The following is a 56,621-nucleotide window of genomic DNA, read 5'->3' as shown; positions in this document are numbered from 1 at the left end:
TCTTACATAGAACCGAAGGAGTTTCCTACACCTTTTGAAGGCATATGGTGGGCTCTTGTAACAATGTCTACAACCGGTTATGGCGATTTCGTTCCAAAAACTTTTTTGGGACGTACATTCGGAATGATACTAATTTTGACCGGAGTAGCATTTTTAACATCCTATTTTACGAATTTATCAGCTGCTGCTGTAAAAAGGCAAAATGCCTATATTGACGGGGAAATTCCTTTCAAAGGGAAAAACCATTTTTTATTAATTGGCTGGAATGAAAAAACAAAGGAGATTATTGAAACACTGCGTATTATAAAATTTTACTGCCCTATTGTTCTTATCGACCAAACATTATCTGAGGCACCTTATATTGATGAAAACATACACTTTATTAAAGGAAATCCTGCCGATGATCAAATTTTAAATAAAGCAAACATTAAAGAGGCAAAAGCTGTCTTCATAACAGCTGATCAACATAGAAACGAATTGGAAGCAGACATGCTCACGATTTTAGTATTAATTACGGTAAAAGCGTCAAATCCGTCCGTGTACACCATTTGCGAAATGATGACAAAAACACAAACATTGAATGCCAAACGGGCGGGAGCTGATGAGATTATTCAATCTTTCCAGGTGGTTGGTCAAGTCTTTTTAAACAGCTTCTTATTTCAGAATGGATTTTCGAATGTTATATTAGAGCTCGGGAAAGCATACGGCGCCCGCTTAACAATTGAATCTCCAACAGACCAGGACATCGGGAAAAATTTTCAGCAATTGCATAATGACCTGTTTTCCAATGGCATCATTCTTTTTGGCATCAAAAGAGGGGAAGAGATTTTTCTAAACCCTCCCCACAATTTTACAGTCGTTCAACACGATTGTTTAATAGCTTTAAAAAGCTAATTTAATCTTCTTTCAAGCTCTTGAATTAGTGTCTCTCCTAATTGAACATAAGGCTCTAAAACATCGGCATCTTTTTCCGCCGGTTCGGAAAACTGATTAAAGGAGGCTTGGAAGTTTCCAATTGCCGCATGATCGTCAAGTCCCTCTTTATATTTGTGGGTTAAAATAAAAGGCCGGCCGAGACTTACCGTTGCATTATGTGCATCCAATTGCCCGTCGACAGCACGAAACGGTATTCTTAAAAAGTGGTATCCGTCGTCATCATCCATCAGATAATCAAAATAACCGTGATCATAATCCCAATTCCCTCCAATTGTGTATCCTAACTGTTTTAATTCCAGTTCTAAATCGTATAAAGGATATTGTTTTCCTTCCAAAGATGAAGAAATTTCAATCATAACTTAAACACCTTCCTGCTCATTTTTTATTATGTTTACCCAATGGTGAAAAAGTAGTCATGAAAGATGCTCTTCAAGCTTTATGGAAAATGGCGATTTTTGCATTCGGCAAATATTCGAGCGAATTGTTCGTTTGATGGAAAGTCATTATTTTAAGTTAAAAAATTGGTTTTTTATTTCGAATTTTGCTCTAACTATGCGGATCCCTCTTCCCAATAATATTCTCCACGCTCTTACAGCGGACAGATAAAAGTTAAAGGGCTTCTGTTAATGGAAGGGATATAACGTGACAGTCAAAAATATTGCGATGAAGAGCAAATTGTGTATTTATTTTTCTAAATAAAGGCAGTAGCATTGCATTAAGTTAATTTTAATTTGTCAAGCCCAATTTTATGTTAAATTTCATCTTTTTGGATATAAAAAAACTCCTTATAATTAGGATTGGCAGTCCTATCCAAATCCTAAGAATAAGGAGAAACCATTATGGATAAGAATACCACAGAATCCACAATAAATGAACTATTTAAAGAGATCGATCCAATAACTTTTTCAAAACTAATTAATGTGATTGACGTTGACAAATACATTAAAAAATTAACGGTGTATAAGTTTTTACAACTTTGTATCATCGCTCAGATAAATGAATTGGAAAGCTTAACAAAATTGGCCAAACATTTGAAAGACAAGGAAGAGTTGCAGACATATCTGGAATTTGATGCAATTAGTACTTCGCAACTTTCTCGCAAATTAGGCCAATTATCCCCTCAACTGTTTGAAAAAGTATTTAAATATCTGGTCTTAAAGATCCAAGGGCAAATGAAAAATGCCCCGATCATCCGAAACATTGGTCGTCTTCTGGTCATTGATTCTACCACGATGAGCATGAGTTTGAGCCAATATCCATGGGCAACTTTTCGTAAGACAAAGGCTGGTGTTCGACTCCATTTAAAGGTTGTTGTAACGAAGGATATCACTGTTCCGGATCAAGGGATTATCTTACCCGCGAAACATGCCGATCGCACACAGATGGACGAACTCATTGAAATCGATCCAAATGCGATTTACTTGTTTGATCGAGGGTATGTCGATTACAAACAGTTCGACCGCTTATGCCGAGAAGGGGTGCGATTCATTACCCGGCTTAAAAAGAACGCAGAGATTGAAGTTTTATCGGAACGGATTCCCAATCCAGAACGTTTGATTTATAGGGATCAGATTGTCATTTTAGGAAATGACCGTAATCATACCAAAATGACTCATCCTCTCCGATTGATCGAAACGGTCGACAGCGAAGGGAATCCCGTGATCATCATAACCAATTGCTTTGATCTTTCTGCGGAAGAGATTGCAGATTTATACCGATATCGCTGGAAGATAGAGACCTTCTTTAAATGGATGAAACAGCACCTTAAGATAAAAAGATTTTATGGAAAAAGTCAAAATGCCGTTTACAATCAAATTTGGATCGCCCTAATCACCTATTGCTTACAGGCCATGCTCCAATTAAAAGTGAATCACGATGGTCCTTTATTAGAGATCAAGCGAACTTTACAGAATCTGCTTTTTAAAGGTTTTGACTGTTTTGTTCGCTCCCTTTTTAAAAAGCCAATTCGAACGTCCAACGGTCGGAAAAAATACGATTGGGAAAAAGATTTTGAAACCATCGTGTACCAATTTGAAGAAGGGGAGGTGGAACACCTAGACGATTTAGTTTATGATCCAATGTTCCTGTAATATATTACCAAATTGTGGAAATGGACTGCCGATTAAGACGTCATTGTCCTTTTAAGCTTGCTTAGAAAGATTGTATGTCTGAATATTCAGTTACATGAAATAACTGGAATTTTTATTGAGCTTGACAAACATTAAATTTTTTTATGCAACGCTACTGAAATAAAGGAATAAAAGAGCAACATTGCATTCCAATTGTCGGAAGCGGGCAGCAGATAGACAAAAATAAAACAGCTGTAGCTAGAAATAGCTACAGCTGCTGCTTAATCAAATTCTGTCTGCTTGGCAAAGGAAAATTCAGCAATTGCCGTTCTTTTTTACATGATTCCCTTTTATTTCAAGCGTTTTTCAAGCTCAGCTTTTTTCTCTTCAAAGCCCGGTTTGCCTAAAAGAGCGAACATGTTGATTTTGTATGCTTCTACGCCTGGCTGGTCAAACGGGTTAACGCCAAGTAAATAACCGCTCATTGCACAAGCTTTTTCAAAGAAATAAACGAGATATCCGAATGTATAAGCGTTTAATTCAGGAATGGAAACAATGAGGTTCGGTACGCCCCCGTCAGTATGAGCTAAGAGAGTCCCTTCAAATGCTTTTTTATTGACAAAATCAACAGATTTTCCGGCTAAATAATTTAATCCGTCTAGGTTGCTTTCATCTTCTTCAATCGTTATGTCATGCCGTACCTTCTCTACATGTAAGATCGTTTCAAATATGTCCCGGCGCCCTTCTTGCACATATTGTCCTAACGAATGCAGATCTGTCGAAAAGTTGGCTGAAGCAGGGAAAATACCTTTCAAATCTTTTCCTTCACTTTCCCCGAAAAGCTGCTTCCACCATTCCGCAAAATATTGAAGAGCCGGCTCATAATTGATGAGCATTTCAATTGTTTTCCCTTTATTATAAAGAATATTGCGCGCAACGGCATACTGGTAAGCTGGATTCTCCATTAGCTCGGAAGAAGAAAAATCTCTTCTTGCATCTTGAGCGCCCTTCATAATCTCTTCAATATCCACTCCGCTTACCGCAATCGGAAGAAGCCCGACAGCAGTTAGAACAGAATATCGGCCACCGACATCATCCGGAATAATAAATGATTCATATCCTTCTTCATTTGCGAGTGTTTTGAGGGCTCCGCGCGCTTTATCTGTCGTAGCATAAATACGTTTTTTCGCTTCTTCTCTTCCATATTTATCCTCTAATAATTTACGGAAAATTCGGAACGCTATCGCTGGTTCTGTCGTTGTTCCAGATTTAGAAATGACATTAATGGAAAAATCTTTTTCTTTTATAAAATCAATAACATCTTGGATATATGTAGAACTTATATTGTTTCCGACAAAAATAATTTGCGGCGCTTTTCTTTGGCTTTTTGAAAGAGCATTAAAAAATGAATGGTTCAACATTTCAATTGCAGCTCGAGCACCTAAATAAGAACCTCCGATTCCGATGACAAGCAATACATCAGAATCCGAACGGATTTTTTCGGCACATTGTTGAATCCGTGCAAATTCCTCCTTGTCATAATCTTGCGGCAAATCGATCCAGCCTAAAAAATCACTTCCTTGACCTGATTTTTCATGCAAGGAATGATGGGCAACCTTTACAAAATCTTGATAATATGTAAATTCTTGCTCACTAAAAAAAGATAAAGCTTTAGAGTAATCAAAACGTACATGTGCCATAAGCCAATTCCTCCATCTCTAAAAATTTATCTGCCATGTCTTCCACTTTATCGAAAATATTTGTCGAAATCAAGAAAACAATAAACAGAACAGGCTCATTATTCCTGCTATTAGATGTATAAATTTTTCATTTTGATACAAGTTAATAAGGAAAAATTCAACTTAAAGGAGGTAGCAACATGAGCACTTTACAGCGGATTGCACTGCTTTTTACAATAATCGGAGCCCTGAACTGGGGTCTTATCGGATTTTTTCAATTTGATCTTGTGGCAGCTATTTTTGGCGGCCAAAATGCTGCTTTATCTAGAATCATTTATGGTATAGTCGGTATTGCCGGTCTCATTAATCTTGCTCTCTTATTTAAACCTGATGCAGAATTTGCCCGTAATGAGCCTAAGACGGAAACAAGATAAAGACAACAAGCATTTCAATGAGATCAAAATTCGGAGCTTAAAAAATCGACATAATTTTCTGTAAAAAAATCTTCTATAATTTTTTTCTAAAATCGACAGAACCGAAAAGTAAGGTTCAAATAAACCGGCATAATTGCCGGTTTTTTTCATTAGCGCAGCTTGAAGGATTGCCGCTTTTCGAACTTCTATAACCGAAATGACATTCGATAAATCTTTAAAAGAATGTCCGGGCAAAGTTCGATAGCAGTCTTTGTAACACGAATAAGTATTAAAAAGCAAATTCGTGTTCTACAATAACGTTTCCGTAAAATTCCGCCATGACCATGATGCGTATGTCTTTATTTTTTTATAATATTTTCGTGTTTTGATTGTTCAATCCATTCCTGCAGCTTTTCGCGCAATGTGTTAAAGCCTCTTGACGCTTCGCTTTCTGTTTTTTGTTTAGCAATTGGTTTTGATTTTTCTTCCACTGCCTTAATGGATAAGCTGATCTTTCCCGATTCATGATCAACCGAAAGAATTTTTACATTTACTTCATCGCCGATCTTTAAGTAATCCCGGACATCTTTTACATATCCGTGGGCAATTTCCGAAATATGCACTAGACCTTGCGTTTCTTCATCCAATGCTACAAATGCACCGTACGGCTGGATTCCTGTCACTTTACCAACTAAAACAGCCCCAATAGGATATTGATTAGCCATTTAAACACTCCTAATTCATAATTTCTGCTTAAAACGAATATGCGGTGATCAATTATAACACAATGTACTCATTTGAGCAAAAATAAATAAAAAAACCTGGCCTCATATTAGGCCAGGCAATAAAAACATTATAAAGATTGTACAAATCGTTTGATCCTTTTCATCGCTTCTTGAAGCTGCTCCATAGATGATGCGTATGAACAACGAATATATCCTTCTCCGCTTTGGCCAAAAACATTGCCGGGGACTACTGCTACTTTTTCTTCTAAAAGCAATCTCTCCGCAAATTCCTCGGAAGACAATCCGGTGCTTTTAATGCTTGGAAAAGCATAAAAGGCACCGCCCGGCATATGACAAAATAAACCGGCTTCATTTAACGACTGAACAATGTAGTTTCTTCTTCTTTGATAGCTTTTCCGCATATATAAAACATCTTCATCATTTTCCAATGCTTCTAATGCAGCGTATTGGGCCATTGTCGGCGCGCACATGATCGAATATTGATGAACCTTCAACATTGCACGCGCAAAAACTCGGTCAGCAGCTATATACCCAAGCCGCCATCCTGTCATGGCAAAGCCTTTAGAAAAGCCGGAAATAAGAATTGTCCGTTCCTTCATACCTTCAATACTCGGCATGCTTACATATTCATCTTCATAACAGAGCTCAGCATAAATCTCATCAGCCACTACCAGCAAGTCATATCGCTTAGCAATTTGTGCAACTGCTTCCAGCTCTTTCTTCGATAAAACCGTTCCTGTCGGGTTGTTTGGCGTACAAATCATAATGGCTTTTGTCTTACTTGTAATATATTTTTCCAAAATTTCCGGATTGACTTTAAATTCTTCTTCTCCAAAGGTAGATACGCTGACAGGCTTCCCTCCCGCGAGAGTAACCAGAGGCGCATATGAAACAAAGCAAGGTTCTATTATTAATACTTCATCCCCGCTATTAATAATAGACCGGAAAGCTATATCGATCGCTTGACTCGCACCAACTGTTACAATAATTTCTTCAGCCGGATCGTACTGTAAATCAAAACGTTTGAACAAATACTCGCTGATTTTTTCGCGAAGCTCATACAATCCAGCGTTTGCTGTATAAGACGTAAATCCTTGTTCCAAGGAAAGAATGCAGGCTTCGCGTACATTCCATGGAGTGACAAAATCAGGCTCTCCTACACCAAGTGAAATAACGCCTTCCATATTGGCAGCTAGGTCAAAAAACTTGCGGATGCCTGATGGCTTCATATTTATGACAGTTTCTGACAAATATGAATGTAACGTCTTCATTTTCATGGTGACACCACGATTCTTTTATCTTTATCTTCGTGATCAAAAATGATTCCGTCATGTTTATATTTTTTCAAAATAAAATGTGTTGTTGTAGATAAAACGGATTCAAGCGTTGACAGCTTCTCCGATACAAAACGGGCTATATCATTCATTGTTTTTCCTTCAATCACGACAGAAAGATCATAAGCGCCTGACATTAAATAAACCGATTTAACCTCGTTAAATCGATAAATGCGTTCGGCAATTTCATCAAACCCTACGCCTCTTTTTGGAGCCACCTTTACATCGATCATGGCTGTTACGCCTTCATGTCCGTCTACCTTTTTCCAATCAATGGTTGTCGCATAATTCACGATGATTTTTTTCTCTTCTAAACCTGAAATCAATTTCTTTGTCTCTTCCTCAGAAAGTCCAATCATTTTCGCAATTGTTTCAGGTGTTAATCGGCTGTCTTCCTCCAAAATTTCTAAAATTTCTGTTTCCTTTTCAGTCAATTTCATTTTTGTAAATCCCCCTAAAATGGAATCTTCAGATAATTATATCACGTTCCAGAATTTTTACATCACTATGCCAGAAAATTTTTTAAATTGATGGATAAACTAACGGTACAAAATTACTGAAAGGAGAAATAAGCATTGCTAAAGGAAATCCATCACAAAATGAAAATATTAGGAACAAATATATATTACGAATATTATCATCATCCACAACAAACAGATACGATCGTGCTGATTCATGGATTTTTATCCTCCACCTTCAGCTACAGAAAATTAATCCCTTTATTAAAAAAGCACTTTTCCATTATAGCCATTGATCTTCCCCCATTTGGGAAATCCGAAAAAGCAACGAAGTTTTTCTATTCCTATCACAACATGGCAAAAGCGGTTATAGAGCTTTTAGAACGTTTGCAAATCAAACAGGCTGTAATTGTCGGCCATTCCATGGGCGGACAAATTTCTTTATATGCAGCTAAGCAAAAACCTGATTTGTTTAAAAAAATTGTGCTCATTTGCAGCTCTGGTTATATGCAAAAGATGCCTTCCTCTCTCATATTTTGTTCATATCTCCCGTATTTTTACCTTTACGTTAAAAGACAATTTATCAGGCAAGGCGTATGGAAAAGCTTATGCAGCGTCGTGCACGACCAATCGCTCATTAACGAAGACATGATATACGGATATAGCGAACCGTTTTATGACGATAAAATTTTCAGAGCATTGACCCGAATGATTCGTGAACGTGAAGGAGATCTTTCCTCACAAGACTTAAAAACGATTGAAATTCCATGCTTATTAGTATGGGGGGAAGAAGATAAAATCGTTCCAATCGAAGTCGGATACCAGCTTCAGAAAGATTTGCCCATCTCTCGTTTTGTCTCCTTCAAACAAACAGGCCATTTAGTGCCTGAAGAGCGGCCATATCATGTTAGTAATCACATTTTTGATTTTTGTTTCGGCTAAATAGGTAAGCGTTTTTACAATAATTGGCATGACACATTTTTTTAATCGCCAATAGTTTTTTGGCGATTTTTTCACATTCCTTTAAAGGTATAACCTCTTCAAAAGAGAATTCGTAAATTGACTGAATCTTCCTAGCCAACTGTAAAGGGTGATCAATTGTATGAACGGCTTGAATGCAATCAACTATTTCCAGTTCGTAAGCATCATTGCCCAGTTGGAGCGGATCCCATTCACTTAACAGTTCAATCATAAATAAATTTGCCTCTTTTTGTTCCATATCGCTTCCCCCAAATTGGTACAAAATGTTTGCAATTGTATTTTAGCACATATACATTGGTATTGAGGTGAGAAGATGAGTGATTTTGATCAAGTAATAAAAAGAAAAGGAACACAATCTTACAAATGGGATTTCACAAAAGAATTGTTCGGACATGAAGATGTTTTGCCAATGTGGGTAGCTGATATGGATTTCAAATCTCCAGATGCGGTCATAGCGGCTTTGAAAGAACGAGTCGAACACGGTGTGTACGGCTATACTGGCGTCGGCTCCAAAACAAAAAAATCGGTTCAAAATTGGCTAAAAACAAGACATGGATGGGAAATTTCAGCCGATTCACTTGATTTTTGTTCAGGCGTAGTGGAAGCAATGAGCATAGCCATCCAAGCATTAACGGAAGAGGGGGATCGGATTGTGATTCAGCCCCCGGTATACAAGCCTTTTTTTGACATGGTGAAGTATAATAAACGCATTGTTGTGGAGAATGAATTAGTTTTAAAAGACGGGCGTTATTCTATCGATTTTGAAGATTTGGCGGAAAAGCTGGCAGATCCATCCGTCAAAATGCTGATTCTTTGCAACCCGCAAAACCCGAGCGGAAGAGTATGGACAAAAGAGGAGCTTGCAAAAATCGGCGAATTGTGCTTAGAAAACGGCGTGTTTGTTTTTTCAGATGAAATTCATTCAGATATTTTGCTGTTCGGCAATAAGCACACTCCTTTTGCTTCCATCAGTGAATCATTTGCTCAAAATTCCATTACAGCTATTGCCCCAAGCAAAACATTTAATCTTGCCGGCCTTCAAGCTTCAGCAGTGATCATTCCTGATAGGAAAATATTAGGTAAATTTAAACAAGTGAAAAGAAACCAGGGGCATTTTTCTTTAAATATTTTTGGCATTACGGCAATGGAAGCAGCCTACAATAACGGACATGAATGGCTGGATTCACTTCTCCTTTACCTTGAAGAAAACGTAAAACTTGTCGAACAATATATTGGGGAGCATTTAAAAAGTATAAACGTAATCCATCCTGATTCTACGTATTTAATTTGGCTTGATTGCCGTTCATTAAATATGACTGAACAACAATTAAAAAAACAGCTGCTTGAAAAAGGAAAATTAGCATTGGAACTGGGCAGTAAATACGGCAAGGCTGGAGAAGGTTTTGTGCGGATGAATATCGGCTGTCCGCGGCAGATGGTCCTAGATGGATTAAAGAGACTAAAAACGGCTCTTTCTTAACATTCGTTGGGAGGCATCGCCTCCCGGTTTCAGCTTCTTTTTTTCTCATTTTCTGAAAGCTTTTTCAGCAGCTCATTCGCTTTTTCTTCTTCCTTGCGGGATATTTTTTTAAAAAAAATGATCGCAACTACAGCTAAAATGATAAACGGAACCATTTGCAAAAAACCATATAAATATTCAATTTTATTTTCCGGAAAATATAGAATAAAATTTAGAAGCCATTCCATGATCATCACGACCTTTCAAATCCATTCTATCTTTTACTATAGCAAAATTTTGCTTTATCATGCCATCTGCTCTGAAAATAAAAGTGTACAATAGGTGAAAACATTACAATTGCTGGAGGGGAAAACTTTGGACATAAAAGTCGGGGATATCGTTACAGGCATTTATAAAACCGGTAAATATATCGGGGAAGTTACCGAAATTCGGGAGAATCATTATTTAGTAAGAGTAAAAGCGGTTTTAAAACATCCGATGCAAGGGGATTTGCACCAGCCGAAACAAGCAGATGTTCCGTTCTTTCATGAACGCAAAGCACTTTCCTTCAATGAACAAGCAAATATTCCAAAAAAAATGGTTCACCATTATAACGGGGAAATTCCTGATTACGAAACTTCTCTGAAAGAAGCTTCCGCTGCTTTAAAGAAGGAGCTTGAGGAAGATGCAAGCGATTGGGCATTGCGTTCTCTTGAAAACTTGAATCGATTAGAGAGAGAATATTTTAAAGCATTATGAAAAGGCCACTACAAATTGCAGCTGGCCTTTTCATGTCGCTTGCTTTTGCCATAATTTTGTTAAATCTATTCGTTCACCAATTGTCAGCGGCTTTGGTTTCAAAAGATATTGCTTATCTTTTTCAATCAGCTTAAAAATATTAAAAGTTGTTAACGCATCGTCAAGTGCACGATGATGCTTGCCGATTCCTTTTTTGCCGTATTCCTCCACAGCTTTCCACAATCCTGTTTGATTGCGGTCGCCAAAAAATTTTTTATATTCCATTGATAAATCGATCTCCGTACCTGCTATTGGAAATGGCAGTCCATGCTCTTTGCAATTATGGCGAAGAACTTTCATGTCCATGTTGCCCCATGTCACGATCATTGTTTCTTCCCCAAAAGAAAGCTTGCGAAGAAGATGAACCAATTCGGAAAACGATAGACCGTTATCAACTTGTTCTTGGGTAATTTCCAAAAAACGCTTACATCGTTCTGTTAATTTTGGAAAAAATCTAGGTTTTACAAATGTGGAAAACGTCTCTTTAATTTTTCCCCTTTCTACCTTTACGACACCCGCTTCGATAATTTCCGGAAAAAAGCCTTCCGGATTCATTTTGTTCTCAGCCATTGTAAATTCAAAATCAATAAATAACTGCTTCTTGGCCTCCACGTTCATCCTCCCTCCTTATGCAATCACTGCTCCTAAAACACCGTTACTTCATTATATCATTTAACAAGAATAAATATCTTCCATTTCGGAAAATAAAAAATTTTTTATGAATTTTTTATTATAAAATAGAAGAAAGGAGTGAATATCGATGAAGCCAAAAAAAATCATTCTTTTCGACGGCATGTGCAATTTTTGCGATTCGACCGTAAATTTCATCATTTCGCACGATCCAGATGAAATTTTTATATTCGCACCGCTGCAATCAAGCAAGGGAAAGGAATTATTACAGCAATTCGGCCTTTCGACTGAATCTTTTGATTCGCTCGTATTATCGGATGGGAATCACTGTTATACAAAATCCACTGCTGCTTTACATATCGCCAAACACTTAAGCGGTTTTTTGAAAATATTTTACGGATTCATCATCATCCCGAAACCAATTCGCGATTTTTTTTATCAGATCATTGCTAAAAACCGATATAAATGGTTCGGTCAAAAAAACAAATGCAGTCTTCCTAGTGAAAACATAAAAAAACGTTTTTTACAATAATCCGAGGAAATTTTAAAACTTCCTGTTCATCTCATAAATTTTTCTTTCTGTAAAGAAAGAAAGAAACTGGACAATCGCCAATTTCTTTTAAAAAACTCGATTTTACTTGTATTTGCTTAAATATTTTTGCATTTCATTCTTAGTAATTGATAACACGAATGTATTCTCTTGGTGCAAATTTTTCTTCCTTCATATTTTTGGAAAAAGTATTGATTGGCGTCCACTCATATGATGGATGTACATACGTCTGTTTCGTTTGTTCATGCAAATACCATGAAATGCTGAATAATAAGATAAAAATTAAAACGGCTGTCATTACCTTTTTTGTCATCATATCACCTCATTTTCAAGGTGGGAAATTTCACAAAAAAATATACATTTTATGATTTTTTTGATACGATATTTGTGGTCATATGAACTTGAAATTTAAAAAGCTATATATGCAAAAAATATTGAGAACAATAAAATACAGCTAGTCCAAAACATTCGGTGAGGAGGGTTTACATGACATTTCTGCATTGGGCTATATTATTTCCATTTCTATTTGCTTTCATGGTACCATTCCTATATAAGACATTTCGGAAAATACATACTGGATGGTTTGTGCTTCCCCTTCCTATATGTTTATTCATATTTTTTCTTCAATTTTTGCCGGAAGTTAAGTATAAAGAAGGTATCGTACAAACTGTTAAATGGATTCCATCATTAGGAATTGATTTTGCTGTTTATGTGGACGGACTCAGCCTTCTGTTTGCTTTGCTCATTACCGGTATCGGCTCTCTCGTTGTTCTTTATTCGATCTACTATTTGTCGAAGGAAAAAGAACAGCTGAATGCGTTTTACGTTTATTTGTTGATGTTTATGGGGTCAATGCTTGGAGTAGTCTTAACTGATAATACTATTGTTTTATATACTTTTTGGGAAATTACCAGCTTTTCTTCTTTTCTATTAATTGGCTATTGGCATTATCGGGAAAGATCACGTTACGGGGCGCTAAAATCGATGCTTATTACTGTTTTCGGCGGGCTTTCCATGCTTGGCGGATTTATCTTGCTCTACATCATGACTGGAACATTCAGCATTCGTGAAACAATTGCCCAAAGCAACAGTATCGCCGACAATGGATTATTTATCCCAGCCCTTATTCTGCTCTTATTGGGAGCATTTACTAAATCTGCCCAATTTCCTTTTTACATTTGGCTGCCTGATGCGATGGAAGCGCCAACGCCAGTCAGTGCGTATCTCCACTCAGCAACGATGGTGAAAGCAGGCATTTATTTAGTTGCTCGATTCACACCTGTATTTGCAGGAAGTGCCGAATGGTTTTGGATCGTTTCACTTTTCGGAATTTTCACCTTATTCTGGGGATCCTTCCATGCGGTGAAACAAACAGATTTAAAAGCGATGTTAGCCTTTTCAACTGTCAGCCAGCTCGGCATGATTATGTCCCTTTTAGGTGTCGGCTCCGCCGCCCTCTTGTTTGATCATTTTGAATTTTATTCAGTTGCGATTTTAGCAGCGATTTTCCATTTGATTAACCATGCGACATTTAAAGGCAGCCTATTTATGGTTGCAGGCATTGTTGATCATGAGACAGGCACTCGAGATATTAGAAAGCTTGGCGGACTCATGTCCCTTATGCCCATTACCTTTACGATCGGTTTAATCGGCGCGTTTTCTATGGCAGGTCTTCCACCATTTAATGGATTTTTAAGCAAGGAAATGTTTTTTACCGGTATGATTCGAGTATTGAACATGGATGTATTTCAAACAGAAACATGGGGGTTTTTACTTCCAGTGCTCGCATGGATCGGCAGTGTTTTTACATTTATTTACAGCATGATGTTTGTTTTTAAAACATTTGCTGGAAAATTACAGCTGGAAAATCTGCCTAAAAAACCCCACGAGGCGCCGATCGGAATGCTGATTCCGCCTATTGTGCTGGCATCCCTTGTTGTTATTTTTGGATTTTTTCCAAACTTGCTTGCTTACAGCTTAATCGAACCGGCAATGAAATCTGTCATGCCTAGCGTGTTGAAGGATGGGGAACATTTTAACATCCATATTTCACATTGGCACGGCTTTACTGCAGAATTTTGGATGACAGTTGGCGTAGTGATACTTGGAATATTCCTATACTTGACAGCGTCAAAATGGAAAAGAGTTTACGATCTGCAGCCGAAATGGATGACGCTCAATCAATTATATGATCATTCTTTAAAAACGGCAGGCAAAACTTCCAACCGGCTGACAAGCTTTTATATGACTGGATTTATTCGCGACTATCTCATCTATATTTTTGCATTTATGATCATGGCAGTTGGAGCGACAATGATCATCAAGCAATCGATCTCTTTTGCTGCGGATGATGCTGCACCTGTCGGAATTTATGAATTGATCCTGTCGATTGTTATGATCGCCGGTTCTATCACAGCTGTTTTGGCAAGATCCAGATTGACAGCCATTATTGCGCTTAGCTCCGTCGGGTATTCACTCGCACTGTTTTTCGTTCTATTTAGAGCGCCGGATTTAGCTTTAACGCAGCTAGTTATTGAAACGGTATCAACAGCCTTGTTTTTGCTTGCTTTTTATTTCTTACCTGAGCTGCAGAAAAAAAATAAAACTCGAAGATTCCGCCTGGTGAATTTTATAATTTCAGCAGGCGTCGGGGGGATTGTAACGCTGCTGGCCATTTCCGCAAGCAGCGAACGCACTGGAAAAACGATCGCGGAATACTTTCTGGAAACGAGCTATAGCTTGGGCGGCGGATACAATGTCGTCAACGTTATACTAGTCGATTTCCGCGGCTTTGACACGCTGTTTGAAATAACTGTTTTGGCAATCGCAGCGCTTGCTGTCTACAGTATGATTCGCCTTCGCACAGGAGGGAAAGACGTTGAAGAAAACGGGTTTAAAAACGAATGATCTTATTTTGCAAACAATTACAAAAATCGTACTTTTTATCGTGATCATTTTTTCGTTCCATTTATTTTTCGCTGGCCATAATGCCCCTGGAGGCGGGTTTATCGGCGGGCTCATCACATCAGGAGCAATCGTTTTATTATTGATCGCTTTTGATATCAAAACCGTGAAAGCGATTTTGCCCATTAATTATGTTAAAGTGGCGGCGTTCGGATTATTGATTGCGATTTTATCGGGGATCGGCTCCTTTCTTTTCGGAGTTCCGTTCCTTTCCCATACACATGGCTACGTTCACATACCGGTTTTAGGCGATACACATCTTGCGACTGCTGTCATTTTTGATCTCGGTGTATATTTTGTTGTTGTTGGTGTGACAATGACGATTATTCAAACGATTGGAGAGACGGAATAATGGAGATCGTAACTTCCATTGTTGCAGGAATTTTGTTTATGACAGCTACATATTTAATGCTTTCAAAAAGTTTATTGCGGATCATTATTGGAACAGGTCTATTGAGTCACGGAGCTCATCTCCTCATTTTAACGATGGGGGGACTGAAAAAAGGAACTGTTCCGCTGTTAGATGAACACGCAGCTTCTTATGTAGACCCTTTGCCGCAAGCACTTATATTAACTGCAATTGTCATTAGCTTTGGAGTAACAGCCTTCTTTTTAGTGTTAGCCTACAGATCTTATCAAGAACTTGGAACAGACGATATGGATCAAATGAGGGGAAATGATCAGAAATGAATAACAATATCATAATTTTACCGATTATTATTCCTATGATAACTGCAGTATTGCTTATTTTTTTCAATAAACAAGAAAAAGTGCAAAAATATTTAAGCGCTGTTTCTTCCGTTATAAATATCGGCATTTCCGTTTTCCTTGTTCACTATGTTCATACAAACGGAATCATTTCCCTTGAAGTCGGGGATTGGAAAGCGCCGTTTGGGATTGTTCTTGTAGCCGATATGTACGCGATTCTGCTTGTTTTAACGGCAAACATTATTGTTTTTGCCTGTTTGCTATTTTCCTACAAAATAGTAGATTATAATCGAAGCAAATTTTTCTACTATTCCGGCGTCATGTTTTTATTGACCGGAGTGTCCGGTGCTTTTCTGACAGGAGATCTTTTCAATCTGTTTGTGTTTTATGAAGTTATGCTCATGTCTTCTTATTTTTTAATTGTTCACGGAAATTCAAAGCCGCAATTAAGAGAAACTATTAAATACATTTTAGTAAATGTTATTTCATCCGCTTTATTTGTCATATCCGTTGCATTTCTATATGCTGTAACAGGTACATTAAACATGGCTGACTTGAGCCTGCGAGTCGCAGAATTAGGCTCATCCGGCATCATCGCGGCCATCTCCATCATGTATTTAATTGTATTCGGATTGAAAGGAGCCATTTTCCCGCTTTTTTTCTGGATGCCCGGCTCCTATCAGGCTCCGCCAGCAGCTGTTACGGCCCTGTTTGGTGCTCTTTTGACAAAAGTTGGAGTCTATTCGATCACAAGAGTGTTTACGCTTATATTTTTGCAGGACATTGCATTTACTCATACGTTTATCGCATGGCTGGCGGTGCTTACGATCATATTTGGCGTTATTGGCGCCATTAGCTTCTCGGATATTAAACAGATCGTGATATACAACATTTTGACAGGCGTTGGTGTCATTTTATTTGGAGTGTCCACAATGACCAAATCAGGTTTAGAAGGATCTGTTTATTACATGATCCATGATATGATTATTAAAGGGTTGCTGTTCCTTTTGGTCGGAATCGTCTTTTCGATCACTGGAACAACAAACCTTGAAAAATTCAGTGGACTAATAAAAAAATACCCAACACTTGGGTGGATGTTTTTTATCGCCGCATTAGCTTTAGCTGGCATTCCACCATTAAGCGGTTTTATCGGGAAACTAAAAATAGTCCAAGGGGGATTTGAGCAAGGTGAATTTGTATTAGCTTTCGTAGTCTTGCTTTCAAGCCTTTTAGTCCTATATTCTGTGATGAAAATATTTATTAACGGTTTTTGGGGAGAGGAAAAAATTCCGCAAGTTCGGGAAACCAGTCAAGTAAAAAGTCTTTACGTTCCAGCTGCTTTCTTACTTGCTCTCTCATTATTTTACGGGCTTGGCACAGAATTTATCTCTTCATACATCAAACAGGCGGAACAGGTTCTTCTTTCTCCTGATCTTTATATTGAAGCCGTATTAAAGGAGTAGATCACATGGCCTTTCAAATACTGTTAAATTTTATGATTGCCATTACATGGATGCTTTTGCAGGATGACTACTCATTCATCACATTTTTTATCGGATATCTTTTAGGTATTATCATTCTTTTCGCGCTACGCCGTTTTTTTCCAAGACGATTTTATCTGTACAATATTGCCGCCGTCATAAAGCTCATGTTCATCTTTTTGAAGGAGCTTGTCCTTGCAAATATTGCTGTTTTAAAAATCGTTTTGTCGCCAAAATTGAAAATGGAGCCTGGAATTTTTGCCTTTGAAACAGAATTGGAAAAAGATTGGGAAATTACGATTCTATCCAATCTCATTACTTTAACACCAGGAACATTTGTTATTGATATTTCCGATGATAATAAAACGCTTTATATCCATTCTGTGGATATAGCGAATGTCGAACAAGCAAGAAAAGATATAAAAAGCAGTTTTGAGAAAGCTATTAAGGAGGTGAGCCGTTAATGTTTGAATTTATTATTTGGATTTCTTTGGCTCTTATCGCTGCTTCCTCTCTCTTATTGATGATTCGGCTCATCAAAGGCCCATCCGTTCCAGACCGCGCCATATCATTAGATGCGATCGGCATCAACTTAGTCGGGATCACAGCGATCATGTCGATTGTTTTAGATACAAGCGCTTTTTTGGACATTATTTTATTAATTGGAATTTTAGCTTTTATCGGCACGGTATCGATTGCTAAATTCTTGGAGAAAGGAGAAATTATCGAAAATGATCGAAACAATCAGTAAGTTTGTGATCGGATATCTCATTCTCCAAGGAGCCTTTTTCAGCCTAATTTCCGCCATTGGTGTGTTGAGGCTACCAGATGTATATACGAGAAACCATGCGGCTTCCAAAAGCGCGACATTAGGTGTGCTCTCTATTTTACTAGGGGTGTTCTTATATTTTTGGGTGCTTGAAGACCATATGAATGGAAGAGTTTTGCTGGGAATCCTGTTTATATTTTTAACATCGCCTGTAGCAGGACATTTAATCAGCCGCGCAGCTTACCATACAAAAGTGAAACTATGGGAAAACAGCAAAATTGATGAGTTAAAAGAAAAAAAGAAAGCAAAGGATAAGGTTCATTCATGAGCCTTATCTTTTATAGCAATCAAATTGGACGGGACTTCTTAATTTAAAGAATGCCTTCTGACTTCGCAATTAATACGGCTTCTGTCCGAGAGCTGACGTGCAGCTTATTAAAAATGGAAGTGAGACTATATTCAATCGATCTTTTGCTTAAATGCAGCTTATCTGCTATTTCTTGATTTGTTAACCCTCTTTCGACTTCCATTAAAATCATTTTTTCCCGATCCGTTAAAGGCTCATTTGCTTCTTTCATAGATGGCGACTTGAATGTCTGTCGTTCAATCAATTTTTTTACGTAATCAAATGATAGAATAATCTCACCAAGCAACGCATGGCGAATGTGAGATAATATTTTCTCTTTTGACTCCGTCTTGCTGATCACTCCATGAATGCCTAAGGAAATCGCTTCTTCCATATAATCATTGACATCATATCCAGTATAAAGAAGGACTTTGCATTGGTGTTCTTGGGATGTTATTTGCTTTGCCAGTTCAATCCCGTTGACGTCACCTAAATTCATATCCATAAGAACTGCATCATATTGCAAAAAATCGATTTTCTCCATAAGTTCAGCCGTATAAGGAGGCTCCAGACAATCCACTTCAACTTCAGAATCCGTTTCCAATATCGCTTTTGTCCCTTCTCTCACAGCAGGATGATCGTCAATCACTAAAATACGAATCATGCTTTCCACCTCTTTAGACAAAATCTACAGTAAAATGACTTGGCAAAAGCCAAGTCAAGAATGTGATTAAATTTCAATTAAGACCCGAAATCCATTTCCCGGAGAAGTCTCAATCTTCATTTCACCATCCAAAGCTTTTACCCTCTCTCTAATTCCGGACAATCCCATGCTTTCTGTTTTCGCATACAACAGTTCTTCATCGATGCCTACGCCATCATCTTCATAGTGCAATACAATTTTTTCTCTTATATTGACGAGCATAATTAATATTTGCTTCGCATTCGAATGCTTGCGCGCATTTGATAAAAGCTCCTGAATGATCCGATACAAATTAAGCTGCATGTTTATATCAAGCTGCTTGTTAAAATTCCCCGTATTAAAGCGGATTTGAAAATTACACTGTTCTTCGTATTGCGCTACTAGCTTTGATACCGCCTTGACGAGTCCCAAGTCATATAAAATTTGCGGACGCAGCTCTTGACACGTTTCCCTCGTCATATGAATGATATCAAGAATGTTTTGATTCATGCTCTGAATTTTTTCGATCGTAGCAGCAGGATATTGTCCAGATTCCTCCAGAACCAATTCGCATTGCCTTTTTAACGAAATCAAATCTTGCAGCACAGAATCATGCAAATCTTTCGCCAAATTGGAGCGCTGCTTCTCTTCAATTGCAAACAGCAGTTTTTTGAGCCATGCAGGATTGCTGTTTCCCTCTTCCACTTTTTCAAGTCTTTCCATCAATTCTTCTATTTTCAAAAAGTTTTCTACAGTTACATTCGTATAAAAAGCAAGGGAATTCAGCCAAGAAATTTCATCACGGGTCAGTTTAGGCGTTTTAATGACAGAAAGGCAAATAATAACATATTTCCGTCTATTCGTTTCACCGACAGTTAACACAAACCCTTTATCAAATTCTACAATTTTCCCTATTTCTGTTACAGCATTTAAAATATCTTTTTCGTATGGGGCAATTTCTAAAAGACCGCCGTCCCCATCATCATCAACCATTTCGATCCGTCCACTCTCATGAACAACAAGGCAGTATGCACGGCTGACCTTCAAAACCTCTAAAATGGTCGATTTTAACTCAGCCATCATCTGTTTTAAACTGCCTGCTTTCCGGATCCTTAACGTATACTTCAAAATGCTGTCCTGATAATTATATTTTTCCGAAAACCGCTTAAACCGGAAGCGGAAGTCAATTATTTCTTTAAAATAAAAAACAAATATCAATAATATATATATAATAATTGAAAGTTGAATAGGGTAAATTTTGGGATTATGTTCTTTTAGCAGTATGATAAAAGCCACTAAAAAGATAGTCGGCAAAATGGAAAGGAGAGCATAATATTTGACTCTGCCTAAAATAAACTCAATATCATATATCTTTGATGATAGAAACTGATACACAAGGGAAAAAGGTACTAATAACAAAAATGACGCTAAAAGGGCAGGCGAAAAAATTGCTTGTTCCAAAAACAAATAAGGGATGACATATAGAACAATAAACGGTGAAAAAGCAATAACGTTTGTAACGATTAGTACTTTGACCGGATATTCAATTTCAGAAAATTTAACTTTACTTAAACCAACAATTTTGGTAACAAAGCTTATAAAAAAGACAACTAAAAAAGAAAATAAACTAAAAAATTTTGTGAATAAACTTAAATGATTATAAAAATCTTCAATGATTCTCGCAACTATATTGAGGAAAACGATAATATACCCTGCATATATCAGTTTTTTGTTGAACAATACGTTTCCAAATTCAAGAAAATAACAATATAAAAAATGTAAATAAATGACTGGAACACTAATAAAAAATAAGAGTACTAAGTATTGTGAAACATGATCACCACGTGCCGAAGCACTGCCGCTTAAATAAGCTAAAGAAATAAACAGTAAAAAAATGTTTAAAAAATATGGAGAAATACTATTTATTTTTTCATTTGATTTATATATAAAATAGCTGCAAAACAAACAAAGAAAATAAATAATTAATGGAATAATGAGCATGTACAAGGAATGCTCAGAAAAAATTAAATTTTCTACTTTTAATACTTTAATTCCATCTTGAGATTTAATCTTCAAAATACTGTCTTGTTGAAGTTGAATATTTATACCTTGAATTCTTTCTCCATTAAGTTCTAATAATATATCCCCCTTTTTTATCCCCGCTTTGCTCGCCCAAGCAGCAGGATCTAAATCAACGATTTCAACTTGACCTTTCTCATTTAATTTAAGATTAGCTCCAATATATGGAGCTTTAAAAAATACATATAATGAATGAGAAACAATGAAAACGCTAATGATGACTAATGATTTATAAAATCGATCCATTATTTTAAACTTTTCAATCAACACTACCCACCGCTTAACGTTTTAAAATTATGATAACCAATAGCTGTAATTTGCAGAAAGCGTATCTACAAACCCATCAATTATACCCAATAATTCTTCCAATTCAACTCCAATCAAACTAGCTTGTCCATTCACGACTTTCTCCAAAACATCAGGGTTTTCGATTAAGAAATTTACGATTTCTTGCATATTGATCTCTCCCTCTATAAATGTTGATATATCAACGGTTGTAGCCGTTTCAGGGGTGTCAAAAAAATATTTTTCGACAAAGTTTCTAACATTATTTCTTAAATATGTGTATATCTTACATTGACTGGGTACGCTTCGCGGCCACTACTGGTTAAATTTGGTTGTAGTGGGGGGAAGCGTATGGGATGCACCGTGGATCTCTGCATCGCTGATGATGACGAACCCTCCCATGTCTCTTGGCATCCTTGTGCCTACATTCCTTCGTTCGGTCTAGTCATCAGGCAGAGGCCGGCTAAGCTCCTTTAGGGACTCAAGGTCGAATGGATGATATCGCGCCAGCTTCTCCGTGTCATCCTTGTTGTCTAGAGAATCGAGACTATAGGCATCAAGCAGCCGTTTCGAGGCCAAAGATGTCCTGCATCATTCGCTTCGCATCGAACGCCTGGTGCTTCGTACACACAGCGTGCAGTACCTTCAGTAATTTCCCGCATAACACCACAATGGATTGCTTCTTGCGCAACGGATTATCGGGCCGTGTCGTGTAATATTCATGTAACTGTCGAAACGCTTCGTTGTGGCGGATCATCGGCATCATCACGCGGAAGAGGAGGGCGCGCAACCGCCTTCTTCCACGCTTCGAGATCCGTTTTTGCCCTTTGTGTTGGCCGGAGGAATGTTCCCGCAGCGTCAGGCCCGCTAATTTGATAAGCTGCCGCGGATCCTGATAATGGGAGAAACTCCCGATCTCTGATAACAGTTCTACGATGGTTGCATCGCCTAAGCCCGGAACCGTTTTGAGCCATTCGTATTCCACGGATGTTTGCACAAGTTCCGTTAGTTGCTGGGTCAGTGCCTCGATTTCCTCCTCCAATTGGCGGTACCGGCGGACAAGTGTGGCGATTTCGATACGGGCCATCTGTTGTCCTTCCGTTACGCCAATGGAATGTTGGGCCAGTTCCATCAGCTTCTTCGCTTTCGGCTTTTGTGGCGATTGTAATCCCTCACTTTGCCGGTAAAGGGCCAGCACCTCTTCTAGTTCTTTTCCTGCCAGATCACTCGGAAATGGCGTATATTCCAGCACCGCGAGCGCCATTTTCCCAAATGACGGGAAGACTTGGGAAAACTCCGGAAAATATCGATCAAGCCAGCGAATCATTTGATTTCGAATCGCTCCCTGTTCTTCCACCAATTTGGAGCGAAATGTCGCTCCCACGCGCAGTTCGGCCTCCATCCCTTTCAGAATGCGCGGATAGCTGAATCGGCCGTCTTTCACTAACCGGGCAATGACGAGCGCGTCTTTCGCATCATGCTTGGTTGGAAGATTGTCATCCAGCTCTTTGGAGCGCTTCACGTGCATCGGGTTTGTCATGACGAGAGGAATGCCCTTCTCGTCAAGAAAGTAAGCGAGATTGAGCCAATAATGTCCCGTTGGCTCGATGCCAACGATCACTTCCGTTTTTTCAAATTCCTCCATCGCTTTCACGATGCATTGGTACAACCATTCCAACCCTTCTCTCGATTGCAGAACGGGAAACGGCTTTTTTAACACCCTCCCTCGCTCATCCACAAAGCAGGCATAATGCTTCTTTTTCGCGATATCCATGCCAACGACGAGCGTTTGATCGGTGACTTGATTAATCTTCTTGTTTGAGATAGAATTCATGTATAGTCCTCCTTGGTATCCAAATTAGGGGTCAATTCGTGCGATTGACACCCCCGAATCATACCAAGAGGGCTTTTTTTATTCAAGTCCCCGAAAAAACTTCTAACAGGAATGCTCCTTTTTTATTTTTTGATTAAATTTGTTAATAGTTCATCCAATTTCTCAGCAGACAGCGGAAGTTTTTTTATATAAGTTTCAGCCTTCTTAAGCGCGATGTGTTTCATCACATTTAAATATTGGGTGACTCCCGCTTCCAACAGCTTTTCTTTAAAAGCTACAATGCTTCCAAAGTATTCGTCGAAGTCTTTTCCGCTGTGCACATATTGTAAAATATCCACGCTTGTTTGATTAAATTTCCTTTGCAAATAAAGTAATGCCAGTGACGGCTTCAAAAACTTCCTGTCCTGTTTATGCGGAGTAAACAATCCTTTATAATCATTCTCAATCTGGCCGGCAATCCCTACTTGGTGCCCGTATTCCTTAACTTCCTCGTATCTTTTCCCGCATGCAAACATGACACCCGCTTCAGCTGCAAGAGCTGTAAGGGAACCTGATTTCCATCTCATCATTTGCAAACATTCTTTTTCTGTCTTCACGGCATTTGCCAAATCAATATGCTGGCCTTTCATAGCCTGCAAAGCATATTCAAGAAACAGACCAAGGATCTCAGAACGATAAGGTGATGACAGCGAATGGATATGCGATAAACTTAACGTATAAAGAAAGGATGAGCTGTTAATCGCTTCCCCTCTATCAATATCCATCCACGGTTCTGTAAAGTTGTCCAGATCCTCCAAATCATCAAACATATCAAAAGCTAGGACGAGCAATTCAACAGCTGCCATAAGCTTGTACAATTCTTCTTCATCATTTTCGCTGTTGAATACGTTCGCATGCAAATAACAAAGCTCTGCAAAAGGAAATGTTTGTTTAGATTCGATAAAACGATGCAAAAGATTCCGCAAATAAAGCCAGTCTACAGACCTGTCGACCGCATCCTTCATAAACATTGCCACTTGAACTTTGTTTAATAATAACTCACTTTTTAATGCCATCCCCTCCATTTGATCTGATTTATATTCAGCTTGAAATCTATGGATGTTTTGCAATTATTATACTATAAATTATATATTATCATAAAAAAGGCGACCAAATTTGGTCGTCGCCTCATTATACAATTTTCGTATATTGATATTTATCGTATTTGTCAATGCTCTTATTGATATTATTAAGCGCCTTTTTCGTTTCGTCTAACTCCCTTTCAAGCATTAAGAAGATCTTGTTGATTTTTTCAATTTCTTGATGATTCAAAGTATCACACTCCCTTGAAAAGATCTTTTTCGATCTTTCACATTTATTTTATAGAATTTTCGATCATTTTTCACCGAAAAACTAATTTGAAGTTTTATGCGTGATGCCGAAAAACACGCAATGTGATTGTATGTGTCTTTTTGCGATGTATGGCAAACTTATTATAAAGATTGCATGATCATGATTTTTATAACAGAAGGACTCCTTCTTTCCCCCATTTGTTAAATTCATATAAAAAAGAAGGAAAATTTTGATAAAAGAGGGTTGAATGAACGAAAGAACATTGATAGAATATTTTCTAAATCCCGAGAAGATATGACAAATAAGGGTGAACATAGTGGAAAAAAAAGAATATGTTATACATATTAAATTGGACAATTTATTGAAACAAAAAAGAATGACCAAACGAGAACTTGCCCGTCAAGCTGATATTCGCCATACGCTTGTATGGGAAATGTGCCACAACAAAACGAAGCGCCTTCCTCTAGATAAGCTTGCAAAAATTTGCTCCGTATTACAAGTCGACATACATGATGTCATAGAATTAGTAGAGAGAAAAGAAAGCAATCTAATGTAACCTCCGTCTGACAGCAGAGGTTACATATTTCTCAAATTCTCTTAAAAGCTTACATTTCTTGTATCCATTGAGTAATTTTCGAACAAAGTGAAATGGCAATGTTCTCATTCGATCTTTTTGCAATAGAATTTTGTAAATGTTCTCTTGTTTTGTCATTGATTTCTTCATATTTAATGATCTTGGACCATTCAAGCTGCGGTACAGCAACTAATATATACTCCTCTTTTTTGTTTTCATAAATATAGACGTTTCTGATCTCTTCACCGTTATGTATTATATTTGCTTTTCGTACTTTCATTGTTTCACTCCTTTTTTCCCTCTATATAAAAAAATACCTGAGTTGAAAGAAAAATCAATCTCAGGTTTTGCAAAATATTTTACCTATTCCCTATTATCGGTTGATCAAAGAAACTTTTCGAATGTTCATTCGTTTTGCTGCGAACGTCAAATGTTTTTACATAGTCTCCAACATTTAAAGCTCCTGAACCAAGCGCAGATTTTAAACTCGCCTTAGGAGAAATAGAAAAGCTGTCACCCACTTTTATGATTCCTGAGTCGACTTCATTAATCTCAATTGGACCTACAAAAGAAGGCAAACGAAACCACCACTTCCATTGTTTGTTTATAGTATTGTATGATCAAACGTCTAAATTGTTCGCTTATACAATGGATTTTAACTGAGAATAGTACTTTTCAACTTTTTTATCTAGAGTCCTAATTTTCTTTAAAGCCAGCTTTTCGTCAATTTGACGGTAATGATGCATTCCGCCTGGTTCTTCATCCAATTCATCAGCAAGCCGAACTATGCGCTGAAGAGGATTTTGCTTTAAATTACCATCAGGCAAATACGAATCCGTATGAAGGAGAATAGCTAAAGCAATTTGCTTGGCTGCTTCAGGCTTTTCCCCAAGCCTTATCAGCAGTTTATGCGCTCTGTTCGCTCCTTTTATTGCATGAATATCATTTTTTCGATATTTTTCATAATCCCATTTACCGTCCGTGTACCATTCATAATGGCCAATATCATGCAACAGCGCCGCCTTTGTCGCAAGATCGGGATTTACATTGAATGCTATCGCAAGACGAAAAGCGTGATCAGCCGTTTTAATCGCGTGAGCAATGCCAGATCGTTTTAAATATTTTTGTGTAATTGGATGAGTGAAGACTTCCATTAAAGTGACCCTTTTCACAGCTCATCCCTCCTAAATATTTCTGTATAAGATACCATATGTTCGAAATTTTCGCAACGGAAGTGGATTTTATACAGCTATGAGGAGTAAATTTATCAATTTTCGGTAGTATTATGCAATTACGACTTATCCACAGTTGGTAAAATTTTCCAGTTAAATTTATTTACAAAAAGGGTCAAAAAGAACCAATTTTGCTTATTTTTTTAAAAAATGTGGATAACTTATTTTTGTTTGTTGTGGATAACTTTTTTTCTTTGCCAAACATCACATCCTTTGGTACAATTAATTCGCTAGGTAAACCTAATTTGCATAGGTTTTCCCAGTTGTGCGATATCCTCGTCTGTTAGTGTTTGCCCACGGAAGGCTTCTAACAATCGCGAGGATATTTCTTTTATCGTTTTCTTCATGCTTCTCAATATTTTTGACCCATGCTCATGTAACACCATGATAATCTCTGTAATTTGGGTTAATAGGTAGTGATTTTTCATGGCATTGTAATCTTGGCTGCTTGCGTGTTCAATGTGGTAGCGCAGGTTTTTTTGTCTGTTAAACCCCTCATTCTCTATTCTCCAGCGGCTTCTGCCAGCGTTCATCAGTTTCTTTGCATTGTTTTTTGTGATTTTTATATCTGTGATAAAGGTAAATTTTTGTTTTCTTTTTTCATCTTCTAATTCGCATTCGAAAACATTCACCCCAAAGCCTCTGTAATCAATATCGTTCACCCAGGTGATTTCCCCTCGCTGTTCGCTTTCACGTATCTTTACCACATTGGCTTTCTTGCCTTCCTCCTCTTCCATATTTTTTAACGCTTGAAACTCATCGGTGATGCTTTTAATACGATCTTCCTTAAAACGGAATAAGTAGTTCCAATTATTCGCCTTGCATTGTTTAAATACATTTTCGCAGGCATAAAGACTATCGGCAATCAGACAGATAGGCAGTTTTTTAAAGGTGTCTTTCAGTCTAGCAGTCAGTCGATAAAAAGCATTCAACTCACAATCTTGCTTTTCCACGTCCTCTGATTCATTTTCAATAAACTCGGAGGCCACACTTAGTACCATATTTCCCACAATTAACTTGGCTTCCAAGACATGATGCATGTAGATGGTCTTTATTTTTTCTTCACCCGTTTCCTTGTCTATGTATTTGCGCTCCCGTTTCAGGCAGTGTTCACAATGTTTTTTGTCAAAAGTAAAAATACCGGTCCCATCTATGGCAATACCCCAGTATTTCCCATTGATACGATAGGATTCAAAACACCTCTTTTTGAATAATTTCTTGATCATATCGATTCGGATCCTTTCAAGTTCTGCCGGGTTCACTCGTGCCAAAAAATCATTGATTGTGTCATAATGGGGCAGTTCTTCCAAATCTTCATTCCCCAACAATTTCCCCAAATTTTTAATGCACTCTTCCTTATTAAATTCGTTTGTCATTTCGCGCATACTTTTTAAGTTGCATGCATTTTTCAAAATAACCATCATCAAAAGGACTTCCGTGTCATAGGTAATATAGCTTTGGTGCCTTGGATCATCAATAGTTTTGAGCAATTTGTTTAAATTTTTAAAAAAGTGATTTTGTGTTTTTAGCAACTCGAATAAATAATTTACCTCTTTTTCCTTTTCACGCTTTTCCTTCCTCGTTACCATAAAAAAATCCCCCCCAAATGCCAATATATTAGGTTTTTTACATACCCTTATTATCACATATTTGGCAAAGTTTAGGTGGAATTATCTCGAAGAATTTTTACTCTTCAGGGCTGGATTTTATAAATTTATGCAAATATACTGGCGGTTTCGCTGAAAGCTGCAGACAAACATACACCGATTGGCATATGATATAAAAACAAAAAATTCAATGAATGATTGCCAGCAGGAAAAGAAACAATAAAATGGACAGGTACATGAAAATTCCGATTCATTGTTGGTACATATGGAATATTAAAACGAAATTATACTATACAGGAGGGACTGCAATGATAATTGGTGTACCGCGGGAAATTAAAAATAACGAAAATCGTGTAGCCATTACACCAGCTGGAGTTGTTTCATTAGTCAAGGCAGGTCACCGTGTACTCGTAGAAGAAAGTGCAGGTCTTGGAAGCGGAATTCATGATGAAGAATATATTCAAGCAGGCGCCGAAATTCTTCATGATACAAGTAAGGTTTGGGAAGCAGATATGGTGTTGAAGGTCAAGGAGCCGCTTCAAGAAGAATATAAATATTTCCGTGATGGTCTTATTCTGTTTACTTACCTGCACCTTGCAGCTAATCCTGAGCTGACAAAAGAGTTGAAGGAATCCGGTGTGATTGCGGTCGCTTACGAAACAGTTTCTGACGGTCATTCGTTACCCCTGTTAACACCGATGAGCGAAGTGGCCGGTCGTATGGCAACACTGGTTGGAACGCAATTTTTACAAAAACCGTACGGCGGAAAAGGTATTCTATTATCCGGTGTTCCAGGCGTTGAACGCGGCAAGGTCGTCATCATCGGCGGCGGGGTAGTCGGTACAAATGCTGCAAAAATGGCTATCGGTTTAGGAGCTCATGTAACGATCCTTGACGTAAGTCCTAAGCGTCTTCGGGAATTAGATGATCTTTTTGGCAACGACATTCAAACGCTCATGTCTAACTCCTATAATATTTTCGAAGCAGTAAAAGAAGCGGATTTAGTCATCGGTGCTGTCTTAATCCCCGGTGCAAAAGCGCCAAAGCTTGTGACTGAAGAAATGGTAAAATCGATGAAACCTGGTTCAGTCATCGTTGATGTTGCCATTGACCAGGGCGGGATTTTTGAAACGAGCGATCATGTCACCACTCATGACAATCCGACATATGTAAAGCACGGAGTCCTTCATTACGCAGTTGCGAATATGCCGGGAGCAGTTCCGAGAACATCTACGTTCGCCCTTACTAATTCGACCATTCCATATGCATTGCAAATAGCCAACAAAGGGTTAGTAGAAGTAATCGCCAAAAACGAAGCGATCAAATTAGGTGTCAACGTTGCCAACAAAGAAATAACGTATGAGGCAGTCGCCCGCAATCTTGGGTACAATTATGTTCCTGTAGAAAAAGTTTTTGAAAAAGAGTTCGCAAATATGAATTCTGCCACATAATACACATATATTTTCGACTTACCTTACAAGAAGGAAAACAGTTCTCCGCGAATCTATTATCAAAAATGCAAAAAAGCCTTCGCTCTCTTTTGAAAAGCAATAAAAAATGCGCACTTATAGACATGTTAAGTACTGGGCTAATCGTGCACAATACAGACCAAATCAGGATAAATGTGCAGCAATTTGTTAAGTCAGAATGTGCCGACACATTATCCTAATTTGGTGTTGCTTCCGACAACATACATATCAGAAAGAAATCAATCCACGATTTTCAAGCATACTGAATGGGTCATCTTTTTTACAAAATAGATTCCGTCTCTTCTCCTTTATATTGAATTGCGGCTCCTGCTGAAAAATTGAAACAAGCAATAATATTTCTGACATAAAGCCTAATCTGCAATAGTTCAACCGAATGATGGATGATTTCATTATGATTTAATCGGCACGAATTTTTCCACAAAGGCCGCCAATGTTCGAGTCATCACACCAGTTGCTCCTTCAGGTCCTAGAGGGCCTTTCTTAGCAGTAGTGGATGTCCCGGCAATGTCTAAATGAACCCACGGCGTATCTTCAGCAAATTCTGCTAAAAAAGCACCACCCATTATCGCATGTCCTTCCCGGCCAGGGGAATTATTCAAATCCGCCATTTTACTGTTTTTTACCCGCTCACGGTCATCTTCAAAAATTGGCAATCTCCATATTCTTTCATTACATTCAACAGACGCTTTCAAAAGCTGATCATACAGTTTTTCGTTGTTCGTCATCGCACCTGTTGTGTGCTTTCCGAGAGCAACAATAACTCCACCGGTTAAAGTGGCAACATCGATAATGTATTTCGCTCCATGCTGCTTTGCATAAGTAATGCCATCTGCAAGAGCTAAACGCCCTTCAGCATCTGTATTTAAAATTTCAATTGTTTTCCCGCTTAATGACACGATGACATCATCCGGTTTCATCGCTCCGCTGCCAATCATGTTGTCAGTAGCCGGAATAACGGCTACAACATTTTGTTTCGGTTTTATTTCACCGATAATTTCCATCGCTCCTAAAACGGCTGCTGCTCCTGCCATATCAGTCTTCATGTTTACTAACCCATCTCTAGGTTTTAACGAGTAGCCCCCAGTATCGTAAGTAATTCCCTTGCCGACTAAACCAATCGCATCGTCCCAAATCTTTTTTCCTTGGTATTTCAACACAATCATTTTAGGGGGTTCACTGGATCCTTTATTTACCGCCAATATCCCCCCCATACCCATTTCCTCCATATCCTTTTTTTCAAGGATTTCGATCTCAAAAGAATATTTTTTGGCCAGTTCGATGGAATAATTCGCGAGTTCTGTCGCAGTTAATAAATTTGAAGGCATGTTCACAAGAGTTCTTGCCGAATTTGTTCCTCTTCCATAAACATAACCGGCAGTTAAGGCTGCGTTTATTTTCGCTTTATCTGCATCTGTCAAAACATGAACAGCTTTAATGCTTGATTCGCTGCTGTTTGATCGTTGTTTATAGTTTTTTATTTTGTATGTAGAAAGGGCAAACGCTTCCGCTAGTGCATGAGCTGCATCTATCTCTTCCACATCTCCTCCAATAAAGGTAGAAAGCTGTACGCTTACGATCTTCTTTTGATCTTGTTGAACAGCTTGAAACGCATGCCCAAAAGCTTCCATTGCCTTTTGGAACGTGAATTCTTTTTCTTTCCCAAGCCCGACAAAATAAATTCGTTTTACGTTTTCGGCATCGAATGTATATAGTTTTGCGACACTGTTTTTCGCAGAAGAAATTTCACCTGATTTTATAAGCTTGGTGAGTTGATTGTTCAATTTTTTATCCAGCTCCTGCAAAGCTTTTGACAAATTTCCGTTTTGCTTAAAAAGGCCAACAATTAAACTTTCCCCTTCTAAACCGTCTAGTACTTTAAACATTTTTCCACCTCCTTCAATTATTATACGAGGTCGAGTAGAACTTTGCTTTATTTTCAAACCAAAAAATAAAGCCCATCCCTGTGGGATAAGCTACCGTTGTCTAAAAACTTCCATCGTTTTATTTTCGTTTAATTTTTTTAATTCCTCTTCTGTTAACGTTCCGTTTCCTTTTTTAACTAAATAAACATCCACTTTTTTCTTTCCCCACTGATTGTAAACATCTTCTACTGTTTCATAATACAAATCAAGCCGATTGCCTTTAATCGCAGCACCTTTATCTGCAACAACTCCGTAGCCATATCCGGGTACATAAAGTATCGTTCCGATCGGAAAAACGTTTAAATCTGCTGCTATAGTGGAAAAATGATCCCTTTTTACTTTAACACCTGAATAAGTAATTCCATATTCAGGGTGACCAGGATGTTTTCCTGTCGACTCATATCCGGCTGTATATCCGGTAGCCACAACTGTTTTTTTTGGATACTTTGATAAATCAATGGATTTTTCCATCGTCTGTCCTTGATTTGCATGATTAATATTTTTTGCAACGGCTTGTTGGGAATTTTCTCTTTGATTATATTGTTTGATCACCCATTTTGTCAGTTCATCTGCTTTCACACCTGAAATGGTTTCAAAAGTTGTTAAAAACGCCCCAATAAACAACAGACTCATCATAATTCTTCTAGTCCACATTTTTATACTCTTCATTTTTTCTAATTTCACTCCTCTCACCGTCTATTTGTTTCCAAATCGCAAACAAAATATACGTTGGAGGAGCTTTTGAAAGGAGTGTATTTTTCAATACGTTCCGATATGTATAAATTTTCCAATAAATTAAAAATAAAATGTAGACACTCAAATAACATTGTTAAAAAAAAAAGCCTTCCGATTATACGGAAAAGCTTAAAACATTTGATATCCTCTTGCTCGAAGCATTCGAATGACAATCCCTGATAGGATCGCACCTACCATCCCGCTTCCTAAAATGAGAATGTCTGCTACGGCAAGAGAGGCGATTTTTTCCCCCAACAGAGAAAATGAGCGGCTAGGTGATTTGAAATAATCAAAAAAATTCACTTCATCAATTAAAAAAATACATACTAACGGATAAAGTATCGCCATTATCCATGACATTCTTAAAAGCATATTTAATAAAAAACCGATTCCAAAAAATAAAACTAAGAACAGCAGCATGGAAATCAACAGCACCGGTATGTTCATCATCGTGTCCTCACCCTCAGAAAACTGTCGTATTATTATTAAAAGTTTTTATGTGGTTTAATAAGGAAAAAACTTGACCAGCCTTTGTTAATTTGCCAGATCTTCTTACATGTGCCAAATCTTTAAAGCAGCAAATCGATAAATTGTTACCTTAATTATTAACCTATTTATTCCAATATATCAAGTACAAGATTTCATTTAATGGCATAAATCGGCAAAGCAAGTTTGACATGCACACAAAAAGGTTCTCAGTAGGCTCTCCAACCTTTGAGCAGTTCAAAATTTATACAAAAAAAACTGGAAGTTTCCCCAAATGTTTTAAAATGCCAAAAATCACCTTTAAGAAAGATTGTCCTATTGTACAGTGCTTTGTCTGTTTTTTACTCATGTGAGAAGCTTTTGTGCTAGTACCATAAAGAGGGATTTGGCTTCAACATTTAAGAGAGAACTTTCATTCCTTCAAGCACAAAAAAGACGGTGTAAACAAACAAAAGAAGCACAAGAACTTGAGAATAAAACGAAGAACTTTGAAGGAAATATCGGGTATAGCTGTCCGACAGACCAAATACATCAGGCTACTATATAATTGCAGATCTGCATGGCGATTTTATGGTGAATCGAACCCTCTAATCGCAATCAGCATAGCGAGCTCTTTAATTTAATTTGTTTAAAAGCTTATTACTACGAAAATTCAATAAATACAGAGCGGCTCCTTCTCCAAACATTTTACTTTCCTGCTTTAAAAGAAATTACAAAAGCTGTTCATGTTTATAAAACATTATTTTAAAAGAGCAAAAGCCCTTAAAGCCTTTGCTCTTTTCTTCAGCTTAAAAAAATTTGAATTTTCCTTTTTTCAACACGAGACCTGCTCCGCCAACCATATATAACGCGCGGTTATCAATCATTTTCTTCATGAAGGATGCTTTTGTACCGACCATTTTTTTGCCTAACGCAATACCTACTGCATCATCTTCTCCTAGAGAAGCAACAGTTCCTTTAATATCTGGCTTAAATGGTTCGAGTTCTTTTTTACCGCGAATTAATGCAGCTAAATTTCTCGCGCAAACTTCTCCCTGCTGCATTGCAATTTGCGCTGTCGGCGGATATGGACGATTGATTTCCTCATTAATAATTAATGAACAGTCTCCAATAATAAACACATCATCATGTCCTGGTGCGCGCAAGTCTTTCTCTACTTTTACGCGGCCCCGCATTGCCTCAAAACCAGATTCTTCAATTACACTGTTTCCGCGCACACCAGCCGCCCAAATAACAGTGCCTGCTTTTATTTCTTCCGTTTGATCGTCTTTCCCAACAATAATTCCTTGTTCAGTACATTCTTTTATCGCTGTGCCGATTCTAAACTCAACACCTTTGCGCTGCAGTTGATTAACTGCGTACTCCACAAGTTCAGGATCGAAACCTGGAAGTGCTGTCGGTGCTGCTTCCACACAAATAATACGGACTTTTTTAGGGTCAATATCATACTCTCGGCAAAGCTCAGGAACACGGTTGGCAAGTTCGCCTAAAAACTCAATTCCAGTGAATCCTGCACCTCCGACTACAATGGTTAGACGTGTATCATCTTTTTCTTCTTCTGTATTGTATGTAGCAAATTGATATTCAATATGCTCTCTAATTTGTCTAGCAGAATTAATGTTCGAAATCGTGAAAGCGTATTCTTTTAACCCTTGGATTCCAAACGTTTCCGGATGAGCCCCAAGAGCGACTACTAAGTAATCATAGTTAAGCTCGCCATTTTCAAGAATGACTTTTTTCTCATCTGTTTTAATTAATTTTACAGAATCTTGCACAAAGTTTACTTTGTTTGTGTCAATTACATCTTTAATTGGATAGCGGCATCGGTCATGATGAAGGGTGCCTGCAGATGCTTCATGCAGCCATGTTGTTTCATAATGATAATCATGCTTATTGACAAGTGTAATATCAGCCTCGTTCACACTCACCATTTTTTGTAGACGTGTTACGGTCATTAATCCTCCATAACCGGCACCTAAAATAACAACTTTAGGATTTCTCACAAGACACACCAACCTTTTCCGTAATTTTTAAAGCGGTCAATTCTAGACTCACTTTTCACATAATTTGTGAAAATATTCACGTTCTTGGACAAAAAATTATAAGGGCAAAATTGTCAATAAAATTTAACATCTTTTTACCTATAGTCATGATATCCGTTTGTGTCCAACTTTTCAAGTTTATTTTTAAGCTAAATGATCAACTTTATAAATCTTTAAATGACAGAATTTTTGTATTTTTACAATCTTTTTTTTATGATATGATTAATAAAGATTAACAAGAGGGGGAATCGTCTGTGAAAGAGGACAGCAAAGTCTATGATATAACGATTATTGGCGGGGGACCTGTCGGGATGTTCACAGCTTTTTACGGAGGAATGAGGCAGGCTTCCGTTAAAATTATTGAAAGCCTTCCACAATTAGGAGGGCAATTGACAGCGCTTTATCCTGAAAAATACATATATGATGTAGCGGGGTTTCCAAAAATTAGAGCTCAAGAATTAGTCAATAATTTAAAAGAACAAATTGCCTTATTCAATCCAACCGTCTGCCTTGAACAGGAAGTTCAGGAAGTTGAAAAACAAAGTGACGGGACATTTAAGTTAACGACAAATTCAGAAATTCATTATTCAAAAACGATTATCATCACTGCCGGAAACGGCGCATTTCAACCACGTAAACTTCAGCTGGAAAATGCTGAGCAATTTGAAGGGAAAAACCTGCACTATTTTGTAGAAGATTTAAACTATTTTGCAGGCAAAAAGGTCGTCCTGTTTGGAGGCGGCGACTCAGCTGTTGACTGGGCGTTAATGCTTGAGCCTATTGCAGAAAAAGTAACGGTTGTCCATCGAAGAGATAAATTTCGCGCGCACGAGCATAGCGTAAATCAATTAAAAAATTCTAAAGCAAATATATTAACACCTTTTGTTCCTGTTGAGCTTATCGGCAAGGATCGAATTGAACAAGTCGTAGTCGAAGAAGCAAAAGGAGATCGGAAAGAGATTATTGATGTAGATGAAGTAATTGTCAATTTTGGCTTCGTTTCCTCTTTAGGCCCTATCAAAAACTGGGGGCTGGAAATTGAGAAAAATTCGATTGTTGTTAACTCAAAAATGGAAACAAATATTCCGGGAATTTATGCTGCCGGAGACATCTGTACTTATGAAGGAAAAATAAAATTAATTGCGACTGGGTTTGGCGAAGGTCCAACAGCTGTAAACAATGCCAAAGCTTATATTGACCCAAGCGCAAAAGTTCAGCCAATGCACAGCACAAGTATGTTTAATTGATGAAAAAGATGTGGGTGTCTAATAAGTCGTTTTTTCGGCTTTTTGACACCCTCTTTCATGTTTTAGAAACGTTGAAATACCAGGACTTATGATTTTTTGTTTTTCAATGGGGATCTGCCTTTCTGAACAGCCCCCTTACAGCGGGAATAATAAGCAAAAGTAAATTTTATTGGAAAGAATAAAGGCTGTCTCGTAAAAGGTCATTTTTTATGACCTTTTGAGACAGCCTTTTTGTCAAGTACTTTTCTAAAGAAACCAGACTGCATCAAGAAGAAGGGGCTTATCGGACAGACCATTTTTCCTTTGTTTATATCCTTCAGAAGTTTTATAAATGACTTTTCTTATGCTCTCTTTCTTCATTAAGTTCTTCAAAAGTTTTATGACGGACATTCAGCACATACAATTGCTTCTTGTTGGACTTCATTGCCTCTATGAAGGACATTTACAAACTTGATTCCTTTATTTTTGTCCTTTACAGTAGCTCCAAAATCCTTCATTTTAGAAACTCATCGGACAGCCCTATCTTTTTTCAACTTTCATCGGTAATTCATATAGTCTTTCGCACAGTCTTCCATGATGAAAATCTGTGATCTGTAAATATCCTCATTTAATTCTCTATCACTTTTAATAAGTTGCATTTAGCCGTTTTTCCCATAAAAATATCCTAATAAAGCAGACTTTTTTTGGATTCCACTTTATTAGGATATATTTTATTGTGAGTATAGAAAAAGTTAAGGAATAAAGCGATCATTATGCTTGGGTTCAGGAAAGAATCTTTTTTAGCACTCTTCCGGTGTTCCAGCGTGTGTTGCAGTTCTAAAGGAGGCGCCGCAGCCGCAAGACGCAATCGCATTAGGGTTGTCTATCGTGAATCCTCCACCAAGCATCGATTGTTTATAATCAATCTTTGTTCCCTTTAATATAGGGGCGCTGTCTTTATCCACTAAAATCCGAATGCCGAATTGTTCAAATTCGTGATCATCTTCTTGTTTTTCTTGTTCAAACCCGATGCCGTATGAAAGTCCAGTGCAGCCGCCGCCTTTCACACCAATACGCAAATAGGCGCCTTCTTCTTCATTTTCTCTCATCATATCTTTTATTTGAAAAGCTGCCGCTTCGGTAAGCATAACAATTTCAGACATGACCCATCCTCCTTTTCATTAATTTTTGAGTCACTTTTAGTATACCTTTTCAGAAAAAAACTCTCAAATTTCTGAACCGGCTTCATAATAATAGGTCCCCGTGCAAACCGTTTCAGCAGGTCCTTTCATCAAAATGTTCCCCTCGTCAGTCCATTTAATAAATAAATCGCCGCCGGCAAGATGGACAACTGTTTCTTTGCCTCTTGTTGTTTGCTCGTTTAATACGGATGCGACCACTGCCGCACATGCTCCGGTGCCGCAAGCTTGTGTGACACCTGAACCTCTTTCCCATACTCGAAAATGAAGCTCATGGTCATTGACGATTTCGACAAATTCTACATTTACCCCTTCTGGAAATCTTGCATCTTTTTCGACAACCGGCCCCAATGTTGTTAATGGAGCTTTCTCAATATCGTCCACAAAAAAGATGATGTGTGGATTTCCCATCGAAACCGCTGTGACTTCATATTTCGAGCCGTTAAATTCCATGATTTCACCAATAGCTGTTTCATCTCCGTTTCCGGCCATCGGTATTTCCTTTTTTAACAGCTTAGGGTGACCCATATCAATTGTGACGCATGATACTCGTCCATTTTCTTCATGGACTTCGGCTTCAACCAAGCCAGAAAGTGTTTCGATCAAAAACTTTTTCTCTTTTACTATGTTATGCTCATAAACATATTTTGCGACACAGCGCAAACCGTTTCCGCAGTTTTTTCCTTCTGAACCGTCACTGTTGAAAATTCTCATTTTCACATTCGCACGTTCAGATGGAAGAATTAATATTAACCCATCTGAACCGATGCCGGTATGAACGTTCGCAACTTTTCGTGCAATATCTGGCAGGAGATGCTCCGGAAGCGTTTCTTCGAATCCATTTACATAAATATAACTGTTTCCTAATCCATGCATTTTTGTAAATTGAAAAGTTTCCATTTTTTCCTCCAAAACAACAAAAAATTTGTTTTTATAAGTATAAAACGTTCAAAATTTGTTGACAATAAAAATATCCCCCGTTTTCATATATAAATAAAAGCTCCTCGGGAAATATAAGAGGGGCTTTTATTTTTTATATCATCAGCCTGCCGCTTCAAACACATTGCTCATACGTAAAAAAAGACTCATCCGCAAAGGCAAGCGTCGTGCTGAAAAACAATATTGAGATTCATACTTGCATTTTATAATATGCTCTCATACCTCGAATGAAATATTCAGAGACAAGATCAAAATCAGGAGAATCAAAAGCTTGTCTCCCTTTTAATTTAATCACTCACTTTTATTTTTCTATTAAAACATTGGATTTTCTTCTAAAAATTGATAAATATTATTCACTAGCTCTTCTGCCGTTTCCCCTTCCACCACTTCTCCGTTTACAAGGGCGAAAAGCGATTCGTAGCATTGGCCGCAATATCCTAGGCAACTGTATTCAACAATATCGAAATTAGGATCTTTTTCTAATTGTTCTAATGCTTTTTGTGAACCGTTCGCTAAGTTGCTGACACAAAACTCTATAATGGGTTTCATGTGAATTGTCCTCCTTCTATACTCAGTAGCCTATCATAATGCTTTTTTTCTTCATTGTCAAAGCATTGAACTTCAAGGTTCATTTAACATTTTGCCATAACAATTGTGCTATTTTTCCTTAAGTATGTTGTGATTTATACATAAATTCGTTATACTTTTAGTGGCATTTGTTACGATTGTCACAGTTTTGGGGTAAACATTTGCAGGGAAAAGGGGAATCGCGATGAGAAAGTTACTGCTCCTCGGAGGCGGCTATGGCGGCATGAGAATTCTTCACAAGCTGCTTCCCAATAACTTGCCGGACGGTGTCGAAATAACATTAGTGGATAAAAACCCTTATCATTGTTTAAAAACGGAATACTATGCTTTGGCTGCGGGAACGATTTCAGATCAGCATGTGCGCGTGGCCTTTCCAGAACACCCGAAATTGAACGTTCATTACGGTGAAGTCACGGACATTGACCTTGAACAAAAGCTTGTACATTTAAAAGATCAATCTCCAATCACGTATGACGATCTTGTCATCGGATTAGGATGTGAAGACAAGTATCATAATGTTCCGGGTGCTGACAAATATACTTGCAGCATTCAAACAATCGATCAATCACGTGAAACGTATCAAAAGTTGAACAATTTAGGAGCAGGTGCAACAGTCTGCATAGTTGGAGCCGGATTGAGCGGCGTTGAATTGGCAAGCGAACTGCGTGAAAGCAGATCCGATTTAAAAATCAAGCTGTTTGACCGCGGAAAAGTGATCTTATCAAACTTCCCGGAACGATTAAGCAAATATGTCCAAACATGGTTTGAAGAGCACGGGGTTGAAGTAATCAACAGCGCCAATATTACAAAAGTTGAGCCAAATATGGTTTATAACCATGATGAACCGATTCCTTGTGATGTTGTCGTTTGGACCGCAGGAATTCAACCGAATTATGTCGTAAGGAAATTGAATGTTGAAAAAGACCGGCAAGGACGGGTTATTTTAACAAAATACCATCATCTTCCTCAAGATGAACATGTGTATGTTGTTGGAGACTGTGCAAGCCTTCCTTACGCACCAAGTGCTCAACTTGCCGAAGCGCAGGCTGAACAAATTGTACAAGTATTGCTCAAAAAATGGAACAACGAACCTCTTCCAGAGGAACTGCCGCCGTTCAAATTAAAAGGCGTTCTCGGTTCTCTCGGAAAAAAATCAGGTTTTGGGATGGTAGGAGATCGCGCACTCACTGGACGTGTGCCACGTCTTTTAAAATCAGGAATTCTTTGGATTTATAAATATCATAGTGGAGCATGAGAAAACCGGGCGTTCATTTGTACGTCCGGCTTCTCTTTTTCCGGAACTCTTTCACTGGAAAATATAAATCAAGAGAAATACAGTTGTCTATTATTTTGCATGTAAAAAAACGAAGCAGCGTTTTTTTTAGCGGATCTGTTCTTTTGGCTTGAAGAAATCGACAATGCACTTTTTCTTTCACAGTTCTGGATTGACGAGTAAACTCTTTCTTACACAGGCTGGTAACCATGTTTTTCCATCTCTTGAAAAATCCTTTTTAGCTTTGGATTACCTTCTCCTACTACCACTCCATTTATGACCACAAGGGGATAAAAATATTCTTCCTTCACGATTTGATCGGCTATTTTCTTTTTCTCTTCATCTTCCGGAGGACAATATATATCAATATATGTGATGTCAAATGGCTGATCTGGATATTTTCTAGTCAGTGCTGCTTCCAGCCATTCAAATGTATCTTTTGCTGAAGGCGAATTTACACAGCTTGGACATAAGGTTTCTGCACCATAAACACAAATTTCTACCGGTTTTCTCATGTTTATACCCATTCCTTTCGCTTCGCTCAAGGCACAAAACGTAATGAAACAATTGTGCCACCGGCGTTATTTTTATTATTCTAAAGTCATAGGGATAACAGTCAACTACAAATCACGCGGAGGTGAGTGGGCCACTCTGGTTGCAGGGTGACCGCATGTTTATATGTGTAGATTGCCTTTCCAAGCACAAATAAGTGTGACTTCGAGCACGCAGACTTATCTTTGTATAAACAACTACTCGTTTATTGCTGGGCAATCAGTCAATGCTGTCTATCCCTTTAATAACGTGAAAGGAGTTATCCCTATGGGATTAAAGATTGTTTATCCAATATGCTGTGGGATTGATGTCCACAAAACCTTTGTTGTTGCCTGTATTGCTTCTACCAACAAAGGTGTCACTACTTACAAACGCCATCGCTTTTCTACCTATACAAAAGGATTGAAAGAGCTGTCACAATGGCTTTGTGAAAATAACTGTAAGGATGTTTGTATGGAATCTACCGGGAAATACTGGATTCCCGTGTTTAATGTTCTAGAGGATTCCTGTAACATTACTCTTGCACATCCAAAATATGTTAAGGCTATCCGTGGTAAAAAAACTGATAAAAAAGATGCCAAATGGATTGCCGATTTATTTAAGCATGATCTAGTAGCTGGAAGCTTTATGCCACCGCTGGCTATCAGACAGCTTCGTGACCTTATGCGTTATCGTTTTAAATTGACTAATTTTATGTCGAGTGAGAAGAATCGTCTTCAGAACTGTTTAACTGTATCTAATATTCAACTTGGAAATGTTGTTTCGGATACCTTCGGTAAAAGCTCCATGAACATTATTGACAAGATTTTAGGGAATCCCTTGGATACCACTTTTGACATAGAACCTTTAATTCACGGTTCCATGAAGAAGAAACTTTCTGATTTGGAACTCGCCATAGACGGATATATTACACCGGAACAGGCTGATAAATTAAAGGTCATTAAACAGCACTATGAAGATCTTCAATCTCGTAAAGCAGATCTTGAAAAAATTATCCTTTCTCTTGCCGAGTCCTACACAGAAGAAATCAACTTAATCTTAACTGTTCCGTCCTTTAAGAACATTTTTTCCGCCATTGCCGTGGTTTCGGAAATAGGTGTTAATATGGACGTGTTTCCGACAGCTAAGCATTTATGTTCCTGGGCAGGACTAACACCCACGAATAACGAGAGTGCCGGCAAGAAAAAGTCAGTAAGAATTTCGAGAGCTGGCTGCTACATCAAGCCTCTTTTGGTACAGTGTGCAACTGCTGTGGTCAAAAGTGAAAAGCATCCCGAAATTCGAAACCGCTACTTAAAACTTAAAAAACGTCGTGGTCACAAACGAGCAATTATTGCCATTGCACGTATGCTGTTAACAGCTATATACAACATTCTCAAAAAGAAAGAGCCGTATAATCCAGAATTATATAAAAAATCAGACGTTCTTCCAGTAAACCGTGAGATCACGGTAGAACAAGCGATTTTATTAGCTAAAAGTCAAGGTTTTCGAGTGACGGCAGTTACAACTTGATGATCAATCAACCAAATATTTCCAATAAAGTCATCGATGGATGGCTTGTTTTGCTATGCCTATTTTTATTACTTGGAACCCAAAGTATTTATTTCAGACTTGTTCTCTCCTATATAATAAAATGATGATCTCCTAGATTATCCATATTAGATTTAAAAAAAATGTGATACAATGAATTTGAAACTTACAAATAGATTTTATCGCTCATTTTGAATATAATGATGGATAAGAAAGGAGTCGATAGTATGTCAGATGTTCAAATAAAAGAACAAGTACAGGAAGTTTTAGATAAGCTGCGCCCGTTTTTGCTTCGTGACGGCGGAGACTGCGAATTAGTTGATGTTGAAGAGGGCATTGTGAAATTGCGCCTTTTAGGTGCGTGCGGGAGCTGCCCAAGTTCTACCATTACTTTGAAAGCAGGTATTGAGCGGGCTCTGCTGGAAGAAGTTCCAGGCATCGTAGAAGTAGAACAAGTATTTTAATGAAACAAACCGGCTTTTCGCCGGTTTGTTTCTTTATATCAAGCTTTCAATATGAGTAAACCAAGACTTTGTCCCTTCATAATCAATTTCTAGCTGTGTTACTTCACAATGAGGAAAAGCCTCTTTTAGTTTAGGACGCAATGAGTGTCTCATGCCTTTTGGAGCAAAACACAATATCGTTGGACCTGCACCGCTCAATACAGTCCCGTACACACCGTGCTCTTTTCCGATCTTTCGAACAGCTGACAGTTCAGGAACTAGACTTTCCCTATACGGTTGATGGAATATGTCCATTTCCATCATTTGGCCTGCCAATTCCCAATTATTATTCATGATGCTCCCAACAAGCACATTGCTGATCGCACTGGCTTTCACCGACTGCTGAAATTCAAATGTCTTCGGCAAAACGCCTCTAGAATCCTTCGTATATAAATAATATGGCGGAATAACCGCGATAATATCCACATCCAGATTATCCACTTTTACAAAATATGTGTGGTCATCTGTTAAATAGCCGACCACTAGACCGCCTACTATAGAAGCTCCGGCATTATCCGGATGTCCCTCAAACTTGCTGGCAAAATGAATTTTTTCTTCATCGCTCAAATTCAGTTTACAAACACGATCGCAAAGCTCAATCCCTGCTGCAATGGCGGCCGCGCTGCTTCCGAGTCCTCTTGTCATCGGAATATCACTTGAAATTTCCACATAACATGCAGGAAGATTAACACTATGTTTTTCTGCTAGCTTGGAAGCGACTTTATAAATTAAATTCTCTTTCCCTTCCGGTACGTTTGCTACTTCTTCACTTACCGGCTTAAATGTCCAATTTTCCGCAAATGTAACGGCTAGTGTTAAATAGCGGTTTAAAGCGAGCCCTACAGAATCAAAACCGGGGCCAAGGTTGGCTGTACTTCCGGGAACTTGAATTTTTAACATGTCTCCTTCTTTCATACATGCCCATCTCCCTTGAGATGGTCCATCACAGCTTTCTTTTCATTAGGCAGCACGATCGGCTGGATGGATGACACATCGATCGCAGTATTCGGATCTTTTAATCCGTTCCCGGTCAATACTGCTACAACTGTGCTTCCTTTCGGGATTTTCCCCGAATTTACATCTTTCATCACTCCTGCAATAGATGCACTTGAAGCAGGTTCAGCAAAAACGCCTTCCGTTCTTGCAATTAATTGATAAGCATCCAAAATTTCTTCATCTGTTACCATATCGATCTTTCCGCCTGATTCATTGGCAGCATTGACAGCAAATTCCCAGCTTGCTGGGTTTCCAATTCGAATGGCAGTTGCCACTGTTTCCGGATTTTCAATCACTTGATTTTTTACAATGGCTGCAGCGCCTTCCGCTTCAAAACCGTGCATTTTTGGAAGCCCTGTTTGGTGCCGCTCATTAAACTCTTTAAATCCTTTCCAATATGCTGTAATGTTTCCAGCATTTCCAACCGGAATCGCCAAATAATCCGGAGCTTTTCCCAGCTGTTCACAAATTTCAAACGCCGCTGTTTTTTGCCCTTCAATTCGGTAAGGATTTACAGAATTGACAAGAGTAATTGGCAGCTCTTCACAAATTTCACGAACCATTTTTAAGGCATCATCGAAGTTTCCTTCAATTGCAAAAATTTCTGCGCCGTACATAACTGCTTGGGCAAGCTTTCCAAAAGCGATTTTTCCGTTCGGTATAACAACAATGGAACGCAATCCTGCACGTGCCGCATATGCGGAAGCAGCTGCAGACGTATTTCCAGTTGAAGCGCACATTATAGTTGTGCTTCCTTCTTCCACCGCTTTTGCAACTGCCATCACCATACCGCGGTCTTTAAATGAACCGGTAGGATTCGCTCCTTCTGTTTTCACATACAGCTCAACGCCTAATTTTTCAGATAATTTTTCTAAATGAATGAGAGGAGTATTCCCTTCGTTCAATGTCAGCATCGGTGTTTTGTCCGTTACTGGCAAAAATTCTTTATATTTTGCAATTAGTCCATTCCATTTCATAATAAGCCGTTCCCTTCTACTCGATACGTACTTTTAACTTCCTTAACAACTTGCAAATCTCGGAGTTCCATTAAAATTTCCTCAAAATCTTTTTTCGATGCTTTATGGGTAACGATGACAATTTCCGCTAAATCTTTATTCTTCAGAGGTAATTGGAGAATTTTCTCAAAGCTTACACCTCTGTCTGAAAAGAGGGATGTAATTTTTGAAAAAGCTCCAACTTGATCTTCTACGTGAATTCGTAAAAAGTATTGGGCAAAAATTTCTTCAGGTGCCTTCAATTGTTTCTGATATTGCGGGGCTACGGCGCTTCTTCCATTTACACCTAGACGCATGTTTTTCAATACGCCTACTAAATCCGAAACAACAGCGGTTGCAGTTGGCAAGCTTCCTGCGCCAGGACCGTAAAACATTGTTTCCCCTACTGCTTCGCCGTACACATAAACCGCATTATATTCATCTTGGACGGAAGCTAACGGATGATGATCGGGCAGCAGTGCAGGCTGTACACTAACTTCAATTTTATCACCGCTTCGATGGGCGATGCCGATTAATTTCATCGTATAGCCGAGCCGTTTACTGTAATCAATATCCTCTTGTGTAATATCCGTTATCCCTTTTACTTCCACATCTTCTAAATCTACTTCCATAGAAAATCCAAGTCTTGCCAAAATCGCCATCTTTCTCGCTGCATCCAAGCCTTCTACATCAGAAGTCGGATCAGCTTCTGCATATCCTAATCTTTGCGCTTCCTTCAGCACTTCTTCATAAGGGGTTCCGTATTTTGACATTTTCGTTAAAATAAAGTTTGTCGTTCCGTTAACAATCCCCATCATTTTTGTAATCCGGTCTGACGCCAATCCATCTACCAATGTACGCAAAATCGGGATGCCGCCTGCGACACTTGCTTCATAAAAAAGATCGCAGCCGTTATCCGTCGCTTTTTTGAGCAACTCAGTTCCGTACACGGCCATCAAATCTTTATTTGCCGTCACAACATGCTTCTTCCGATTTAATGCTTCAAGCAAATATTCCCGTGTTTGCTCAATTCCCCCCATGACCTCAATAATGACGTCAATATCCGGATCTTCTATTACCTCATGAACATTTGTCGTTAATTGGGAAGGTTCTACATGAACGTCTCTTTTTTTATTTGTATTTTGAACAAGAATTTTTTTTACTTTCACCGGGCACCCGATTAAATGAATGAGCTTATCCTGGTGGTCTTCAATGATTTTTACTACTCCGCTACCAACGGTGCCTAAACCGAGCAGTCCTACTGAGATTGATTCCAACCAATTCATCTCCCTTATGTTTATTTATAATAGACAATTGTCTGCCGTAAAAAGACATTAACTGTTTTATAAGACATTATAAATTTCAATGACTGATTTTACAAGAGAAATTTTCATCATCCGCATATGTAAACGCTTTTTGGGCGTTTAAACAACGGCTGTTTTCGGTTTCTCGCCCGTTAACACACGTTGAATATTTTCGACGCAAAGTTCGATCATTTTTATGCGTGTTTCCCGACTCGCGCTGCCGATATGCGGAAGTGCTACAACTTGTTTCAATGATAAAAGCGGATGATTGGAATCAATCGGTTCTTCTTTAAACACGTCCAATCCACAACCAGCGATTTCACCAGTTTTTAGAGCATTATACAAAGCGTTTTCATCAACAGATGCTCCTCTGCCAGCATTAACAAATATTGCACTTGTTTTCATTTTTTTAAAGGCTTCCTCGTCAAACAAGTTTTTCGTTTCATTTGTTAATGGTGTTAAATTAACGACAAAATCGGCTTTCTCTAGCAATTCATCAAATGTGCAGTATTTCGCTCCAAGCTCTTTTTCCACTTCCGGTTTCTTTGAACGATTATGATACAAAATTTCCATATCAAATCCTTTTGCCCGTCTCGCAACAGCTTCTCCAATTTTCCCCATGCCAACGATCCCAATCGTTTTATGATGGATATCGTTTCCTGCCAACAAAAATGGAGACCACCCTGTCCATTTTCCTTCTTTTACATAATCCGCAGCTTCAACCAATCTTCTTGCCGCTGCCATTAACAAAGCAAAGGTTAAATCGGCAGTCGTATCTGTTAGTACATCCGGTGTATTAGATACAGTCACGCCGTACTTTTTCGACGCTTCGAGATCGATATTGTCATACCCGACTGCTAAATTAGCAACGATTTTTAAATTTTTGGCTTTTTGAAGCAGTTCTTCATCCACCCGGTCTGACAGCATTGTAAGCAGAGCATCAGCTTTTTTTGCCTTTTCCAATAATACAGACCTCGGACATGGAGAATCCTGCTCCCACATGTCGACAACTCCGATGGAACGAAGAGGATCCAATAGGTTTTCTGGCAGTTTTCTTGTTACAAAAATATATTGGGTCACTGATTCATCTTCTCCTTCTTCTAATAAATAGCTATTGTTTTGAATTGATATGACAAAATCGATGCTTTGTTCGAAACAGCTGCAAGATTTTAGCTGCTTTCTTTTTTATGATACCACAACAAAATGCGACTGAACCTTTTATAACCATGTCAAAGCCGGCAATACAATTTGCTTTTTCCTCAAATATATCATAGATGAAAACGAAGATAAAAATTGCTCATATTGCGAAGATGTTTGCAAAATTTTTTCTATTTGAAATTGCAGAGAATCCCTTTCTTCTTCCTCTGCAAGATAATAGTTTTCAACACATTCAAAATAATGAACAGGAAACAAAAGCCTGCTAAAAACTAACCGCCAAAAAAAAGAGGATAACGGAGACGCTCGGTCGTATTCTGCCAAAAAAAGCTCATCAATTGTTTGCCTTCCTGTCAGAAAATCATACCTTAAACATTCAGCAATATCTCTTCCTCCATGATCAAAAACGAAATCAACAGGCAATGAAAATGCGTTTTCCCATGTTTCTCTCGTAAAACGTTGATGACATATGGTGCCGGAATCAACCGGCAATGGTCGATCATCAAGCTCAGTATCCGCTAAATATTGGATGGCATTTTCGCCTAAGCCTAAATAATATGGAAAGGATTCAATAAATAGCTTGTCAAAGGCGTGATGAGGCTTTGAAGCAATTTGAATACTCCAAAATTGCTCCATTTGATCGATCCGCCTTGCCCATAAATTTCTCCATTGCCCCATTCGATTCGAATGAACGGGAGTAAAAGGCAGCCTTCTGCCAACTTCGTGAAAAAATGACAGCTCTTTTCCGAGAGAAGTTATATTAAGCCGCTTTGTTTGTTGAGGTATTTGAAACACAGCGTAGCGCGTTCCATTATGTTCTGCCGTAAGATCCCCATTTACAGTTAATAAAAACGAAGCAGCTTTTCTCTCGTTAGTCATAAGGAGATAACGACTCATTTCATACAGTTCATAAAGCTCCTTATGGTCAATATGTGAAACAGCAGCAATAAAACCGATATTTCTTTTTGTTTTAAACCCCTGCCATTGCCCAATTGAAAAAAAGTCGAGTACATCTATTCCATAATGCTTTTTTAAAAGCTCTTTCATTCCTAATTTCCCCTATAAATCCATTTTTCAAAAAAACACCCCAATATAAATAATGAAAAAATGCCATAAACTATAACATGTAGAAAAGCTTTTGTGTATACAATATAAAAAAGATGTTGATGCTTTTTGAAAATTTAAGCAAGAATTTATTGAAATCGGCGTCACAGCCGATTTCAGCACTTTCATATACTTGTAAAAGATAGGGTGAACGACATGGATAAAATAGAGCAAACTGCAAGAAAATGGCTGAAAGATAGAGGAGTTACACCGGATGACATCGCAGAGCTCGTCTATTTTTTACAGCAGCAATATTATCCAAACTTAACAAAAGAAGACTGTTTGCAAAACGTGGAAAGAGTTCTTTCGAAAAGAGAGGTTCAAAATGCCATTTTAACCGGAATTCAATTAGATGTTCTAGCAGAAAAGGGGCATTTACAGGAGCCTCTTCAATCGATCATCCAATCGGATGAAGGATTATATGGAATTGATGAAATTCTTGCATTTTCCATTGTGAATATTTACGGATCAATCGGGTTTACGAACTATGGCTATATCGATAAACAAAAGCCTGGTATACTTGCTCATTTAAACGATAAAAGCACAGGTAAGTGTCATACTTTTTTAGATGATATTGTCGGAGCCATTGCAGCGGCAGCTTCAAGCCGGCTCGCCCATCGATCCACTGATTCACAGTAGGGGCAGCGGAGCACCTATTGTGAAATCAGCTGGAAAAGAATAAGGCTTCATCATAGCACATGCCATTCCGAAAGGTTATTCACTGTATAAGTCGGTTGTATTTCTTTGTGTTTTAAGTGTTCTTTCGTTGTTACGCCTGTATGCACAAGAAGGGTGTCCATCCCTGATTGGATACCTGCCTTAATATCCGTCTCGTAATTATCTCCGACAAGAAGCGTTTCTTCTTTTTTCGTTTTCAGCATTTTCAGCCCTTGCTCTACAATAATTTTTTCAGGTTTTCCGATAAAAATCGGCTGAACATTTGTAGATACTGAAATGACCGATGTAATGGCGCCATTGCCTGGAAGCAGTCCTCGCTCAGTCGGCAGAGCAGTATCCCCGTTTGTTGAAATAAATGTTGCACCTGCGCGAACCGCTAAACAGGCCTTGGCAAGCTTTTCATAATTGATGTTTCGATCAATACCCACAACGACAAAATCCGGATTTTCATCGACGAAGCGAAAACCTTTTTCCTCCAAGGCCTTTCGCAGCCCCTCTTCACCGATTACATATATAGAAGCATTTTGTTTTCTTTCCCAAATAAAATTGGCTGTGGCAATGCTTGAAGTTAAAATTTGATGCTCTTCCGCCGGAATGCCGAGACTGATTAGTTTTTCCGCTACTTGCTTCGGGGTTTTAGAAGAATTGTTTGTCATAAATAAGTACGAAATTCCTTTTTCCTTCAGTTTTTTAACAAATTCTTCAGCTTCTTCAATTTTTTCTGTACCCCGATACATGGTGCCGTCTAAATCGATGAAATATCCTTTATATTTCTTCAATTTTTTTTCACTCCTTCAATCAATCCATTACGGCTTAAAAGCTGTAACTGGTCCAAGTTCATCTTCCAAGTAGGTTCGAACACGATGGCAAAAATTTCTCAAAACTTGTAAATGGGTTGATACTGAATCATACAGTTCTTCATGCCGTATGTTTAAATAATCTTGAACGAGCATTTTTCTGTAGGAAATTAATTTTTTTAATCCTTCCGCATCCCTGCTGTCAACGACAGATTCATCTTCTAAAATGTCAATAATGTCTTCATAGCTGCCCGGGTCCCGCATAATAAAACCGTCAATAATTCCGTTTCCGATATCTAAAATCGCCTCAATCAACAATTGGGCAACCCGCTCCAACGCTTTTTTTTCAACATCAGACTCCCACTGTTGATGGCCTTCAAACATGGATACAAGATCTTCTACAAATTTTACAGTATCTTCAATCTTTTTTCTGTCCACAAAATACATATGATTTCTCCCTCTAGAAATGTTGATATATCAAGGCTTTTCGGCCTCTCAGGGGTGTCAAAAAAATATTTTTCGACAAAATCCCTTACATCCTTTTTCAGTTTTGTGGATATCTTACAGAGCCAGGGTGCGCTTCGCGGCCACGTCTGGATACATTTTCCTGACGTGGGGGGAAGCGTATTCGATGCACCCTTGGATCTCCGCATCGCTGATGAGGACGAACCCTCCCATGTCTCCGGGCGTCTTTGCGCCAACATTCCCTCGTTCGGTCTCGTCATCAGGCGGAGGCCGGCCAAGCTTTCTTAGGGACTCGAGGTCGCATGGAGGAGATCACGCCAGCTTCTCCGGTGTCATCCTGTTGTCAAACATTTTTTCTGTTCGTGGGGGAGGCCTTATGCCACCCGGTGTTGAACTTGGGACAAGACGTCCTGCATCATTCGCTCTGCGTCAAAGGCTTGTTTCTTCGTACAAATCGCAAACAGCACATTCAGCAGTTTTCGGCATAACACCACGATAGACTGTTTTCCGGTCAGCGGGTTGACGGATCGGGTCGTGTAATACTCATGCAGCTCGCGAAACGCCTCGTTGTGCCGGATCAGCGGAATCATCGCCCGAAACAACACCGATCGCAGCCGTTTTCGTCCCCGTTTGGAGATCCGCTTTTGCCCTTTGCGCTGGCCGGAGGAGTTCTCCTTGAGCGTCAGGCCCGCTAATTTCACCAATTGACGCGGGTCCCGATAGTGGGAGAAACTGCCGATCTCCGCCAGCAGGTCAATGATCGTGGCATCCCCCAACCCGTCGACCGTTTTCAGCCATTGATACTCCATCGTCGTTTGAACCAACGCCTTCAACTCCGCGTCCAGCGCCGCGATCTCGGCTTCTAATTGGCGGTATTGGCGGACGAGCGCGGCGATCTCAAACCGGGCCATCGTCGTCCCTTCCGTCACCCCAATGGAGTCCTTCGCGGCGTCGATCAACGCCTGAATTTTGGCCTTCTGCGGGCATTTCAGCCCTTCGCTTTGCCGGTACACCTCGATGAGCTCCTCGGCGGTCCGACCCACCATATCGGCCGGAAACGGCGTCCACTCCAACACCGAAAGCGCCGTTTTCCCCAGATCGCGAAACACCGTCCAAAACTCCGGAAAATACCGATCGGTCCAACGAATGATCGCATTTTTCACCGCCGTCTGTTCCTTGCGGAGCTTTTCTTTGAGGGTGCTCCCGACGCGCAAATCCGCTTCGATCTCGTGCAACAGCCGGGGGACGAGGAATCGTCCGTCTTTCGCCAGTCTGGCGATGACCAGGGCGTCTTTGGCGTCGTGTTTCGTCGGCAGGTTGTCATCGAGTTCTTTCGACCGGCACACATGCGCTGGGTTGACCATGACCAGCGGGATCCCGTTTTCCTCGAGAAAGTAGGCCAGGTTCAACCAGTAGTGCCCGGTCGGTTCCACGGCGACGATCACCTGTGACTTCCCGAACGCTTGCATCGCCTCCTGAATCGCTTCATTCAGCTGCCGAAATCCCTTCTTCGACTGGAGGAACGGGAAGGATTTTCGAAGCACACGCCCCCGGTCATCCACGAAGCAGGCGTAGTGGGTTCGTTTCGCGATATCGATTCCCACGACAAGCGTTTGTTCGGTGACTTGATTGATTTTATGATTTTGTGTACAATTCATCTGAAGTCCTCCTTGGCATGATGGTAGGTGTTGTTTGACACCCCTGCATCATACCAAGAGGGCTTTTTTTGATCAAGTCCCCGGAAAAGCTCCTAACAGGAATGCTTTCTTAAGGTTTTTGTATCCGTTTTTTATTTTACCATACTCGACCATTTGAACTACCTACTACTTTACACACTTTTGAGTTTTTTAAAGCAGAGCACTAAAATCCTCTCGTTAGACGGATCGATTTTGGCAAACAGAGCTGATGTTTCTAAAATTTGGATTTCGTGATTGAGCAGGCGCAAGCTTTCCGCGGTTTGATACATCTTGCATGCCGGGTAGGATCCGCTTAGATTTTTTCAATTTAATAAAGAAATTCCTAAACGCGCACAAAAAATTGCTTTTACAGATGACGATTTTTCATGACAAGCAGAGGAGGATTTTGAATATGACTTTCGTGCCGATTCATGATATGTTTCTCCAATTAACTTCCCATTCGATACAGAAATCATGGCTGATTGGCAGCAGATGTGCGAGCTGATAAAAAAATTGTGTTATTTTGCTTCTATTTCAACAGAAAAATCGCTATGCGAATCGAAGCAGAGGTAACTTTTCTCACAAATTTGCGATAAATCGTTGTGAATGCATCATCTTATGCTACAATGCAATTATAAGAAACGGAGGTAATGAACCATGGCCGAACGCTTTTTTTTGTATGATGAAACCGTCGAGACAAAAACAAGATTTGTTAGCTTTATGGGAGAAAATCAACGCTTTGATTTAGCCATTATTCAATCGGACCGCTATTACGGAAAATATCTTGTACTAAATTTGCAAAGCAACCGGTTTGCGATCATTGGGGAAGATGATCTTAAAGAACCGGGGTATTTAGAAGATGTTTATCAATTAAATGATGAAGACGCAAAAGAGCTTCGGGAGTTTTTATATGAGATCGTCTAATGAATAAATTGCCTTCCATGAGGAACGATAATGGTAAAATCATGGACAGGTGAACAAAATGGACAAACAAAATGAATATACTGATTTTTCAGTAGTGGAAACAATGCGAAACTATATTATCCCGGAGGATATGCCGGAAGGCGCCTACGGAGCTCCGCGGGGAAAGGATGAACCTGTGGAGAATAAAAGCACACCTTGGGAAGAAGGTCAGCGTCCATACAGCAGTTTTAACTATGAATTCAAATCCTTGCATCAGAATTTGCCGAGACAATTTCCGGGCAGTCATCCTCCTCATGATGAACCTGATAAAAATGAAGAAGACCCGTATGAAATAAAGTAATCAGGACGGCTGTATAGCGTCCTGATTACTTTTTCACACCCAGATGTTTTTGCATCTGGCGTTTATTTTTTTATTTTCTTTAATACAAAATAAGCACAGCCGAAATTGCAATATTCATACAAATATTCATCTAATGAGCTGATTTTCGTATCATGTGTTGCTTTTTGGTTTTGATCATCAAAAAATCCTCTCAGCCGCAATTGGCTATATCCCCAATCGCCGACAATATAATCATATTTGTTTAAAATTTCACTGTACCTTGCTTTAAAAGCCTCTTCATTAAAACCATTTTTAAAATCTTTTATAAGCTCGTATGTTTGATTAAAAATTGTGATCATTTACAAATTCACCCTCTTCCATATGTTTATCATAAACAAATGATTTCCCTCCATCAATTGCCTGACAACAATTTTTTAAAAGCGGCAATCCTAAAATTATAAGGAGGTGCTGAAATGAAAAAAAGGCTTTTTACTCCTTTTATCATAGCTGCGCTTGCAGCCAGCGGGTGCCAATATGATCAAGAAGGAAAAGGTCTATATAATGAAAACGGGAATACGGTAAACGTGGCAGAAAGAAATGATAATTATAACAGCAATAAAGATTCAGACAGCTTTGGATATGTCCGGCATCAAAAAAGTCCAACAGCCGGAATAGAGAAAGCCACAGTAAAAACTCCTGTCATCAATCGGGAACAATTAGCAGACGTAATCGGAAGGCTTGCCGTCCAGCTTCCAAATGTTCATGATGCTGCTACGCTCGTAACAGATGAAGAAGTTCTTATAGCGTATAAAACAGATTCAAACAACAAATTTGAAACAGCTGACCAAGTGAAAAAGACAGCTGCATCCATTGTTCCGCGTTATTTTCATATTTATGTAACCGATAATCCTAATCTGTTTAATGAAATCGAATCATACAGCACTCTTGATGGAGAGTCTCCAAATATTAACCGCAATTTAAACCAGACCATTCAGCGCATGTTAAAGTCTCCCCAAGGAAGAAAATTGAATGCTGGTGAAAATGCAAATGGCGAAGGATTCGGAGAAATGAACGAAAGTATTGATCACGACATAAAAGATCAATGAAATAAACGTTGATGCATCGGTGAATTTTTTAGAGGTTATTTACCTATTTTTATTAAAACGGGCCGTCAAGAAATTCTTGACGGCTCTGTGGCTTTAAGCTTTTGCCTGCCGCTGTTTGGCTGCCTCATTTACTTGTTCATCAGCATGATAAGACGAACGGACTAACGGACCTGCCTCGCAATGGCTGAATCCTTTTGACAAAGCAATTTCTTTTAATTCTGCAAATTCATCTGGATGGTAAAATTTTTGAACTTTTAAATGTTTTTTCGTAGGCTGCAAATATTGTCCGATTGTGATGATGTCAACATGATTTGCACGAAGGTCGTCCATCGCTTCGATAATTTCTTCTTTCGTTTCCCCAAGCCCGATCATAATGCTTGATTTTGTCGGAATATCCGGATTGATTTCTTTTGCTCTCCGCAAAAACTCCAAAGAACGTTCATAGGTTGCACGAGCGCGAACCCTTGGGGTTAAGCGCCGAATAGTTTCAATATTATGGTTTAAAATATCAGGTTTAGCATCCATTAATGTTTTTAAATTTTCGTACACTCCGCCCATGTCAGATGGAAGAACTTCTATTGTAGTAAATGGATTTTTTTTGCGCACAGCACGAACCGTTTCAGCAAAAACGGCTGCTCCGCCATCTTTCAAATCATCACGGGCAACTGCAGTGATGACAACATGCTTTAAGTTCATAATGCGGACGGAATCCGCTACACGCTCCGGCTCTTGCCAATCAAGCTCGGTTGGCAGTCCTGTTTTCACTGCACAGAAGCGGCATGCGCGTGTACAAACGCTTCCTAAAATCATAAATGTTGCCGTTCTTCTCACTGCCCAGCATTCATGAATATTGGGGCATTTCGCTTCTTCACAAACCGTATGAAGCTTTTGCTCGCGCATCAATTTTTTTAACCCTGTGTAATTCTCGTTTGTATTTAATTTTATTTTAAGCCATTCAGGTTTTCGTAAACTTTCTTCTTTTTGAGCCATTTTTCATCATCTCCAATATGTAATCATTAAAAAAATAAAGATGATACACTATAGTCAATTTAACATAAGGAAAGATATTGGACAAGAAAAAGGAATTTTATATTCCTTCAATTTCCAGCCATTGAAACTTTACTTTTTTCTTACACTAAGACATGACATGATGGAAAGGAGTTTATCAATTGTGGTTCTCAGAAAAATGTTATTATTGGCTGCACTTTTATCTTTATTTTCCAGTCATGCAAATGCGTCCAGTCAATTAACTGAACAACAAATAAATCATTTGCGAATGAGCCTGTATAAAAAGGTGGAAGCCATCACCCAGATTCCTTGGTATGTATTGGCTGCGTGCGACCAATACGAACGAAACGTCAGAAAAATAAAAAATGATATCCCAAAACAAAAAGGAGTTATTGGCATTTACATTCCTCCTGATAAATGGGCTGGGACAGCCAATCCGAATCTGAACGACCAAAATCCTGTTAGCATTCAGCTGTTCGGGGGAATCGGAATGGATGGAAACGGCGACGGCAAAGCGCAAATGGATCATGATGAAGATGTCTTATATAGTTTTGCACATTTTTTATCAAAATATGGTAATGATATAGAAAATTTAAAAATTGGTTTATGGTCTTATTATCACCGTGATAAAACGGTAGGAATTATTTTAGGTCATATGAAATTGTTCAAACATTTCGGGCATCTGCAATTAAACGAGCATGCTTTTCCTCTTCCCGTCAGAACTGATTACAGCTACCGTGACACATGGGGAGATGCGCGCGGATGGGGCGGCCGGAGAATTCATGAAGGCACAGATATATTTGCACATTATGGCGTACCGGTTCGTTCCACTTGTTACGGAATTGTCGAAATGAAAGGCTGGAATCGCTATGGGGGCTGGAGAATCGGTATTCGGGACATTCAGAATACGTACCATTATTTTGCACATTTAAACGGCTTTGCCAAAGACATTCACGTTGGACAAATCGTAAAACCGGGGCAAATCATCGGTTCTGTCGGAAGCAGCGGCTACGGCCCTCCAGGAACATCTGGCAAATTCCCGCCGCACTTGCATTACGGGATGTATAAAGACAACGGTAAAACCGAGTGGTCTTTTGACCCTTATCCGCATTTAAAACTATGGGAACGGCTTGAATGGCAAAAAGAAAAAAAATAAAGAGCCCGCACCAACTCAGGAACGGGCTCTTTATGAATCAATTTTATGTTTTTTACTCGACTGAATGGCAATTACTTGCGACTATATCGCTGATCAAATGATAGAAAATACTTTTTCATGTCTGTTGAAAAAAATCCATTAAGGAATACATCTTATTTAAATTCATAGATGGTACGTTTTGGAAACTTCTTTCATCTGTACACTATAGATGAGCAATAATCATTCTTTTATAAAAAGATAATGATTGTTTTTTATTTTTCTACCATTTTCAATAGTGCTTCTTTGCCTGTCATCCCTGCTTTAATGCCAATTGCCTCCGCTTCTGTTGTGACTGATTCCAATGGGGCTTCAAGAAGCTGCTCAATTGTCCTCACTCCGACAGCGCGGCCGGCAATAATTTTTCTCTCTTTTAATTTTTCATTCAATAAGGCTACATCAAGCGCACCGCACATAATATAACCTTTTTCGGCTGTAACAGCCATGAAATTCGTTTTTGGCAGCTGAATG

General features: G+C 38.8%; 63 protein-coding genes (2 of these 63 cut by a window edge). 25 read left to right on the top strand and 38 right to left on the bottom strand.

What is annotated here, in order from left to right; genetic code table 11:
• Window positions 1-894: the 3' portion of a potassium channel family protein gene (locus NSQ44_RS04570; protein ID WP_063387046.1), read on the top strand. It extends 102 nt beyond the left edge of the window; only the last 894 of its 996 coding nucleotides appear in the window; its start codon lies beyond the left edge, outside the window; it ends in the stop codon at window positions 892-894.
• On the opposite strand, the gene NSQ44_RS04565 is transcribed toward NSQ44_RS04570, so the two are convergent.
• Window positions 891-1,292 (bottom strand): YugN-like family protein, encoded by a 402-nt coding sequence (locus NSQ44_RS04565; protein ID WP_340855297.1) that lies wholly within the window; start codon window positions 1,290-1,292, stop codon window positions 891-893. The genes NSQ44_RS04570 and NSQ44_RS04565 overlap by 4 nt on opposite strands.
• A 483-nt stretch (window positions 1,293-1,775) precedes the next feature.
• Between NSQ44_RS04565 and NSQ44_RS04560 the strand changes: the two genes are divergently transcribed.
• Window positions 1,776-3,026: an IS4 family transposase gene (locus tag NSQ44_RS04560; RefSeq protein ID WP_340855295.1), complete on the top strand. Its 1,251-nt coding sequence runs from the start codon at window positions 1,776-1,778 to the stop codon at window positions 3,024-3,026.
• Window positions 3,027-3,355: 329 nt separating this feature from the next.
• Here NSQ44_RS04560 and NSQ44_RS04555 read toward each other — a convergent pair whose 3' ends face one another.
• Window positions 3,356-4,705 carry a glucose-6-phosphate isomerase gene (locus NSQ44_RS04555; protein ID WP_063387048.1) on the bottom strand — a complete coding sequence of 450 codons (1,350 nt, stop codon included), beginning with the start codon at window positions 4,703-4,705 and terminating at the stop codon, window positions 3,356-3,358.
• A gap of 179 nt (window positions 4,706-4,884) precedes the next feature.
• On the opposite strand from NSQ44_RS04555, the gene NSQ44_RS04550 reads away from it, so the two are divergent.
• Window positions 4,885-5,118 (top strand): DUF378 domain-containing protein, encoded by a 234-nt coding sequence (locus NSQ44_RS04550; RefSeq protein WP_063387049.1) that lies wholly within the window; start codon window positions 4,885-4,887, stop codon window positions 5,116-5,118.
• Between the two features lie 338 nt (window positions 5,119-5,456).
• Here NSQ44_RS04550 and yugI read toward each other — a convergent pair whose 3' ends face one another.
• The 3 genes from yugI to NSQ44_RS04535 form a co-directional block, all read right to left on the bottom strand.
• On the bottom strand, window positions 5,457-5,822 hold the full coding sequence (gene yugI, locus NSQ44_RS04545; protein ID WP_066249272.1) for a S1 domain-containing post-transcriptional regulator GSP13: 366 nt from the start codon (window positions 5,820-5,822) through the stop codon (window positions 5,457-5,459).
• A gap of 128 nt (window positions 5,823-5,950) precedes the next feature.
• Window positions 5,951-7,120 (bottom strand): aminotransferase, encoded by a 1,170-nt coding sequence (locus NSQ44_RS04540; RefSeq protein ID WP_340789825.1) that lies wholly within the window; start codon window positions 7,118-7,120, stop codon window positions 5,951-5,953.
• On the bottom strand, window positions 7,117-7,617 hold the full coding sequence (locus tag NSQ44_RS04535) for an Lrp/AsnC family transcriptional regulator (protein ID WP_063387051.1): 501 nt from the start codon (window positions 7,615-7,617) through the stop codon (window positions 7,117-7,119). Before NSQ44_RS04535 ends, NSQ44_RS04540 begins: the two co-directional genes overlap by 4 nt.
• 159 nt (window positions 7,618-7,776) lie before the next feature.
• On the opposite strand from NSQ44_RS04535, the gene NSQ44_RS04530 reads away from it, so the two are divergent.
• Window positions 7,777-8,577: an alpha/beta fold hydrolase gene (locus NSQ44_RS04530; protein WP_063387100.1), complete on the top strand. Its 801-nt coding sequence runs from the start codon at window positions 7,777-7,779 to the stop codon at window positions 8,575-8,577.
• Here NSQ44_RS04530 and NSQ44_RS04525 read toward each other — a convergent pair.
• Complete coding sequence (locus NSQ44_RS04525) at window positions 8,543-8,854, bottom strand: DUF1871 family protein (RefSeq protein WP_340855291.1); 312 nt, start codon at window positions 8,852-8,854, stop codon at window positions 8,543-8,545. The two genes, NSQ44_RS04530 and NSQ44_RS04525, sit on opposite strands and share 35 nt — an antisense overlap.
• A 75-nt stretch (window positions 8,855-8,929) precedes the next feature.
• On the opposite strand from NSQ44_RS04525, the gene NSQ44_RS04520 reads away from it, so the two are divergent.
• Window positions 8,930-10,096 carry a MalY/PatB family protein gene (locus NSQ44_RS04520; protein ID WP_340855288.1) on the top strand — a complete coding sequence of 389 codons (1,167 nt, stop codon included), beginning with the start codon at window positions 8,930-8,932 and terminating at the stop codon, window positions 10,094-10,096.
• 29 nt (window positions 10,097-10,125) lie between these two features.
• Here NSQ44_RS04520 and NSQ44_RS04515 read toward each other — a convergent pair whose 3' ends face one another.
• Window positions 10,126-10,323, bottom strand: coding sequence for a hypothetical protein (locus NSQ44_RS04515; RefSeq protein WP_063387054.1), 198 nt, complete (start codon window positions 10,321-10,323; stop codon window positions 10,126-10,128).
• A gap of 127 nt (window positions 10,324-10,450) precedes the next feature.
• On the opposite strand from NSQ44_RS04515, the gene NSQ44_RS04510 reads away from it, so the two are divergent.
• Complete coding sequence (locus NSQ44_RS04510; RefSeq protein ID WP_340855283.1) at window positions 10,451-10,834, top strand: kinase-associated lipoprotein B; 384 nt, start codon at window positions 10,451-10,453, stop codon at window positions 10,832-10,834.
• 30 nt (window positions 10,835-10,864) lie between these two features.
• Here NSQ44_RS04510 and kapD read toward each other — a convergent pair whose 3' ends face one another.
• Entirely contained in the window at window positions 10,865-11,485 is a 621-nt protein-coding gene (gene kapD, locus NSQ44_RS04505) for a 3'-5' exonuclease KapD (RefSeq protein ID WP_063387101.1), read from the bottom strand.
• Window positions 11,486-11,633: 148 nt separating this feature from the next.
• Here kapD and NSQ44_RS04500 point away from each other — a divergent pair, with 148 nt between their 5' ends.
• Entirely contained in the window at window positions 11,634-12,035 is a 402-nt protein-coding gene (locus NSQ44_RS04500) for a thiol-disulfide oxidoreductase DCC family protein (protein WP_445659490.1), read from the top strand.
• A gap of 139 nt (window positions 12,036-12,174) precedes the next feature.
• Here NSQ44_RS04500 and NSQ44_RS04495 read toward each other — a convergent pair whose 3' ends face one another.
• Window positions 12,175-12,366 carry a hypothetical protein gene (locus tag NSQ44_RS04495; protein WP_340855280.1) on the bottom strand — a complete coding sequence of 64 codons (192 nt, stop codon included), beginning with the start codon at window positions 12,364-12,366 and terminating at the stop codon, window positions 12,175-12,177.
• A 173-nt stretch (window positions 12,367-12,539) separates the two neighbouring features.
• On the opposite strand from NSQ44_RS04495, the gene NSQ44_RS04490 reads away from it, so the two are divergent.
• From NSQ44_RS04490 to mnhG, 7 genes are read left to right on the top strand one after another with little or no spacing between them, the layout of a single operon-like run.
• Window positions 12,540-14,960, top strand: coding sequence for a Na+/H+ antiporter subunit A (locus tag NSQ44_RS04490; RefSeq protein ID WP_340855277.1), 2,421 nt, complete (start codon window positions 12,540-12,542; stop codon window positions 14,958-14,960).
• Complete coding sequence (locus NSQ44_RS04485; RefSeq protein WP_340855274.1) at window positions 14,932-15,369, top strand: Na(+)/H(+) antiporter subunit B; 438 nt, start codon at window positions 14,932-14,934, stop codon at window positions 15,367-15,369. The genes NSQ44_RS04490 and NSQ44_RS04485 overlap by 29 nt, the downstream gene beginning before the upstream one ends.
• Window positions 15,369-15,707, top strand: coding sequence for a Na(+)/H(+) antiporter subunit C (locus NSQ44_RS04480; protein ID WP_063387060.1), 339 nt, complete (start codon window positions 15,369-15,371; stop codon window positions 15,705-15,707). Before NSQ44_RS04485 ends, NSQ44_RS04480 begins: the two co-directional genes overlap by 1 nt.
• Window positions 15,704-17,188, top strand: coding sequence for a Na+/H+ antiporter subunit D (locus tag NSQ44_RS04475; protein ID WP_340855271.1), 1,485 nt, complete (start codon window positions 15,704-15,706; stop codon window positions 17,186-17,188). Before NSQ44_RS04480 ends, NSQ44_RS04475 begins: the two co-directional genes overlap by 4 nt.
• Before the next feature lie 5 nt (window positions 17,189-17,193).
• Window positions 17,194-17,670 (top strand): Na+/H+ antiporter subunit E, encoded by a 477-nt coding sequence (locus tag NSQ44_RS04470; RefSeq protein WP_066249246.1) that lies wholly within the window; start codon window positions 17,194-17,196, stop codon window positions 17,668-17,670.
• Window positions 17,670-17,957 (top strand): Na(+)/H(+) antiporter subunit F1, encoded by a 288-nt coding sequence (locus NSQ44_RS04465; RefSeq protein ID WP_066249245.1) that lies wholly within the window; start codon window positions 17,670-17,672, stop codon window positions 17,955-17,957. The genes NSQ44_RS04470 and NSQ44_RS04465 overlap by 1 nt, the downstream gene beginning before the upstream one ends.
• Window positions 17,938-18,303, top strand: a complete 366-nt coding sequence (mnhG, locus tag NSQ44_RS04460; protein ID WP_063387064.1) for a monovalent cation/H(+) antiporter subunit G — start codon at window positions 17,938-17,940, stop codon at window positions 18,301-18,303. Before NSQ44_RS04465 ends, mnhG begins: the two co-directional genes overlap by 20 nt.
• A gap of 43 nt (window positions 18,304-18,346) precedes the next feature.
• Here the strand turns inward: mnhG and NSQ44_RS04455 are convergent, their stop codons facing one another.
• From NSQ44_RS04455 to NSQ44_RS04430, 6 genes are all read right to left on the bottom strand, one after another.
• Window positions 18,347-18,985 (bottom strand): response regulator transcription factor, encoded by a 639-nt coding sequence (locus NSQ44_RS04455; RefSeq protein ID WP_063387065.1) that lies wholly within the window; start codon window positions 18,983-18,985, stop codon window positions 18,347-18,349.
• Between the two features lie 66 nt (window positions 18,986-19,051).
• Window positions 19,052-21,349 carry a histidine kinase gene (locus NSQ44_RS04450; protein ID WP_340855266.1) on the bottom strand — a complete coding sequence of 766 codons (2,298 nt, stop codon included), beginning with the start codon at window positions 21,347-21,349 and terminating at the stop codon, window positions 19,052-19,054.
• Between the two features lie 27 nt (window positions 21,350-21,376).
• The gene (gene comX / locus NSQ44_RS04445) at window positions 21,377-21,538 is read right to left on the bottom strand and encodes a competence pheromone ComX (protein WP_082830253.1); all 162 of its coding nucleotides are present in this window, start codon (window positions 21,536-21,538) and stop codon (window positions 21,377-21,379) included.
• A gap of 385 nt (window positions 21,539-21,923) precedes the next feature.
• The gene (locus tag NSQ44_RS04440) at window positions 21,924-23,201 is read right to left on the bottom strand and encodes an IS110 family transposase (protein ID WP_340855263.1); all 1,278 of its coding nucleotides are present in this window, start codon (window positions 23,199-23,201) and stop codon (window positions 21,924-21,926) included.
• Between the two features lie 122 nt (window positions 23,202-23,323).
• Complete coding sequence (locus NSQ44_RS04435) at window positions 23,324-24,256, bottom strand: polyprenyl synthetase family protein (RefSeq protein ID WP_340855260.1); 933 nt, start codon at window positions 24,254-24,256, stop codon at window positions 23,324-23,326.
• Between the two features lie 115 nt (window positions 24,257-24,371).
• Window positions 24,372-24,512, bottom strand: coding sequence for a DegQ family regulator (locus NSQ44_RS04430; RefSeq protein WP_117016968.1), 141 nt, complete (start codon window positions 24,510-24,512; stop codon window positions 24,372-24,374).
• Between the two features lie 337 nt (window positions 24,513-24,849).
• Between NSQ44_RS04430 and NSQ44_RS04425 the strand changes: the two genes are divergently transcribed.
• Window positions 24,850-25,089, top strand: coding sequence for a helix-turn-helix domain-containing protein (locus NSQ44_RS04425; RefSeq protein WP_232515690.1), 240 nt, complete (start codon window positions 24,850-24,852; stop codon window positions 25,087-25,089).
• Window positions 25,090-25,138: 49 nt separating this feature from the next.
• Here the strand turns inward: NSQ44_RS04425 and NSQ44_RS04420 are convergent, their stop codons facing one another.
• From NSQ44_RS04420 to NSQ44_RS04405, 4 genes are all read right to left on the bottom strand, one after another.
• Window positions 25,139-25,387, bottom strand: coding sequence for a YueH family protein (locus NSQ44_RS04420; protein WP_340855255.1), 249 nt, complete (start codon window positions 25,385-25,387; stop codon window positions 25,139-25,141).
• A 79-nt stretch (window positions 25,388-25,466) separates the two neighbouring features.
• The gene (locus NSQ44_RS04415) at window positions 25,467-25,685 is read right to left on the bottom strand and encodes a spore germination protein (RefSeq protein ID WP_063387068.1); all 219 of its coding nucleotides are present in this window, start codon (window positions 25,683-25,685) and stop codon (window positions 25,467-25,469) included.
• A 63-nt stretch (window positions 25,686-25,748) separates the two neighbouring features.
• A complete protein-coding gene (locus NSQ44_RS04410) occupies window positions 25,749-26,279 on the bottom strand; it encodes an HD domain-containing protein (RefSeq protein WP_063387069.1) in 531 nt (176 codons plus the stop codon).
• Window positions 26,280-26,569: 290 nt separating this feature from the next.
• Window positions 26,570-27,928 carry a transposase family protein gene (locus NSQ44_RS04405; RefSeq protein ID WP_094245205.1) on the bottom strand — a complete coding sequence of 453 codons (1,359 nt, stop codon included), beginning with the start codon at window positions 27,926-27,928 and terminating at the stop codon, window positions 26,570-26,572.
• 326 nt (window positions 27,929-28,254) lie between these two features.
• On the opposite strand from NSQ44_RS04405, the gene ald reads away from it, so the two are divergent.
• Window positions 28,255-29,397, top strand: a complete 1,143-nt coding sequence (gene ald / locus NSQ44_RS04400; protein ID WP_340855252.1) for an alanine dehydrogenase — start codon at window positions 28,255-28,257, stop codon at window positions 29,395-29,397.
• Between the two features lie 428 nt (window positions 29,398-29,825).
• Here the strand turns inward: ald and NSQ44_RS04395 are convergent, their stop codons facing one another.
• The 4 genes from NSQ44_RS04395 to NSQ44_RS04380 all read right to left on the bottom strand — a co-directional run bounded on the left by NSQ44_RS04395 (window position 29,826) and on the right by NSQ44_RS04380 (window position 34,591).
• Window positions 29,826-31,319: a leucyl aminopeptidase gene (locus NSQ44_RS04395; protein WP_340855250.1), complete on the bottom strand. Its 1,494-nt coding sequence runs from the start codon at window positions 31,317-31,319 to the stop codon at window positions 29,826-29,828.
• Window positions 31,320-31,409: 90 nt separating this feature from the next.
• Window positions 31,410-32,027, bottom strand: coding sequence for a 3D domain-containing protein (locus tag NSQ44_RS04390; protein WP_063387072.1), 618 nt, complete (start codon window positions 32,025-32,027; stop codon window positions 31,410-31,412).
• Between the two features lie 195 nt (window positions 32,028-32,222).
• Complete coding sequence (locus NSQ44_RS04385) at window positions 32,223-32,540, bottom strand: YuiB family protein (RefSeq protein ID WP_063387105.1); 318 nt, start codon at window positions 32,538-32,540, stop codon at window positions 32,223-32,225.
• Window positions 32,541-33,367: 827 nt separating this feature from the next.
• Window positions 33,368-34,591 carry an NAD(P)/FAD-dependent oxidoreductase gene (locus NSQ44_RS04380; RefSeq protein WP_186439306.1) on the bottom strand — a complete coding sequence of 408 codons (1,224 nt, stop codon included), beginning with the start codon at window positions 34,589-34,591 and terminating at the stop codon, window positions 33,368-33,370.
• Between the two features lie 284 nt (window positions 34,592-34,875).
• On the opposite strand from NSQ44_RS04380, the gene NSQ44_RS04375 reads away from it, so the two are divergent.
• A complete protein-coding gene (locus NSQ44_RS04375; RefSeq protein ID WP_063387074.1) occupies window positions 34,876-35,868 on the top strand; it encodes an NAD(P)/FAD-dependent oxidoreductase in 993 nt (330 codons plus the stop codon).
• A 779-nt stretch (window positions 35,869-36,647) separates the two neighbouring features.
• Here NSQ44_RS04375 and NSQ44_RS04370 read toward each other — a convergent pair.
• From NSQ44_RS04370 to NSQ44_RS04360, 3 genes are all read right to left on the bottom strand, one after another.
• The gene (locus tag NSQ44_RS04370; RefSeq protein ID WP_063387075.1) at window positions 36,648-37,010 is read right to left on the bottom strand and encodes a HesB/IscA family protein; all 363 of its coding nucleotides are present in this window, start codon (window positions 37,008-37,010) and stop codon (window positions 36,648-36,650) included.
• Window positions 37,011-37,073: 63 nt separating this feature from the next.
• Window positions 37,074-37,946: a diaminopimelate epimerase gene (gene dapF / locus NSQ44_RS04365; protein WP_063387076.1), complete on the bottom strand. Its 873-nt coding sequence runs from the start codon at window positions 37,944-37,946 to the stop codon at window positions 37,074-37,076.
• Window positions 37,947-38,297: 351 nt separating this feature from the next.
• Entirely contained in the window at window positions 38,298-38,534 is a 237-nt protein-coding gene (locus NSQ44_RS04360; RefSeq protein ID WP_327863257.1) for a YuzB family protein, read from the bottom strand.
• A gap of 223 nt (window positions 38,535-38,757) precedes the next feature.
• Here NSQ44_RS04360 and NSQ44_RS04355 point away from each other — a divergent pair, with 223 nt between their 5' ends.
• Window positions 38,758-39,828: an NAD(P)/FAD-dependent oxidoreductase gene (locus NSQ44_RS04355; protein ID WP_340789788.1), complete on the top strand. Its 1,071-nt coding sequence runs from the start codon at window positions 38,758-38,760 to the stop codon at window positions 39,826-39,828.
• Window positions 39,829-40,037: 209 nt separating this feature from the next.
• On the opposite strand, the gene NSQ44_RS04350 is transcribed toward NSQ44_RS04355, so the two are convergent.
• The gene (locus NSQ44_RS04350; protein WP_340789787.1) at window positions 40,038-40,361 is read right to left on the bottom strand and encodes a YuzD family protein; all 324 of its coding nucleotides are present in this window, start codon (window positions 40,359-40,361) and stop codon (window positions 40,038-40,040) included.
• Window positions 40,362-40,665: 304 nt separating this feature from the next.
• Here NSQ44_RS04350 and NSQ44_RS04345 point away from each other — a divergent pair, with 304 nt between their 5' ends.
• Window positions 40,666-41,910, top strand: a complete 1,245-nt coding sequence (locus tag NSQ44_RS04345) for an IS110 family transposase (RefSeq protein WP_044899849.1) — start codon at window positions 40,666-40,668, stop codon at window positions 41,908-41,910.
• A gap of 218 nt (window positions 41,911-42,128) precedes the next feature.
• Complete coding sequence (locus NSQ44_RS04340; RefSeq protein WP_375338782.1) at window positions 42,129-42,392, top strand: NifU family protein; 264 nt, start codon at window positions 42,129-42,131, stop codon at window positions 42,390-42,392.
• Window positions 42,393-42,425: 33 nt separating this feature from the next.
• On the opposite strand, the gene thrB is transcribed toward NSQ44_RS04340, so the two are convergent.
• The 5 genes from thrB to yutH all read right to left on the bottom strand — a co-directional run bounded on the left by thrB (window position 42,426) and on the right by yutH (window position 47,928).
• Window positions 42,426-43,346, bottom strand: coding sequence for a homoserine kinase (thrB, locus tag NSQ44_RS04335; protein ID WP_340855242.1), 921 nt, complete (start codon window positions 43,344-43,346; stop codon window positions 42,426-42,428).
• Window positions 43,343-44,404 (bottom strand): threonine synthase, encoded by a 1,062-nt coding sequence (gene thrC, locus NSQ44_RS04330; protein ID WP_063387082.1) that lies wholly within the window; start codon window positions 44,402-44,404, stop codon window positions 43,343-43,345. Before thrC ends, thrB begins: the two co-directional genes overlap by 4 nt.
• Complete coding sequence (locus NSQ44_RS04325) at window positions 44,401-45,699, bottom strand: homoserine dehydrogenase (protein WP_186439305.1); 1,299 nt, start codon at window positions 45,697-45,699, stop codon at window positions 44,401-44,403. The genes thrC and NSQ44_RS04325 overlap by 4 nt, the downstream gene beginning before the upstream one ends.
• 147 nt (window positions 45,700-45,846) lie before the next feature.
• Window positions 45,847-46,806 (bottom strand): 2-hydroxyacid dehydrogenase, encoded by a 960-nt coding sequence (locus NSQ44_RS04320; RefSeq protein ID WP_094245255.1) that lies wholly within the window; start codon window positions 46,804-46,806, stop codon window positions 45,847-45,849.
• 138 nt (window positions 46,807-46,944) lie between these two features.
• Entirely contained in the window at window positions 46,945-47,928 is a 984-nt protein-coding gene (yutH, locus tag NSQ44_RS04315; RefSeq protein WP_340855238.1) for a spore coat putative kinase YutH, read from the bottom strand.
• Window positions 47,929-48,141: 213 nt separating this feature from the next.
• Between yutH and NSQ44_RS04310 the strand changes: the two genes are divergently transcribed.
• A complete protein-coding gene (locus tag NSQ44_RS04310) occupies window positions 48,142-48,624 on the top strand; it encodes a phosphatidylglycerophosphatase A family protein (protein WP_340855235.1) in 483 nt (160 codons plus the stop codon).
• A gap of 50 nt (window positions 48,625-48,674) precedes the next feature.
• On the opposite strand, the gene NSQ44_RS04305 is transcribed toward NSQ44_RS04310, so the two are convergent.
• From NSQ44_RS04305 to NSQ44_RS04295, 3 genes are all read right to left on the bottom strand, one after another.
• A complete protein-coding gene (locus tag NSQ44_RS04305) occupies window positions 48,675-49,442 on the bottom strand; it encodes a TIGR01457 family HAD-type hydrolase (RefSeq protein ID WP_063387087.1) in 768 nt (255 codons plus the stop codon).
• 27 nt (window positions 49,443-49,469) lie between these two features.
• A complete protein-coding gene (gene hepT, locus NSQ44_RS04300; protein ID WP_340855231.1) occupies window positions 49,470-49,907 on the bottom strand; it encodes a type VII toxin-antitoxin system HepT family RNase toxin in 438 nt (145 codons plus the stop codon).
• Between the two features lie 392 nt (window positions 49,908-50,299).
• The gene (locus tag NSQ44_RS04295) at window positions 50,300-51,583 is read right to left on the bottom strand and encodes an IS110 family transposase (protein ID WP_340855228.1); all 1,284 of its coding nucleotides are present in this window, start codon (window positions 51,581-51,583) and stop codon (window positions 50,300-50,302) included.
• Window positions 51,584-52,258: 675 nt separating this feature from the next.
• Here NSQ44_RS04295 and NSQ44_RS04290 point away from each other — a divergent pair.
• Together NSQ44_RS04290 and NSQ44_RS04285 are read left to right on the top strand one after the other, a co-directional pair.
• Window positions 52,259-52,525: a DUF3055 domain-containing protein gene (locus NSQ44_RS04290; RefSeq protein ID WP_063387089.1), complete on the top strand. Its 267-nt coding sequence runs from the start codon at window positions 52,259-52,261 to the stop codon at window positions 52,523-52,525.
• A gap of 58 nt (window positions 52,526-52,583) precedes the next feature.
• Window positions 52,584-52,865 carry a hypothetical protein gene (locus tag NSQ44_RS04285; RefSeq protein WP_063387090.1) on the top strand — a complete coding sequence of 94 codons (282 nt, stop codon included), beginning with the start codon at window positions 52,584-52,586 and terminating at the stop codon, window positions 52,863-52,865.
• 62 nt (window positions 52,866-52,927) lie between these two features.
• On the opposite strand, the gene NSQ44_RS04280 is transcribed toward NSQ44_RS04285, so the two are convergent.
• Entirely contained in the window at window positions 52,928-53,203 is a 276-nt protein-coding gene (locus NSQ44_RS04280; protein WP_063387091.1) for a YutD family protein, read from the bottom strand.
• Between the two features lie 114 nt (window positions 53,204-53,317).
• Between NSQ44_RS04280 and NSQ44_RS04275 the strand changes: the two genes are divergently transcribed.
• Window positions 53,318-53,950, top strand: coding sequence for a YhcN/YlaJ family sporulation lipoprotein (locus tag NSQ44_RS04275; protein ID WP_063387092.1), 633 nt, complete (start codon window positions 53,318-53,320; stop codon window positions 53,948-53,950).
• Between the two features lie 93 nt (window positions 53,951-54,043).
• Here the strand turns inward: NSQ44_RS04275 and lipA are convergent, their stop codons facing one another.
• Window positions 54,044-54,940, bottom strand: coding sequence for a lipoyl synthase (gene lipA, locus NSQ44_RS04270; protein WP_340855224.1), 897 nt, complete (start codon window positions 54,938-54,940; stop codon window positions 54,044-54,046).
• 196 nt (window positions 54,941-55,136) lie between these two features.
• On the opposite strand from lipA, the gene NSQ44_RS04265 reads away from it, so the two are divergent.
• The gene (locus tag NSQ44_RS04265) at window positions 55,137-56,114 is read left to right on the top strand and encodes a M23 family metallopeptidase (protein ID WP_130157080.1); all 978 of its coding nucleotides are present in this window, start codon (window positions 55,137-55,139) and stop codon (window positions 56,112-56,114) included.
• A 251-nt stretch (window positions 56,115-56,365) separates the two neighbouring features.
• Here NSQ44_RS04265 and NSQ44_RS04260 read toward each other — a convergent pair whose 3' ends face one another.
• Window positions 56,366-56,621 carry the 3' portion of a YunC family protein gene (locus NSQ44_RS04260; protein ID WP_063387095.1) on the bottom strand. It continues 53 nt past the right edge of the window, so 256 of the gene's 309 nt are visible here — the last part of the coding sequence; its start codon lies beyond the right edge, outside the window; the stop codon is at window positions 56,366-56,368.

It is taken from the genome of Aeribacillus sp. FSL M8-0254, assembly GCF_038008845.1.
GTDB lineage: Bacteria > Bacillota > Bacilli > Bacillales > Aeribacillaceae > Aeribacillus > Aeribacillus composti.
Note: the sequence above shows the minus strand (reverse complement) of the source record. Positions and strands in the feature narration are given on the sequence as shown.

Bases quoted from the DNA above. Each gene is read 5' to 3' on its own strand.
- NSQ44_RS04565 (WP_340855297.1), bottom strand. From the start codon at position 1,292: ATGATTGAAATTTCTTCATCTTTGGAAGGAAAACAATATCCTTTATAC.
- NSQ44_RS04560 (WP_340855295.1), top strand. From the start codon at position 1,776: ATGGATAAGAATACCACAGAATCCACAATAAATGAACTATTTAAAGAG.
- NSQ44_RS04555 (WP_063387048.1), bottom strand. From the start codon at position 4,705: ATGGCACATGTACGTTTTGATTACTCTAAAGCTTTATCTTTTTTTAGT.
- NSQ44_RS04550 (WP_063387049.1), top strand. From the start codon at position 4,885: ATGAGCACTTTACAGCGGATTGCACTGCTTTTTACAATAATCGGAGCC.
- yugI (WP_066249272.1), bottom strand. From the start codon at position 5,822: ATGGCTAATCAATATCCTATTGGGGCTGTTTTAGTTGGTAAAGTGACA.
- NSQ44_RS04540 (WP_340789825.1), bottom strand. From the start codon at position 7,120: ATGAAAATGAAGACGTTACATTCATATTTGTCAGAAACTGTCATAAAT.
- NSQ44_RS04535 (WP_063387051.1), bottom strand. From the start codon at position 7,617: ATGAAATTGACTGAAAAGGAAACAGAAATTTTAGAAATTTTGGAGGAA.
- NSQ44_RS04530 (WP_063387100.1), top strand. From the start codon at position 7,777: ATGAAAATATTAGGAACAAATATATATTACGAATATTATCATCATCCA.
- NSQ44_RS04525 (WP_340855291.1), bottom strand. From the start codon at position 8,854: ATGGAACAAAAAGAGGCAAATTTATTTATGATTGAACTGTTAAGTGAA.
- NSQ44_RS04520 (WP_340855288.1), top strand. From the start codon at position 8,930: ATGAGTGATTTTGATCAAGTAATAAAAAGAAAAGGAACACAATCTTAC.
- NSQ44_RS04515 (WP_063387054.1), bottom strand. From the start codon at position 10,323: ATGGAATGGCTTCTAAATTTTATTCTATATTTTCCGGAAAATAAAATT.
- NSQ44_RS04500 (WP_445659490.1), top strand. From the start codon at position 11,634: ATGAAGCCAAAAAAAATCATTCTTTTCGACGGCATGTGCAATTTTTGC.
- NSQ44_RS04495 (WP_340855280.1), bottom strand. From the start codon at position 12,366: ATGACAAAAAAGGTAATGACAGCCGTTTTAATTTTTATCTTATTATTC.
- NSQ44_RS04490 (WP_340855277.1), top strand. From the start codon at position 12,540: ATGACATTTCTGCATTGGGCTATATTATTTCCATTTCTATTTGCTTTC.
- NSQ44_RS04480 (WP_063387060.1), top strand. From the start codon at position 15,369: ATGGAGATCGTAACTTCCATTGTTGCAGGAATTTTGTTTATGACAGCT.
- NSQ44_RS04475 (WP_340855271.1), top strand. From the start codon at position 15,704: ATGAATAACAATATCATAATTTTACCGATTATTATTCCTATGATAACT.
- NSQ44_RS04470 (WP_066249246.1), top strand. From the start codon at position 17,194: ATGGCCTTTCAAATACTGTTAAATTTTATGATTGCCATTACATGGATG.
- NSQ44_RS04465 (WP_066249245.1), top strand. From the start codon at position 17,670: ATGTTTGAATTTATTATTTGGATTTCTTTGGCTCTTATCGCTGCTTCC.
- mnhG (WP_063387064.1), top strand. From the start codon at position 17,938: ATGATCGAAACAATCAGTAAGTTTGTGATCGGATATCTCATTCTCCAA.
- NSQ44_RS04455 (WP_063387065.1), bottom strand. From the start codon at position 18,985: ATGATTCGTATTTTAGTGATTGACGATCATCCTGCTGTGAGAGAAGGG.
- comX (WP_082830253.1), bottom strand. From the start codon at position 21,538: ATGCAAGAAATCGTAAATTTCTTAATCGAAAACCCTGATGTTTTGGAG.
- NSQ44_RS04440 (WP_340855263.1), bottom strand. From the start codon at position 23,201: ATGAATTCTATCTCAAACAAGAAGATTAATCAAGTCACCGATCAAACG.
- NSQ44_RS04435 (WP_340855260.1), bottom strand. From the start codon at position 24,256: ATGGCATTAAAAAGTGAGTTATTATTAAACAAAGTTCAAGTGGCAATG.
- NSQ44_RS04420 (WP_340855255.1), bottom strand. From the start codon at position 25,387: ATGAAAGTACGAAAAGCAAATATAATACATAACGGTGAAGAGATCAGA.
- NSQ44_RS04405 (WP_094245205.1), bottom strand. From the start codon at position 27,928: ATGGTAACGAGGAAGGAAAAGCGTGAAAAGGAAAAAGAGGTAAATTAT.
- ald (WP_340855252.1), top strand. From the start codon at position 28,255: ATGATAATTGGTGTACCGCGGGAAATTAAAAATAACGAAAATCGTGTA.
- NSQ44_RS04395 (WP_340855250.1), bottom strand. From the start codon at position 31,319: ATGTTTAAAGTACTAGACGGTTTAGAAGGGGAAAGTTTAATTGTTGGC.
- NSQ44_RS04390 (WP_063387072.1), bottom strand. From the start codon at position 32,027: ATGAAGAGTATAAAAATGTGGACTAGAAGAATTATGATGAGTCTGTTG.
- NSQ44_RS04385 (WP_063387105.1), bottom strand. From the start codon at position 32,540: ATGAACATACCGGTGCTGTTGATTTCCATGCTGCTGTTCTTAGTTTTA.
- NSQ44_RS04370 (WP_063387075.1), bottom strand. From the start codon at position 37,010: ATGTCTGAAATTGTTATGCTTACCGAAGCGGCAGCTTTTCAAATAAAA.
- dapF (WP_063387076.1), bottom strand. From the start codon at position 37,946: ATGGAAACTTTTCAATTTACAAAAATGCATGGATTAGGAAACAGTTAT.
- NSQ44_RS04360 (WP_327863257.1), bottom strand. From the start codon at position 38,534: ATGAAACCCATTATAGAGTTTTGTGTCAGCAACTTAGCGAACGGTTCA.
- NSQ44_RS04355 (WP_340789788.1), top strand. From the start codon at position 38,758: ATGAGAAAGTTACTGCTCCTCGGAGGCGGCTATGGCGGCATGAGAATT.
- NSQ44_RS04350 (WP_340789787.1), bottom strand. From the start codon at position 40,361: ATGAGAAAACCGGTAGAAATTTGTGTTTATGGTGCAGAAACCTTATGT.
- NSQ44_RS04345 (WP_044899849.1), top strand. From the start codon at position 40,666: ATGGGATTAAAGATTGTTTATCCAATATGCTGTGGGATTGATGTCCAC.
- NSQ44_RS04340 (WP_375338782.1), top strand. From the start codon at position 42,129: ATGATGGATAAGAAAGGAGTCGATAGTATGTCAGATGTTCAAATAAAA.
- thrB (WP_340855242.1), bottom strand. From the start codon at position 43,346: ATGAAAGAAGGAGACATGTTAAAAATTCAAGTTCCCGGAAGTACAGCC.
- thrC (WP_063387082.1), bottom strand. From the start codon at position 44,404: ATGAAATGGAATGGACTAATTGCAAAATATAAAGAATTTTTGCCAGTA.
- yutH (WP_340855238.1), bottom strand. From the start codon at position 47,928: ATGAAAGAGCTTTTAAAAAAGCATTATGGAATAGATGTACTCGACTTT.
- NSQ44_RS04310 (WP_340855235.1), top strand. From the start codon at position 48,142: ATGGATAAAATAGAGCAAACTGCAAGAAAATGGCTGAAAGATAGAGGA.
- hepT (WP_340855231.1), bottom strand. From the start codon at position 49,907: ATGTATTTTGTGGACAGAAAAAAGATTGAAGATACTGTAAAATTTGTA.
- NSQ44_RS04295 (WP_340855228.1), bottom strand. From the start codon at position 51,583: ATGAATTGTACACAAAATCATAAAATCAATCAAGTCACCGAACAAACG.
- NSQ44_RS04290 (WP_063387089.1), top strand. From the start codon at position 52,259: ATGGCCGAACGCTTTTTTTTGTATGATGAAACCGTCGAGACAAAAACA.
- NSQ44_RS04285 (WP_063387090.1), top strand. From the start codon at position 52,584: ATGGACAAACAAAATGAATATACTGATTTTTCAGTAGTGGAAACAATG.
- NSQ44_RS04280 (WP_063387091.1), bottom strand. From the start codon at position 53,203: ATGATCACAATTTTTAATCAAACATACGAGCTTATAAAAGATTTTAAA.
- NSQ44_RS04275 (WP_063387092.1), top strand. From the start codon at position 53,318: ATGAAAAAAAGGCTTTTTACTCCTTTTATCATAGCTGCGCTTGCAGCC.
- lipA (WP_340855224.1), bottom strand. From the start codon at position 54,940: ATGGCTCAAAAAGAAGAAAGTTTACGAAAACCTGAATGGCTTAAAATA.
- NSQ44_RS04265 (WP_130157080.1), top strand. From the start codon at position 55,137: ATGTTATTATTGGCTGCACTTTTATCTTTATTTTCCAGTCATGCAAAT.